Origin of the sequence: Paraburkholderia sp. J76, from assembly GCF_905220295.1 — a bacterium.
In the GTDB taxonomy this organism is placed as follows: domain Bacteria; phylum Pseudomonadota; class Gammaproteobacteria; order Burkholderiales; family Burkholderiaceae; genus Paraburkholderia.
Genome location: NZ_CAJMZJ010000016.1, coordinates 56,518 through 114,188, shown reverse-complemented (window position 1 = coordinate 114,188; position 57,671 = coordinate 56,518). Strand labels below are relative to the sequence as shown.

Genomic DNA, 57,671 nt, shown 5'->3' with positions numbered 1-57,671 from the left:
CGCGAGAACGTTTGATCCAGCCGCGTGGCGCGGCTCCCTCGGCAAACCGTAATCACGAACATGAGTACGTCGCGATGAGCAAGGTTGTCCTGATCACCGGCGCGAGCCGCGGCATCGGCCGCGCGACGGCGCGCCTGCTTGGCGCACAAGGCTGGACCGTGGGCGTCAACTATCTGCATAACGAACCGGCCGCCGACGAAACCGCCGCCGAAGTGGGCCGCGCCGGCGGCCACGCGCGCGTGCTGCGCGGCGACGTGGCGAGCGAGACGGACGTGATCGCGATGTTCGACGCGCTCGAATCGGCCTACGGCCGCATCGATGCGCTCGTGAACAACGCGGGCATCGTCGCGCCCGGCAGCCAGGTCGCCGACATGAGCGCCGAGCGTCTGAAACGCATGTTCGACGTGAACGTGTACGGCGCGTTTCTGTGCGCGCGCGAAGCGGCGCGGCGCATGTCCAAGGATCGCGGCGGCGACGGCGGCTCGATCGTGAATGTCTCTTCGGCGGCCGCGCGGTTGGGCTCGCCCAACGAATATGTCGACTATGCGTCGTCGAAAGGCGCCGTCGATACGATGACGATCGGCCTCGCGAAGGAACTCGGCCCGCAGGGCGTGCGCGTGAACGCCGTGCGCCCGGGCCTCATCGACACCGAAATCCACGCGAGCGGCGGCCGCCCCGATCGCGCCGCCGTGCTCGGCGCGCAAACGCCGCTCGGCCGGCCCGGCAGCGCCGACGAAGTCGCGCAAACGATTCAGTGGTTGCTGAGCGACGCGGCGTCGTATGTCACGGGCGCCCTGCTCGATGTGAGCGGCGGGCGTTAGGGAACGCTCGCCGGTTTCAGCTAGAACGACGAGCCGCGCTCGCGCAGGAACGCGGTTTCTTCGTCGGTGGATACGCGCCCGAGTTGCCCATTGCGATGCGGAAAGCGCCCGAAGCGCTCGATGATATTCGCGTGGCGCACCGCGTAATCGTAGTAGTCCTTTGCTTCAGGATCCTGCGCCAGTTCGCCGAAGAGCCGCAGCGATTCGCGCTGCGCTTCGGCGTCTTCGGCATGCTCGAACGGCAGATACGCAAATGAGCGGTGCTGCAGCGTAGGCAAACGCCGATCCGCGCCGCTCGCCACCATCGCGCGCGCGATGCGAAGCGCCTTGTCGTCCGCGCAGAACGCGCGCGGCGTGCCGCGATGGCAGTTGCGCGAGAACTGGTCGAGCACGATCACGAGCGCGAGCGCGCCTTCGGGCGTTTCGCACCATGCGTCGAGTTCGCCCGCGCAGGCGGCGTCGAGCAGCGCGCCGAAGCGTTCGCGCAGCGTGGCGTCGAACGCCGCGTTCTTGCGGAACCACATCTTGCGCTCGCTGCCGAACTCCTCCGATCCCGGCGCGCCGAACCAGAAGTCGAGCACGTCGCGCGCACGCGCGTCGAGATTCATTACGCCAGTTCCAGCACGAGACGCCGCGTGCGCGCGCTCTTCTTTTCGAGCTTAGCCACGCGCAGCGCGCCGATCTCCTGCGTGTTGCGCACGTGCGTGCCGCCGCAAGGCTGCAGATCGACGTTATCGATACGCAAGAGACGCACGCGGCCGAGGCCCATCGGCGGCTTCACGCTCATCGTGCGTACGAGTTCGGGGCGTTGCGCCATCTCTTCGTCGGTGATCCATTCGGTCGCCACCGCATGCGCGCCCGAAACGAGTTCGGCCAGGCGCGCCTCCACCATGTCGCGCTCGATCGGCTCGACGGTCGCGAAGTCGAGCCGCGCATAGTCGGTCGTGATGCTGCAGCCGTCCACGGGGTACGGCAGCACCGCGCACATCAGGTGGCTCGCCGTATGCAGGCGCATGTGCCGGTGGCGGCGCGCCCAGTCGATCTCGGCGCGCACGCGCTCGCCCGCGGCGAGACGCGCGAGCAGCGCCTCCTGGCCGGGCGCGGGAACGTGCAGCGCGTCGTCGGGCGTCGCGCCTTCGAATTTCGCCTTGCGTGTGTCGGCAATCTCGATGCGCGTGCCGTCGGCGAGCAACAGTGCGCCGGCATCGCCGGCCTGCCCGCCGCCTAGCGGATAGAACACGGTCTGGTCGAGGCGCACGCCGTCCTCGCCAACGGCGAGCACGGTCGCTTCGCACTGCGTGAGATAGGCGTCTTCGCGAAAGAGCGCGCGGGTGGTCGTCATGGTGGTGTCTCCTTGTTGTGCTCGGGGCTGGCCGCCTGGTGCTGGCTGCCGTACACAGCCATCGGTCAAAGAGGCATTATGGCCGCGTCGTGAAACGCCCCGCTGGACGGACCTCGTGCGTCAGCGCCTGACTGTACCGGCCCGCGGACCGGCACAATCGGGCGCGGCCGCGCCCGCCATCAGCCCGGATGATTGCGCATCCAGTCGGCGGTATCGAAAAACGAGTGCAGCAGGCGCTCGCGCAGCGGCTCGGACAGGCCGACGTCTTCCATCGCCCAGGCCATGCAGCGCAGCCATTGGTCGCGCTCGGACGAGGCGATCGCGAACGGCAGATGGCGCGCGCGCAGGCGCGGATGACCGAAGCGTTCGATATAGTGGTCCGGGCCGCCGAGCCAGCCGCAGAGGAACCAGAACAGCTTGTCGCGCGAGCCGTCGAGCGTTTGCGGATGCATCGCGCGAATGCCCGCGAAGTCGGCCTCGAGGTCCATCAGGTCATAGAAGCGGTCGACGAGTTCGCGCACGCGCGCCTCGCCGCCGACGAGTTCGAAGGCCGTGGGTTGCTGCGGCGCTTCGTCGGCTGGATCGGTCATACGGTTGAATCAAGGGAAAAAAGAGGGACGGCAACGCGTCAAATTGCGCCGCCGCAAACCAGCGATTTTCGCATAGCGGCGCGTGGCGGGTTGCCGCGCGTTGCTGCACTACGCGTCGCGAAGCGACTGCAGCGCCGGACGCGCGAGCACGTGCCGCAAACTGATCCATCCGCCCACGCCCGCGCACACCACGCCGGCGGCAATGCCGGCCGGCAGCAGCCACGGGTCGAACGGGAGATAGAACAGAAACACGTGCGTGGCGAGCACCGAGCCCACCGCCTGCGCGCCGATCGCCGCCATGAGCCCCGCGAGCGCGCCCACGGAGATGAATTCGGCCACCTGCACCGCGCGCACCTGCCGGTGCGAAGCGCCGAGCGCGCGCAGCAGCGCCGACTCGCGCATGCGCTCGTCGCGCGTGCCCGCGAGCGCCGCGTAGAGCACCAGCACGCCCGCTGCGAGCGTGAAGAGAAAGAGGAACTGCACCGCGCCGATCACCTGCTCCAGCACGCGTTCGATCTGCGCGAGAATCGGCGCGATGTCGATCGCGGTGACGTTGGGATAACGCGCCACGAGACCGTCCACGACTTCGCGCTGCCCGGGCGGCAGGTGAAAACTCGTGATGTAGGTCGCCGGAAAATCGCGCAGCAACCCGGGCGGCATCAGCACGAAGAAGTTGACCTTGAACGAGCCCCAGTCCAGCTTGCGCACGCTGGTAACGGGCGCCGTGACTTCGAGGCCCGTGACGTCGAACTTGAGCACGTCGCCGGGTTTCACGTTGATGAGCTTCGCCAGCCCCTGCTCGATCGAAAGCTGCGGCGCGCCCGAATCGCCATACCACGTGCCCGCCTCGATGCGATTGTCCTCGGGCAGCTTCGTCGTGTACGAGAGATTGAACTCGCGATCCACGAGCCGGCGCGCGTCCTCGCTCTTGTACGAGTCGGGATTCACGGGCTTGCCGTTGATCGAGATGAGGCGTCCGCGCACCATCGGCTGGAGATCGCTATCGTTGGCCCCGGCAATGCCATGCGTGCGCAGCCACGCCGCCACGGCGTCGCGCTGGTCGGGCTGGATGTCGATGAGAAACTCGTTGGGCGCATCCGGCGGCGTGGACTTGCGCCAGCCTTCGACGAGGTCGTTGCGCGTCATCGCGATCAGCAGGAGGCACATGAGGCCGATGGCGAGCGCCGTGATCTGCAGCGCGCTCGCGCCCGGCCGCCGTTCGAGCGACGCCAGCGCATAGCGCCAGCCCACGCCCGCGCGCGCCTGGCCCGAGAGCCGCCCGCTGCGCGCCACGCGCGCCGCGCACCAGAGCGCCGCGCGCGCCACGCCGGCGAACACGAGCAGCCCGATCGCGAAACCGCCAGCGACGATGCCGCCCAGCTTCAACTCCCCCGCCGCGATCACGAGCAGCCCCGCGAACAGCGCAATGCCGACACCGTACGCCGCCCACGCGGCGCGTCCTTCGTCGCCCCACTCGCGGCGCAGCACGCGCACCGGCGGCACGCGCGTGAGCGGCAACAGCGGCGGCAGCGCGAAGCCCAGCAGCAGCACGAGGCCCGCGGCGATGCCTTCGAGCAAGGGCAACGGTCCAGGCTGCGGAAGAACGACGTCGATAAGATTGCCGAGCCACGCCAGCAGCGCGAGATGCCCCGCATAGCCGAGCGCGACGCCCACCGCGCCGCCCACTAGCCCGAGCCCGGCGAACTCCAGCACGAACAGCGTGCGCAGCGTGCGTTGGCTCGCGCCGAGGCAGCGCATCGCGGCGCAGGCGTCGAGATGGCGGCGCGTGTAGCGATGCGCGGCCATCGCGATCGCCACCGCCGCGAGCAGCGCCGTGAGGAGCGAAACGAGCGTGAGGAAGTGGCGCGCGCGATCGAGCGTCTGGCGCACCTGCGGCTGGCCGTCCTGGAGCGATTCGAGCGCGACGCCGCGCATCTTGCCGCCATCCACGCGCGCACGCGACCAGGCGGCGAACTGCGCGACCGCCGGATCGGCGCCCGCCACGAGCAGACGATAAGTCACGCGGCTGCCGTAGCCGAGCAGACCGGTCGAGGCGACTTCGTCGGCGCGCATCATGAGGCGCGGCGAGAAGTTCACGAACGAAAAGCCGCGGTCGAGTTCTTTCGTGATGAGCGCGTTGACGGTGAAGGTGCGCGTGCCGACCTTCACCGTATCGCCAACGTGCAGTTTGAGCGCGTCGAGCAGTTCGTCGTCCACCCAGACGGTACCGGGCGGCGGAATGCCCTGCGCCGCGTGATCGGGCGCGCCGGGCGCCGCGGCGATGCGCAACGCGCCGCGCAACGGGTAATCCGCCGAAACCGCCTTCACGGCGGCAAGGCGCGTGGCCGTCGCGCCCGGCGCGCCGGAAGCGGCAGGCTCCGTTTGCGGCGCACCGGAACTCACCATGCTCGGGAAGATCGCGGTAGTCGCCGTGCGCAGCGAGAGCGATTGCGCCTCGCGCGCGAACATGGGATCGACGGGATGATCGGCGCGCACGATGAAATCGGCGGCGATCATGCGCCGGGCGTCGCGTTCGAGGCCGCGCTGCAGGCGGTCCGCGAGAAAGCCCACGCTGGCGAGCGCCGCCACGGCGAGCACGAGCGCGAACAGCAGCATGGTGAGTTCGCCCGCGCGCCAGTCGCGCGCCGTCATGCGCGCGGCAAGATGCACCAGATCGGACCAGCCTGGCGTGGTACGCACGGCCACGGGCCCACGCGGGGCGCCCTGACCACCCTGACCGCCGCCCGCACCCGGCGGCTCAGCCTGCACGAAGCCCGGACCGCCTTCGCTGCGCGGAGGCTTTGCGTTGGAAGAAGAAGCCGCGCCGCCGCTCAATCGTGACGACCGCGCAACGAGAGACGCGAGACCATGTGCGTCGCCATGCCGCGAAAACCGCCCTGCACGCCGCGCCACAAGCGCGGGAGCGCCCAGGCCGCGAGCATGAGGAACGCCACGAGCATGACGAGGAAGAGCAGCGGCACGAAGAACGCGAGCAGCACGCCCACGAAGGTCATGCCGTCCTCGGCGCTCGACGTGACGACGTTCGACACCGGTTCGGGCGAAAGATTGATGAGCGCGCGCGTGCCCGCCTTGGCGAGATGCGCCGTGCCCGCGAGCGTGCCGCCCGCCAGCGCGGCGACGGTCAGCAGCGCCGGATCGGCATGCCCTAGCGCCCCGGCGGCCAGTACGGCCCCGGCCGGAATGCGGATGAAGGTATGCAGCGCGTCCCAGAGTGAATCGAACGCGGGGATCTTGTCAGCGAGGAATTCGAGCACGGTGAGCGCGCCGGCAATGCCAATCACCCACGGCGAAGCGAGCACGGCAAGCGTGTCGGGAAGATGAATCAGGCCGAGACGTTGCAGGACGCCGGCCATCAGCACCGTGAGATAGAGGCGCAGGCCGCTGCCCCAGGACAGGCCCGCGGCGAGCGAAAGTGGTTCCAGCATGGCTGCCTCCTCGCGCGGCGCGGCCGGCGCGCCGGCGCTCCACGAGCGCAACGGGAGAGCAGGCGCTGGGCGCACACGCTCGCCGCTCATGCGGCGCGGAGTGTTATCGGGTTATGACCGTTCCATTATAGCCACGCTCGCTGCGGCGCCGCAGCGGTGTTGCGCGGCCGCGGCACACGTTCGGGCCGGCCTATGCGCCGCGGATTTAGTCAGGCGGACGAAGAAAGCTTCAGGCCGATGAGGCCGAGCACGATCAGCGCGGCGCTCGCCACACGCGCCGCGCTCACGGCTTCGCCCATCATGACGATGCCGAACACGAACGCGCCGACCGCGCCGATGCCCGTCCACACCGCGTAGGCGGTGCCGAGCGGGAGTTGGCGCATGGCCATGGCGAGCAGCACAAAGCTGCCGAGCGCCGTCACCACGGTGAACACCGAGGGCCAGAGCCGCGTGAATCCTTCGGAAGATTTGAGACCGGCGGCCCACGCCACTTCGAGCAGGCCCGCGACGAAAAGAAGAAACCAGGACATGAGGAACGCTCCATTCGAAAAATGGGGCCGTCCCCGATGACATGCGAATCCGTAAGGCCGTCCTTACAGAACCGTAATTATAGCAGCGGCGACGCTCGCGCCTACTGCACCCCGACCAGCCGATACCCCACGCCCGTCTCCGTGACGATGTGCTCGGGCTGCGCGGGGTCGCGCTCCAGCTTTTGCCGCAAATGCGCCATGTAGATGCGCAGGTAATGGCTGCTCTCCACATGCGACGGTCCCCAGACCTCGCGCAGCAGTTGCCTGTGCGTGAGCACGCGCCCGGCGTCGCGCACAAGCGTGGCGAGCAGACGGTATTCGATAGGCGTGAGATGCACGGGCGCGCCGTCGCGCGTGACCTGCCGTAGCCCGAGATCGACGTTCACGGCGCCGAAGCTCACTTGCGGCGCCTCGTTCGCGCCGCCCCGGTTGCGTCTGCGTAGCTGCGCGCGGATGCGCGCGAGCAGTTCGGACACGCCAAAAGGCTTCGTGAGGTAGTCGTCGGCGCCGGCGTCGAGCGCGGCCACCTTCTCGCTTTCCTGGGTGCGCGCCGACAGTACGATCACGGGCAGTTCGCTCCAGCCGCGCAGTTCGCGGATCACGTCGAGGCCGTCGGTATCGGGCAGGCCCAGATCGACGATCACGAGGTCGGGCTTGCGCGTGGCCGCTTCGACGAGGCCTTGCTTGCCGGTTTCGGCGTCGTGCACGACGATGCCCTCGCCTTCCAGCGTGGCGCGCACGAACCGGCGAATCTGCTTTTCGTCTTCGATCAGGACGACGGCGATGCTCGGGTCACTCATTGGCGGGTTTGGGATCGGCGGTTTTCTGGGCGGTGGCGGGCATTTCAAGCGCTTCCTGCGCTTCCTGTGCTTCCTGCGCATCGGTCACATCGGCGGGCAGCGGCGGCGGCGACTCCACGGGTAGCGCGAACCAGAACGTCGCGCCTTCCACATGGCCGTCCGCGGCCACGCGATTGGCCGCGCCGATTGTACCCCCGTGCGCCTCGACGATCGCCCGGCAGATGGCCAGCCCCAGTCCGATGCCAGGCTTGGCCGACTCCTTCTCGCCCCGCGTGAACTTCTCGAATACGCGCTCGCCCATGCCGGGCGGCAGGCCCGGTCCGCTGTCCTCGACCGAAACGCGCACGAACGGCTGTCCGCCCTCCTCCACGCGGCGCGCGGCGATGATGAGCGGCGTGTCGGCGCTCGTGTACTTGGCCGCGTTCTCCAGCAGGTTCGAAAAGAGCCGCTCCATCAGCACGGCGTCGAGCTGGAGCAGCGGCAAGCCCTCCTCCAGCACCACCCGCACGGGATGCCGCGCGAGCACGCGGCGGCAGGCAGCAAGCGCGGCGCCGACCGTTTCCTCCAGCAGCGTCCACTGCCGGTTGAGCTTGAGGCTGCCCGCCTGCAGCCGCGCCATGTCGAGCAGATTCGTGACGATGCCGGTCATGCGCAGCGCCTCGTCGTGAATCGCCTCGATCAGCTCGCCCGAGCGCGCATCCCGCGCTTCCTCGGGCTCGTGCGTTTGCGCGAGCATCGACGAAAAGCCGACGATCGCCGTGAGCGGCGTGCGCAGATCGTGCGAGATGGCCGAGAGCAGCGAATTGCGCAGCCGCTCCGACTCCATGTTGACGAGCGCGTCGCGCGCGATGTCCACGTAGTGCACGCGTTCGAGCGCGAGCGCGATTTGCGCGGCGAACGCATCGAGCATGCGCTGTTGCTCGGGCACGTGCAGCTCGCGCGCGTCGCGCGTCACGACGGCGAGCACGCCGCGCGTGCGCATCGGCGCCTTGAGCGGCAGGTAGCGCGCAACGGCGGCCGGTAGCGTATCGGTGCCGTTGCCCGCGGGCTTCTGCTGATCGTAGACCCATTGACCCACGTCGATGTCGAGGGTTTCGGCGTCGAGCATGATCTTCGGATCGGGTTCCTCGATCTTCTGCTGCACCTTGTCGGCGCTGTCGGGCAGCAGCAGCGCCACGCGCGCGCCGAACACCTCGCTCACGTGACGGCTGCCGATCGCGACGATCTGCTCCGTGGTGAGCGCCGCGGCCAGTTCTCGCGCCATCGCGTACATGGCGCCCGTGCGCTGTTCGCGCCGCTGCGCGACGCTCGCCTCGCGGCGCAGGCTCGACGTGAGATGGCTGATGACAAGCGAGGTGAGCAGCATGCCGACGAAGGTCAGCAGATATTGCGTGTCCGTGACCGAAAACGACATGCGCGGCGGCACGAAGAAAAAGTCGTACGCCGCGACGCTCGCGAACGAGAGCATCACGCCCGGCCCGCGACCGAGCCTGGTCGCCGCGAAGATCACGCCGAGCAGATACAGCATCACGAGGTTCGCGAGGTCGATGCGGTCGATCAACTGGCTCGCGATCAGCGTCACGCATGCGCAGATCACGAGCGCGGCCGCGTAGGCGCGCGGCGGCGAGCGCCCGGCGCCCCCTGCCGCGAGCGCCTCGCGCCACGCGTTCGCGGCGCGCGTGGCGGCACCGACCGCGCCCGGCTCGCTGCCGGGGCGCAGCGCGTCGCCCGCACTCGCGCGCACGAGCGTGAGATCGACGTCGCCGGCTTTTTCGGCCAGACGCTCGCCGAACGGACGTTTCACCCAGCGCGAAAAGCCCGTGCGCAACGAGCCGCCCGCCACGAGCTTCGACACATTGCGCAGCCGCGCGTAGCCGACCAGCGTGGTCGCGGCGTCCTCGCCCGCGAGCGTCGCCGTTTCCGCGCCCAGTTCGGAGGCGAGCTTGAGCGCGCCGAGCGTGCGCTCGCGCGTCGCATCGGGCAGGCTCTGGAGCTTTGGCGTCTCCACATACACGGCGATCCAGTCGGCCTTCAGGCTCGCGGCGAGGCGCGCGGCGGCGCGCACCAGCGCGCTCGCCTCGGGCCCCGGCCCCACGCAGACGAGCAGACGCTCGCGCGCCTGCCACACATGCTGGATCGAACGGTCGGCGCGGTACTCGCGCATCTGCGCGTCCACGCGGTCGGCCGTGCGGCGCAGCGCCAGTTCGCGCAGCGCGATCAGGTTGCCCTTGCGAAAGAAGTTGCGCACCGCGCGCTCGGCCTGCGCGGGCATGTAGACCTTGCCGTCGCGCATGCGGTCGAGCAGTTCTTCGGCGGGCAAGTCGACGAGCGTGACTTCGTCGGCGCGATCGAACACGCGGTCGGGCACCGTCTCCCAGACGCGAATTCCCGTGATCTGCCCCACCACGTCGTTGAGGCTTTCGAGGTGCTGCACATTGACGGTCGTGTAGACGTCGATGCCTGCGTCGAGCAGTTCGTACACGTCCTGCCAGCGCTTCATGTGACGCGCGCCGGCCACGTTCGAATGCGCGAGTTCGTCGACGAGCACGAGTTGCGGCTTGCGTTCGAGCGCGGCGTCGAGGTCGAACTCTTCGAGCAGCCGCCCGCGGTAGGCAATGCGCTGGCGCGGCATGACGTCGAGCCCGGCGGTGAGCGCGGCGGTCTCGCTGCGCCCATGCGTTTCGACGATGCCGACCACCACGTCCGCTCCCTCCTCGGCGCGGCGGCGCGCGGCCTGCAGCATTGCATAAGTCTTGCCGACGCCCGCCGATGCGCCGAAGAAAATCTTCAGCTTGCCGCGGCGGCGTTTTTCTTCGTCGCGCTGCAGCCGGTCGAGCAGTTCGTCGGGATCGGGGCGGTTCATGCGGAAATCGGTTGGGATGTCGTGTGGATGGGCACGGGTGGCACCAAAGATCGTCTCACCGTGGCGCGGAAATGGCAAACGCGGGCAAACGCGGGCAAACCGCGGGCATCCCGCGAGCAATCAACGGCCACACCGCACGCCCGGCGCGCGAGGCGTCGAGCGTGCGGTGCGGACTGGCGTTCCCGCTCAGCTAACCGCTTTGCCGTCGAGCGCGAGGTTCAGTTCGAGCACGTTCACGCGCGGCTCGCCGAAGAGACCGAACTGACGGCCCTTCGTGCAGCGGTCCACGAGCGCCTGTACGTCGTTCGCGTTCATGTGGCGCGCTTGCGCCACGCGCGCCACCTGGTACGCAGCCGCGGCCGGCGAGATTTCCGGATCGAGGCCGCTGCCCGAGGACGTCACGAGATCGGCGGGAACGGGTTGCGAAACATCGGTGCCCGCGGCCTTGAGCGCCGCGATGCGGCCTTTGATTTCGTCGGCGAGCGCCGGGTTGGTCGGCCCGAGGTTCGATGCGCCGGAACCCGTCGCGTTGTACGGCATCGGCGAAGTGGCCGAGAGCCGCCCCCAGAAGTACTGGGGCGCGTCGAACTGCTGGCCGATGAGCGCGCTGCCCACCACCTTGCCGTCGGCTTCCACAAGACTGCCGTTAGCCTGGCGATGGAACGCGGCCTGGCCGAACGCGGTCATCACGGCCGGATACACGAGGCCGGTGACGACCGTCAGCACGGCGAAGATCACGATCAAAGGACGAAACTGCGATTTCATTTTGGTTTCCTATGTATCTATCGGCTTCTCAGCGTCTCTGCGCGCGGCTCAGACCCAGCCGAACGCGGCGAGCACCATGTCGATCAGCTTGATGCACGGGAACGGCAGGAGGATGCCGCCGAGTCCGTAGACCAGCAGATTGCGGCGCAGCAGCGTCGCCGCGCCGAGCGGCCGGTACTTCACGCCCTTGAGCGCAAGCGGAATCAGCATCACGATGATGAGCGCGTTGAAGATCACCGCCGAGAGAATCGCCGAAGACGGCGACGTCAGGTGCATGACGTCGAGCACGCGCAGTTGCGGATACGTCGAAGCGAACGCCGCCGGGATGATCGCGAAGTACTTCGCGACGTCGTTGGCGATCGAGAACGTCGTGAGCGAGCCGCGCGTCATGAGCATCTGCTTGCCGATCTCGACGATCTCGATGAGCTTGGTCGGGTTCGAGTCGAGGTCGACCATGTTGCCCGCTTCTTTCGCGGCCTGGGTGCCCGTGTTCATCGCGACGGCCACGTCGGCTTGCGCGAGCGCGGGCGCGTCGTTGGTGCCGTCGCCCGTCATCGCCACGAGCTTGCCTTGCGCCTGGTGTTCGCGGATCGTCGCGAGCTTGGTTTCGGGCGTGGCTTGCGCGAGGAAGTCGTCGACGCCGGCTTCCGCAGCGATAGCGGCGGCGGTCAGGCGATTGTCGCCCGTCACCATCACGGTCTTGATGCCCATCTTGCGCAGTTCGGCGAAACGCTCCTTGATGCCGCCCTTCACCACGTCCTTCAACTCGATCACACCGAGCACGCGCGCCGCGCCATCGTGCATTTCGGCCACCACGAGCGGCGTGCTGCCGCGGCGGGCCACGTCGTCCACGGCATGATCGACTTCGCCGGGGAAGCGGCCGCCGTGGGCTTCGACGTAATGCTTCACGGCGTCGGCGGCGCCCTTGCGGATCTCGCGGCCCGGCATATCCACGCCGCTCATGCGCGTTTGCGCGCTAAAGGCGAGGAATACGGCGTGCAGCGCGTTCATGTCGCGTTGGCGAATGTTGAAGCGCTGCTTCGCGAGCACGACGATGCTGCGGCCTTCCGGCGTTTCGTCGGCGAGCGACGAGAGTTGCGCGGCGTCCGCGAGCGCTTCCTCGCTCACGCCGGGCGCGGGCACGAACATGGACGCCTGACGGTTGCCCAGTGTGATCGTGCCGGTCTTGTCGAGCAGCAGCACATCCACGTCGCCGGCGGCTTCCACGGCGCGGCCCGAAGTCGCGATCACGTTGGCCTGCATCATGCGGCTCATGCCGGCCACGCCGATGGCCGAAAGCAGACCGCCGATGGTGGTCGGAATCAGGCACACGAGCAGCGCCACGAGGGCCGTGATCGTGACCACGTGACCCATCTTCGCGGCTTCGACCGAGAACATCGAGAACGGCAGCAGCGTGGCGGTGGCGAGCAACAGCACGATGCTCAGCGCGACGAGCAGGATCGTGAGCGCGATTTCGTTCGGCGTCTTCTGGCGCTTCGCGCCTTCGACCATCGCGATCATGCGGTCGAGGAACGCTTCGCCCGGATTCGCCGTGACGCGCACGACGATCCAGTCCGAGAGCACGCGCGTGCCGCCCGTCACCGAAGAAAAGTCGCCGCCCGATTCGCGGATCACCGGCGCCGATTCGCCCGTAATGGCCGATTCGTCCACCGAGGCCACGCCTTCGATCACTTCGCCGTCCGCCGGAATCGTGTCGCCGGTTTCGACGAGCACGACATCGCCGCGGCGCAGGTCCGAAGCCGTCATGATGCGGATCGGCGCCTTCGGATGCGGCTCGTTGAGCTTCTTGGCCATGACGTCTTTCTTGGCCTGGCGAAGCGACGCCGCCTGCGCCTTCGAGCGCCCTTCGGCGAGCGCTTCCGCGAAGTTCGCGAACAGCACCGTGAACCACAGCCAGAGCGCGACCGCGAGGATGAACCCCGCGGGCGCTTCGGCCTGGCCCACGAGCGCCGCGATCCAGAGGATCGTCGTGAGCACGCTGCCCACGTACACGCAGAACATCACCGGGTTGCGCAACTGCGTGCGCGGCTTGAGTTTTCGGAACGAGTCCACGATAGCCGGGCGCACGAGCGCCGGATCGAACATGGACCGGGTTGCACTATGCTGATTCATTTTCGTTTCGCTCATGTTGCGAAGATCCCCGTTCAATGCACGCCCATCATGATCAGATGCTCGACGCCGGGACCGAGCGCGAGCGCGGGCACATACGTGAGCGCGCCAACCAGCAGCACCGTGCCGAGCAGCAGCACGACGAAGAGCGGGCCATGCGTGGGCAGCGTGCCGCCCGTCACCGCAATGCGCTTCTTGCTCGCAAGCGACCCCGCGATGGCCAGCACCGGGATGATCGTGCCGAAGCGGCCGAACCACATCGCAATGGCGAGCAGCCAGTTATAGAACGGCGTGTTCACGGAAAGACCCGCGAACGCGCTGCCGTTGTTGTTGGCCGCCGAGCTGAACGCATAGAGGATCTCCGAGAAGCCGTGCGCGCCAGGATTGGAAATGCCGGCCTTGCCCGCGCTGGAGAGCACGGCGATCGAGGTGCCGAGCAGCACGAGCAGCGGCGTGAGCAGCACGACGATCGACACCATCTTCATCTCGAACGACTCGATCTTCTTGCCGACGTATTCGGGCGTGCGGCCGATCATGAGCCCCGCCACGAACACGGCGAGCAGCGCGAACACGAGCATGCCGTAAAGGCCCGAACCGACGCCGCCGAAAATCACCTCGCCGAGCTGGATGAAGAGCATCGGAACAAGGCCGCCGAGCGGCGTGAGCGAGTCGTGCGCGGCGTTCACCGCGCCGCACGAAGCCGCCGTGGTGGCGACGACGAAAATGCCCGTTTGCGCGATGCCGAAGCGCGTTTCCTTGCCTTCCATGTTGCCGCCGGCCTGCAGCGCGCTTGCGTGCTGGTCGACGTTGAGCGCCGTGAACATCGGATTGCCCGCTTGCTCGGCGCAGAACACGCAACCCACGGCCACGACGAACGCAACCGTCATCACCGCGAGCACGACCACGCCCTGCCGGCGGTCGCCCACCATGTTGCCGAACACAAGACACAGCGCCGCCGGAATGATCAGGATCGCCAACATTTCGATGACGTTCGAAACCGGCGTGGGGTTCTCGTACGGATGCGCCGAGTTGGCGTTGAAAAAGCCGCCGCCGTTGGTGCCGAGCATCTTGATCGCCACCTGCGAGGCGACCGGGCCCATGGCAAGCGTTTGCGACGTGACCTTCGTATCGACCGTTTCGGGATTGCCCTTCGCGTCCTTCACCGGATTGCCCTGGGCGTCGAGCTTCGGCGCGGCGTAGGTCGTGGTTTGCAGCACCGGCACGTCCTGATACGCCTTGAAGTTCTGGATCATGCCCTGGCTCATGAGGAGCGCGGCGATGATGGCCGCCATCGGCACGAGGACGTAAAGCGTCGTGCGCGTGAGATCCACCCAGAAGTTGCCGATGGTTTGCACCGAGTGGCGCGCAAAGCCGCGTATCAGCGCGATCACGACCACGATGCCCGTCGCCGCCGAAAGGAAGTTCTGCACCGTGAGGCCGAGCATCTGCGTGAGATAGCTCACCGTTTGCTCGGGCGTGTAGTCCTGCCAGTTGGTGTTGGTGACGAAGCTCACGGCCGTGTTGAGCGCGCCGTCCGCCGTCATCGGGCCGAATTGCTGAGGATTGCCAGGCAGCCAGCCCTGGATGCGCAGCAGCACATAAAGAAAGCCCACTCCGAGCACGTTGAACGAGATGGTGGCGAACGCATAACGCTTCCAGTTCATCTCGGCCTGCGGGTCGACGCCGGCGACGCGATAGAGCAGGTTTTCGAGCGGCGCGAACAGGCGCACGACGCGCGAGCGCCCGTCGAGCACGCGCGTGATATAGCCCGAGACAGGCACCGCGAGCGCGAGCAGGATGACGAGGAAAATCCCCGCCTGGAGCAGATTGTTGGCGTTCATTCGATATCCTCCGCGCGCAGCAACGCATGGACGAGATAAACGAACAGCAACAGCGTTGCCGCGCCCGATAGCCAGAAGATCCAGGTCATGGGCGCACCCCCTTCGCACCTTGATCGCGGCGGAACTGCATCAACTTCTCGCAGCCCGCGATCAACGCGTACGTGAGCGCGGCGAATACCGCGAGCCCCCCGATATACAGCACATCCATTGTCGTGTTCTCCATTCGCGGATGACGGATGGCTGAAAGTTACGCGCTAATGCATTAAATCCGGATCAAAGGTTTTGGCGCCCGTATAAAAAACGTGTAAACGCGGGGACGGGAACGGAAAGAAAAAAGGCGCGCAACGTTGGCGTTGCGCGCCTCCGGCGTCCCTCTGCGTCTCCAGAACGGAGTAAAGGAACGTAAAGCCCGAATCAATGCGCCGGCGCCGATGGCATGCCCCATGCGGCGCGACGGTGCATCGGTATTGACGTCACGGAATCAGCACGGTCGAGCCCGTGGTCTTGCGCGCTTCGAGATCGGCATGCGCCTGCCCGACGTCCTTGAGCGCATAGCGCTGGTTGATCGACGTCTTGACCTTGCCCGAGGCGACGACGTCGAACAGTTCGGCGGCCATCGCCTCGTAGTCGGCGCGCTTCGCGATATAGGTGAAGAGCGTCGGGCGCGTGAAGAAGAGCGAGCCGCGCCCCGCGAACTCCGACGAGTCGATCGGCGGCAGCGGCCCCGAAGCATTGCCGAAGCTCACGAACATGCCGAGCGGCGCGAGACAGTCGAGCGATTTCGTGTAGGTGTCCTTGCCGATCGAGTCGTACACCACGGGCACGCCCGCGCCGTTCGTGATCTCGCGCACGCGCGCCGTGAAGTCTTCGCGCGTGTAGACGATCGGATGGTCGCAGCCGTGCGCCTTTGCGATCGCGGCTTTTTCGTCCGAGCCCACGGTGCCGATCACGGTCGCGCCCAGCGCCTTCGCCCACTGGCACACGAGCAGCCCAACGCCGCCCGCCGCCGCCTGAATGAGGATGGTGTCGCCGGCCTTCACGCGATACGTGCGGCGCAGCAGGTATTGCGCCGTGAGGCCCTGGAGCATGATCGAAGCCGCCGCTTCGTCGCTGATCGCGTCGGGCAGCTTGATCACCTGGTCGGCGCGCAGCACGCGCTCCTGCGCGTAAGCGCCGGGCGGCCGCCCGACATACGCCACGCGCTCGCCCACCTTCAGCGCGCTCACGCCTTTTCCCACCGCCGTCACCTCGCCAGCCGCCTCCATGCCGAGCCCGGCGGGCAGCGGCTGCGGATACAGCCCGGTGCGGAAATACACATCGATGTAATTGAGGCCGCAAGCGCGCTGGCGCACACGCACCTCGCCCTCGCCCGGCTCGCCCACATCGACGTCCACCCACTTCATCACTTCGGGGCCGCCGGTCTTGTCGTATCGGATTGCCTTGGTCATCACGTCTCCTTGGTGTTGTCCTGAATGCGGACTGCACGGCGCGCACCGCCCGCGCGCTTCAGACCGCGTTTTTCTGGCGCAGCGTGAGCGCGTCGAGGATCATGCGCGCCGTCGAAATGTTCGTGGCGCACGGCACGTCGTGCACGTCGCATGCGCGCACGAGCGCGTTGATGTCCGGTTCGTGCGGCTGCGGGGTCATCGGGTCGCGCAGGAAGATCACGATGTCGACGTTGCCCTCGGCGAGCCGCGCGCCGATCTGCAGGTCGCCGCCGTGCGGGCCCGAAAGCATGCGCTCCACGTTCAGGCCCGTTGCGGCCTCGATGCGCGAGCCGGTCGTGCCGGTCGCGATGATTTCGCAATGGCGCAGCGTCTCGACGTACTCGCTCGCCAGCTTGACGATGTCGTCCTTCTTGTGGTCGTGCGCGATCAGTGCGACGCGGGTTGGCATGGCGTGAAGCTCCTTGTTGTGAGAGTTGCGTGTGCGATGGTCGCGATGCGGCGCGAGGCGCGCCGCGCCGTTTGTTCAGTAAGTGCCCGGATAAGCCCCGCCGTCGATCAGCCAGTTCTGCCCGGTGATATAGCCCGCGTGCACGCTGCACAGGAACGCGCAGGCGCGGCCGAATTCGTCGGGCGTGCCGAACCGCCCGGCGGGAATCGCCTTCATGCGGCGCGCACGCGCTTCTTCTTCCGGAATCTGGCTCGCCCTGGCCTGCGCGACGATCGTGGCCTGGATGCGGTCGGTGTCGAACGCGCCCGGCAGCAGGTTGTTGATCGTGACGCCCGTGTTCGCCACCTGGCGCGCCACGCCCGCGACGAAGCCCGTGAGCCCCGAGCGCGCGCCGTTCGAGAGGCCGAGCACGTCGATCGGCGCCTTCACCGAGGAACTCGTGATGTTGACGATGCGCCCGAACCCGCGCGCGATCATGGCGTCGATGGTGGACTGGATCAGCGCGATGGGCGTGAGCATGTTCGCCTCGAGCGCCGCGATCCACGCCTCATGCGTGTACGTGCGGAAGTCGCCCGGGGGCGGTCCGCCCGCATTGTTCACGAGGATGTCCGGCGACGGACACGCCGCGAGCGCGGCGGCGCGGCCCGCTTCGGTCGTGATGTCGCAGGCCACCGCCTTGACGTCCACGCCCGTGCTCTTGCGGATATGCGCGGCGGTTTCCTCGAGCGTCTGCGCGGTGCGCGCGGCGATCGTCACGTTGACGCCTTCGGCGGCGAGCGCCTCGGCGCAGCCGCGCCCGAGCCCCTTGCTGGCCGCGCATACCAGCGCGGTGCGTCCTGCGATGCCCATGTCCATCGTATTCGTGTCCTTTTGCGTGGATGACCTGACTGTGACAGTGCGGATACGGCGCCGCCCTGCGACCTTTTTGGGATTCTAGAAGAATCGGCCGCTGCGCGTGGAAGACCGCTGGAGGCGAGGCCGGGCCTCCACGGGCAAAACGGGCTGCCCGCGCACCGAGGCGCACCGAGGCGCACCAGCGCGCACTAGCACCCACCAGCACGCATCCGCGCGCGCCGGTGCGCGCGTGCTTACCGTATACTTGCGCCTGTAGCGCGGCCGGGCGCCCTCGCAAGCCGTGAGCGCTTGCCGCGCGCGGCGGCCCGTGCTCGCCGCCACCGCGCAGCCCAGGCACGCCGCTTCGGACTCGCGCGGCAGCGGCACGACCGATTCCCCGATTCCCTTGCAGCCTCGTGCGCCCCGCCATGAAACAGGACAGCCGTTTCCCGAATCTCTTCATCCTCGATCACCCGCTGATCCAGCACAAGCTCACGCACATGCGCGACAAGGACACGTCCACGCGCACGTTCCGCGAGCTGCTGCGCGAGATCACGCTGCTGATGGGCTATGAAATCACGCGCGACCTGCCGGTGGCGTCGCGCCGCGTGCAGACGCCGCTCGTCGAAGTCGACGCGCCCGTGATCGCGGGCAAGAAGCTCGCCATCGTGCCCGTGCTGCGCGCGGGCGTGGGCATGTCCGACGGCCTGCTCGAACTGGTGCCTTCGGCGCGCGTGGGGCATATCGGCGTGTACCGCGCCGACGACCATCGCCCGGTCGAATATCTCGTGCGCCTGCCCGATCTCGAAGACCGCACCTTCATCCTGTGCGACCCGATGGTGGCGACGGGCTACTCGGCCGCGCATGCCATCGACGTGCTCAAGCGCCGCGGCGTGCCCGGCGAGCGCATCCTGTTCCTCGCGCTGGTAGCCGCGCCCGAAGGCGTGGACGTGTTCCAGAAGGCGCACCCGGACGTCAAGCTCTACGTGGCTTCGCTCGATTCACACCTCGACGGGCACGCCTACATCATCCCGGGCCTGGGCGACGCCGGCGACCGGCTCTTCGGCACGAAGAACTAACCCTGCACCGTCGTTGCGCAGGGGCGGCCGGGCACAACCGATCCCACCCCTATACGCCCCGTCCCCGCCGATGCCGCCGGCGCCCGCCTGTCGTTGCGCATGCGGTTTCGTCAAGGATGCGGGCGAAGCCGGTCGGTCCCGGCGTGATAAAATTCAGATCCACCTGAACGGGCGCTGCGTCCCGTCCTCCCGGCACATGCTGCCGCGCGAACGACGCACGAAGACCGCGCCCGGGAACATCGCAACGACAGCAGCACATTGCACACTGCACGCGCATGGCGCGTGAGACGGAGAAAGGTATGGCGGGTCATTCGAAATGGGCCAACATCAAGCACAAGAAGGCTGCTGCCGACGCGAAGCGCGGCAAGGTCTGGACGCGGCTCATCAAGGAAATCCAGGTCGCGGCGCGCATGGGCGGGGGCGACGCCGATACGAACCCGCGCCTGCGTCTGGCTGTTGACAAGGCGTACGACGCCAACATGCCCAAGGACAACATCAACCGCGCCATCCAGCGCGGCGTGGGCGGCGTCGACGGCGCGAACTACGAGGAAATCCGCTACGAAGGCTACGGCATCGGCGGCGCGGCCGTCATCGTCGACACGATGACCGACAACCGCACCCGCACGGTCGCGGAAGTGCGTCACGCGTTCTCGAAGTTCGGCGGCAACATGGGCACGGACGGCTCGGTCGCGTTCATGTTCGATCACGTCGGCCAGTTCGTGTTCGCGCCGGGCACGCCCGAAGACGACCTCATGAACGCCGCGCTCGAAGCGGGCGCCGACGACGTCGTGACGAACGAAGACGGCTCGATCGAAGTGGTCTGCCCGCCGTTCGACTTCACGAAGGTGAAGACCGCGCTCGAAGCCGCGGGCTTCAAGGCGGAAATGGCCGAAGTCACCATGAAGCCGCAGAACGAGGTCGAATTCACGGGCGACGATGCCGTGAAGATGCAAAAGCTGCTCGACGCCCTCGAAAACCTGGACGACGTCCAGGACGTGTACACCAACGCGTCGATCGCCGGGGAATAAGGCGTCGGCCCCGGGAGGCCGCGCCGGGGTTCTGCTTCGGCCCGCCTCCCGCATGCGATTTTCACGGCCGGCGCACTGTGCGCCGGCCGCAACTGTTTCTGGTCTTGGTCTTTCGGGGATTCTCATGAAGTTACTCGTCGTCGGTTCTGGCGGCCGCGAACATGCGCTGGCGTGGAAGCTCGCGCAGGCGCCGCGCGTGCAGCTCGTCTACGTCGCACCCGGTAACGGCGGCACCGCGCAGGACGATCGGCTCGCCAACATCGACATCACGGACGTCCACGAGCTTGCCGATTTCGCCGAGCGCGAAGCCGTCGCGTTCACCGTGGTCGGCCCGGAAGCGCCGCTCGCGGCCGGCATCGTCAACGTGTTCCGCCAGCGCGGCCTGAAGGTATTCGGTCCGTCGAAGGAAGCCGCGCAGCTCGAAAGCTCGAAGGACTTCGCCAAGGCGTTCATGAAGCGCCACAACATCCCGACCGCCGCGTACGAGACGTTCTCGGACGCCGCGGCCGCACACGCCTACGTCGACAAAAACGGCGCGCCCATCGTCATCAAGGCCGACGGCCTCGCGGCCGGCAAGGGCGTGGTCGTGGCGATGTCGCTGGAAGAAGCGCATCAGGCCATCGACATGATGCTCGCCGACAACAAGCTCGGCGACGCCGGCGCGCGCGTGGTGATCGAGGAATTCCTCGCGGGCGAGGAAGCGAGCTTCATCGTCATGGTGGACGGCAAGCATGTGCTCGCTCTCGCGTCGAGCCAGGACCACAAGCGCCTGCAGGACGGCGATCAGGGCCCGAATACGGGCGGCATGGGCGCCTACTCGCCCGCGCCCATCGTCACGCCGCAACTGCACGCGCGCGTGATGCGCGAAATCATCCTGCCGACCGTGGCGGGCATGGAGAAGGAAGGCATCCGCTATACGGGCTTCCTGTACGCCGGTCTGATGATCGACGCGCAAGGCAACCCGAAGACGCTCGAATTCAACTGCCGCATGGGCGACCCGGAAACGCAGCCGATCATGGCGCGCCTGAAGGGCGACTTCTCGAAGGTCGTGGAGCACGCCATTGCCGGCACGCTGAACCAGATCGAGCTGGAATGGGATCGCCGCACGGCGCTCGGCGTCGTGCTCGCCGCGCACAACTATCCGGACACCCCGCGCAAGGGCGACCGCATCAGCGACATTCCCGCCGAAACGGCCGACTCGGTCACGTTCCACGCGGGCACGCAGGTCGTGGACGGCAAGCTCGTGACCTCGGGCGGCCGCGTGCTGTGCGTGGTGGGTCTGGCCGATTCGGTGCGCAGCGCGCAGAAAGTGGCGTACGAAACCGTGAACCGCATCTCGTTCGACGGCATGCAGTATCGCAACGACATCGGCTATCGCGCCGCTGGGCGCAAGCAGTAAGCGCGGCGCTTTCCGGGGGCCGCCTTTGCGCGCGGCCCTGAAAAGGAAGCGAACAGCCACGGAAAGCCGCCAGCCGGCGCGTCGTGGCCGCCGCGCAACGGTGCAAATTCAAGGCGTTTTCATCTGACCGCGTACGCGGGCGTCGCGTGGGCCGCGCAGCAGTCCGGGCGGCCGCCATTGGCGCCGGGCGCCGCTTCAATCGGCGCTACACTGCCGCTGTCAGACCGCCCCGGGCGGTCTGTCCGAATAACCCGACGAACAACCCGATTCCAGCGCCGGCGCGCTGCCGTCCCTATTTCATCGATGACCGACACCCCTAACCGCGCCTCACCCGACAGCGCCGCCGTCCGCACCTGGCTCGCCGGCCTGCAGACGCAGATCGCCGACACGCTGGGCGCCTTCGACGGCACGCCGTTCGCGACGGACAACTGGCAGCGCGGGCCTGGCGAGAAGCTGCGCGGCGGCGGTTGCACGCGCATCATCGAAGGCGGGCAGTTCTTCGAGCGCGGGGGTATCGGCTTTTCCGACGTTTCCGGCGACGCCCTGCCGCCCTCGGCGACGGCCGCGCGCCCCGAACTCAACGGCCGCGGCTTCGAGGCGATGGGCGTTTCGCTCGTGCTGCATCCGCGCAACCCGTATTGCCCGACCGTGCACATGAACGTGCGCATGCTGCTCGCGACCAAGGCGGGCGAGGCGCCCGTGTTCTGGTTTGGCGGCGGCATGGACCTTACGCCCTACTACGGCTTCGAGGAAGACGCGCAGCACTTTCACCGCGTGTGCCGCGACGCGCTCGCGCCCTATGGCACGGACCTCTACCCGCGCTTCAAGCGCTGGTGCGACGACTACTTTTTCCTCAAGCACCGCAACGAGGCGCGCGGCGTGGGCGGCATTTTCTTCGACGACTACGCCGCGGGCGGCTTCGACGAGGCGTTCGCCATGCTGCGCAGCGTGGGCGACGGCTTCCTGAAGGCGTATCTGCCGATCGTCGAAAAGCGCCGCGCCACGCCCTACGGCGAAGCCGAACGCGAGTTCCAGGCTTACCGGCGCGGGCGCTACGTCGAATTCAACCTGGTCTGGGACCGCGGCACGCACTTCGGCCTGCAAAGCGGCGGCCGCACGGAATCGATCCTCATGTCGATGCCGCCGGGCGCCGCCTGGCGCTACGACTGGCAGCCCCAGCCGGGCACGCCGGAAGCGCGGCTGTACAGCGATTTCCTGCCCGTGCGCGACTGGATCTGACGCCGTGAAGCCAACTTTCACCGTCCCACCCAATGCGCTCGAGAGGCGCGTCGGGCTGCTCGGCGGCACGTTCGATCCGATCCACGAGGGCCATCTCGCGCTCGCGCGCCATTTTGCGCGCGTGCTCGGCCTGAACGAGCTGATCCTGCTGCCCGCCGGCCAACCGTGGCAAAAGCCCGGCGTCACCGAGGCGCAGCACCGGCTTGCCATGACGCGCGCGGCGGCCGGCTCGCTCGCGCTACCGGGCGTGACGGTGACGGTCGATGCCGACGAAATCGGGCACGACGGCCCGACCTACACGGTCGAAACGCTGCGCCGATGGCGCGCCAAAAGCGCGAGCAACGCAAACGCCGCGCTCACGCTGCTAATGGGCGCCGATCAACTGCTGCACCTCGATTCGTGGCACGAATGGCGCGAGCTGTTCGCGCTCGCGCATCTGGGCGTGGCGAGCCGGCCGGGCTTCGGCTTCGACGACGACTTCACGGCGCTGCCGCCCGAAGTCGCGCGCGAAGCCGCCGCGCGCCGCGCGAGCGCGGCCACGCTTGCGAGAACGCCGCACGGCCATTTGCTGGTCGACGACACGCTCGCGCTCGACGTTTCGGCGACCGAAATACGGCGCGATCTGCCTGCCTGCGTGGCGAGCGGGCAACGTCGCGGCACAGCCGCCGACAAGCTTCCCGCAGCCGTGTGGGACTATATCCTTCAACATCATCTCTATCTGCATCACGGGTAACTATGGACATCCGCAAACTTCAACGCGCTATCGTCGACGGTCTCGAAGACGTCAAGGCACAAGACATTCGCGTCTTCAACACGAGCCATCTGACCGAGCTGTTCGACCGCGTGGTCGTCGCGAGCGGCACCTCGAACCGCCAGACCAAAGCGCTCGCCAACAGCGTGCGCGAGAAGGTCAAGGAAGCCGGCGGCGACATCGTGAGCACGGAAGGCGAGGACATCGGCGAATGGGTGCTCGTGGATTGCGGCGACGCGGTCGTCCACATCCTCCAGCCCGCGCTGCGCCAGTACTACAACCTCGAGGAAATCTGGGGCGACAAGCCGGTGCGCGTGAAGCTCGCGGCCAGCACGGGGTTCGTGGGCGCGCGCCCGAGCGAGCCGATGGACGACGAGGACGAAGACGAGGAAGCCGCGCCGGCCGTGAAGAAGCCCGCGCGCAAGACCGCAGCGCGTAAAACCGCCAAGTAGGCGCAGCGTTCGCGAACGATGAAACTGCATATCGTCGCCGTCGGCCACAAGATGCCGGACTGGATCGCCGAGGGCTTCGAGGAATATACGAAGCGCATGCCGCCGGAGCTGCGCATCGAGTTGCGCGAGGTGAAGCCCGAGCAGCGCTCGTCGGGCCGTTCCGCGGAAAGCGTCATGGCGGCCGAGCGCGCGCGAATCGAAGCCGCGCTGCCGAAAAACGCTCGCATCGTCGCGCTCGACGAACGCGGCAAGGACTGGACCACGATGCAGCTCGCCAAGGCACTGCCGCTCTGGCAGCAGGATGGCCGCGACGTGGCGTTCCTGATCGGCGGCGCGGACGGCCTCGACCCCGAACTCAAGTCGCGCGCCGACACGCTCCTGCGCCTTTCGTCCCTCACGCTGCCGCATGCGATGGTGCGCGTGCTGCTCGCCGAGCAGCTTTACCGCGCGTGGACCATCACGCAGAATCACCCCTATCATCGCGTGTGATGCAGGTCTGAAGCGCGCCTGAGCCGCTTTTCGCCGTGCGCCTGCGCTTTGCCGGCAAGCGCGCGCGTCAACCCGAAGTCCGTAACGATAAAGACGCTCCGATGCCCACCAACGCGCCCTATCCGTTCGTCTATCTCGCCTCGCAAAGCCCGCGCCGCCAGGAGCTGCTGCAACAGCTCGGCGTGCGCTTCGAGTTGCTGCTGCCGCGTCCCGACGAAGACGCCGAAGCGCTCGAAACCGTGCTGCCCGGCGAGCAAGCCGCCGTCTATGTCGAGCGCGTGTGCGCCGCGAAGGCCGACGCTGCCCGCGCGCGCCTCGTCGCGGGCGCGCATGAGCATGCGCCGATTCTCACCGCCGACACCACCGTCTCCATCGACGGCCATATTCTCGGCAAACCGCACGACGCCGCCGATGCCTACGCGATGCTCGAACGCCTCGCGGGCCGCGAGCACGAAGTGCTCACGGCGGTAGCCGTGGTGAACGCCGAGGGCGTGTGCCTGCCCGTCGCCGTCTCGCGCTCGCACGTGCGTTTCGCGCCTGCGCTGCCCGCCGCGATCGCGCGTTACGTGGCGAGCGGCGAGCCGTTCGGCAAGGCCGGCGCATACGGCATACAGGGCCGCGCGGCGGAATTCGTCGAGCGAATCGACGGGTCCTATTCGGGTATCATGGGTTTGCCATTATTCGAAACGGCCGCCCTCCTGCGCGCCGCGGGCATCGACTTCTAGAACAAATCATGAACGAAGAAATCCTGATCAACGTCACGCCCCAGGAGACGCGCGTCGCATTGGTCCAGCAAGGCGCAGTACAGGAGCTTCACGTCGAGCGCACGCTGTCGCGCGGGCGCGTCGGCAACGTCTATCTCGGCAAGGTCGTGCGCGTGCTGCCGGGCATGCAGTCGGCGTTCATCGACATCGGCCTGGAACGCGCCGCGTTCCTTCACGTGGCCGATATCTGGCACCCGCGCATTGCCGGCGAAACGCATGCGAGCGTGCATCATCAGCCTATCGAAAAGACCGTGTTCGAAGGGCAAACGCTCATGGTGCAGGTCGTGAAGGACCCGATCGGCACGAAGGGCGCGCGGCTTTCCACGCAGGTGAGCATCGCGGGGCGCACGCTGGTCTATCTGCCGCAGGAGCCGCACATCGGCATCTCGCAGAAGATCGAGAGCGAGGCCGAGCGCGAGGCGGTGCGCGCGCGCCTCACGGCCGTGCTGCCCGCCGACGAAAAAGGCGGCTACATCGTACGCACGATCGCCGAGGACGCGACGAGCGAAGAACTCGCCGCGGACGTGGCGTATCTGCGCAAGACGTGGGCGACGATTCTCACGCAGGCGCAGCGCCTGCCCGCGACCAGCCTGCTCTATCAGGACCTGAACCTGAGCCAGCGCGTGTTGCGCGACTTCGTGAACGACGAAACGTCGCGCATTCAGGTCGATTCGCGCGAGACGTTCCAGAAGCTCACCGAGTTCGCCACCGAATTCACGCCCGCCGTGCTGCCGAAACTGCACCACTACTCGGGCGAGCGGCCCCTCTTCGACCTCTACAACATCGAGGCCGAAATCCAGCGCGCGCTCTCGCGCCGCGTGGACCTCAAGTCGGGCGGCTATCTAGTGATCGACCAGACCGAGGCGATGACGACCATCGACGTGAACACGGGCGGTTACGTGGGCGCGCGAAACTTCGACGACACGATCTTCAAGACGAATCTCGAAGCAGCGCATACGATCGCGCGGCAGTTGCGTCTGCGCAACCTGGGCGGCGTGATCATCATCGACTTCATCGATATGGAGAACGTCGAGCATCGCGACCAGGTGCTCGGCGAACTGAAGAAGGCGCTCTCGCGCGACCGTACGCGCGTGACCGTGAACGGCTTCTCGCAGCTAGGACTCGTGGAAATGACGCGCAAGCGCACGCGCGAATCGCTCGCGCACGTGCTGTGCGAGCCGTGCCCGACCTGTCTCGGCAAGGGGCAGGTGAAGACCGCGCGCACCGTGTGCTATGACGTGCTGCGCGAGATTCTGCGCGAGTCGCGGCAGTTCAATCCGCGCGAATTCCGCGTGGTCGCTTCGCAGCAGGTCATCGACCTCTTTCTCGAGGAAGAGTCGCAGCATCTCGCGATGTTGATCGACTTCATCGGCAAGCCGGTTTCGTTGCAGGTGGAATCGAATTTGAGTCAGGAACAATACGACATCGTGCTCATGTAGCGCGGCGCCGTCGCAGGCATCACCGGAGCATCGCAGTTGAATCACCAGCGCGTCACCATTGAACAGATCGGCGAATTCGACGAAATCGTCGACGTGCGCACGCCGCTCGAATTTGCCGAGGACCACGTTCCCGGCGCGATCAACGCGCCCGTGCTCAGCAATGAAGAACGTGTGATCGTCGGGACGATGTACAAGGACTCACCCTTCGAGGCCACGCGCGTGGGCGCGGCGATGGTGGCGCGCAACATCGCCATGCATCTCGATACGCTGTTCGCCGACCGTCCGCGCAACTGGCGCCCGCTCATCTACTGCTGGCGCGGCGGCAAGCGCTCCGGCTCGATGACTGCGTGGTTCAACATGATCGGCTGGCGCGCGCGCCAGCTAGACGGCGGCTACAAGTCGTACCGGCATACGGTCGTGGAAGCGCTCGGCACGCTGCCGGCGGCGTTCCGCTATCTCGTGGTGGCCGGGCCGACCGGCAGCGGCAAGACGCGCCTTCTGAAGGCGCTCGGTCACGCCGGCGCGCAGGTGCTCGATCTCGAAGGGCTCGCCGCGCATCGCGGTTCGCTGCTGGGCGCGCTGCCTGCGCGAGCGCAGCCGTCGCAGAAGGCGTTCGATACGGCGCTCGTGCAAACGCTGCGCGCCTTCGACGCCGCGCGCCCCGTGTTCGTCGAGGCCGAGAGCCGGCGCATCGGCGTCATCACGCTGCCGCTCGCGCTCGTCGAGCGTCTGCACGCCGCACCTTGCGTCGTGCTCGACGTGGCGCGCGAGGAAAGGATCGATTTGCTGCTTGAGGAATACGGCCACCTGTTCGACGAGCGCGGGTATTTCCGCGATCAACTGACCAAGCTCACGCCGCTGCACGGGCGCGAGCGCATCGAATCGTGGTGCAAGCTGCTCGACGAGGATCGCCGCGCGCAGCTCTATGAGACGCTGGTCGCCGAGCACTACGACCCCGCCTACACGCGCAGCACGCGGCGCAACTTCGCGAAGCTCGAAAAGTCGCTGCACTTCGCGTTCCAGCCGATGAAGGGCGATACGCTCGCGCAAGCCCGCGCGCTGCTCGCGCAGCTAGAGGAAACGCAGTACGCCGCGCTGGCTTAGCGCGAGTACATCGCGTTCCAGTCTTCAGGCGAAACCGTGGCGCGGCCGCCCGATTGCGACGCGTTCGCCACGCCGCCGTAGCTGCTGTTCGCGCCATTCGACGCGGCGACCTTTGCCTGAGCGGCCTGGATCGCTTCGGGATAGTGGGCGTTGTCGCCATCGCCTACGCGGTAGCCCGCCTGCTGAAGCTGCACGAGTTCGGCGCGCACCTGGGCGCGAGTGATGGTCGAGTGCGCCTGCGCGAACGATGCGGCAGGAACGGCAGCAGCGGCGAGAGCGGCGGCGACGGCAACGGCTTGAATCAGGGACTTCATGGAAACGACCTCCGGTTGGATCAGGCGGCCGGCGTGCGACGGTATGTGCATGCGACCGATGTACGCATCGTATGCTCATGATCTCCGAGGGTTAACCCCTGGAAGCCTAAGGCACTGTTCCAATTCGAGGCAAAGTCCGCGCAAACCGGCGCACACCGGCGCTGACGGGCGCCGGCGGCGGTGGCGCGATTACCGGCGCGTCGTGGCGCTTTCCGTCAACGAAGCCGTGTGCTGAAGCTGCGCGGGCAGATCGGGTTCCCACGCTTCGAGATCTTGCGTCGGGTAAAGGCCGAACGCGTACATCACGCGCTTCAGACGGCTCACGAGATTGGGCCGCGGCACGTTGGGAAGCGCGCCCTGCGCGGCGTCGGCCGTGCGGGCCATGTAGTTGTACTTGAAATCGCGCTGCGTCACGCCCCACTTCATGAGGAATTCGCGCCCGCCCCGATTGCGGCGAATGCGTCCCGTCGTCCGGCAGCCGAAATGGTAGATACGGCTCGCGCCAACCGAGCGGAACGTGCGGCAGCCGACCAGCCAGAGTTTCATCAGGAAGTCGTCGTCGCTGCTCATGCCCGGCCCGAACTCGATGCTGTAGCCGCCCACGCGCAGCCAGAGTTCGCGGCTCACGAGCGTCGGTTGCAGCGCGATGCCGTTGCGGTCGGCGGTGTTCATCTTCGCGGCGAATTCGAGCAGCCCGGCCTCGTTGAAGTCGGCGGGACCGGTGCCGAAGTGCGCGACCGTCACGAGGCCGTTGCCGGTGTCGGTCGGCTCGATGATCTGCGACGCGAGATATGCGGGCGCCTCGCCGATTTCGCGCAACGCATCGACGAAGGCCGAATCCCAGCCGGGCGTGCAGAACATGTCGTCGTTCATGAACAGAATCCAGTCGTGCGACGCGAGGCGCGCCACGTCGTTCACGGCGAGGCACACGCCCACGTTACCCTTGCTCCACGTATGGCGAATGCCCTGTTCGCGGACCCAGTCGAGCGTGCCGTCGCTGCCGTCGTTCACGTGCACGAGAATTTCGTGCTCGAACGCAGAGTGGCGCCGGATGCTGTCGACGCACAGCTTCAGATACGGCAGGTTATTCCAGGTCGGGATCAGAATGCTGAACATGAAGGTTTGCCCTTGAAAGGGTCGGATTTGGCATGACGAGAAACGCGATATTTTACGCACACATTCTTCCGGCCCGAACGCGCCGCCCAGGTTCGCCATTCGCGATAGCTGCTCAAATCGCCGTCCCTAATTATTTGTTCATTACCTGAGCAAATGCCGTGCGATAATGAGAGGTTCTTTTGAAGAATAATCAGGGCCGTGTTTAAGCTGACCAACTCAAACACTTCGAGGGTTTCACCAGCCAGCTGGCTCGACCGCGCAGTTGCCCGGTCCTGCATGATCCCCTATCAGAACGTGCCTTACGAGCCGGATGCGTTTCTTCGCAGCACCAGCCGGCTCAAGATCGCGAAGAAGTATCTGCACAAGCGATTTCTTCTGAGGGCGCACGGGCAGGCGCGCCTCGAACAGGCGCATCTCGATACTTCGCAGCGAATCCTGTGGGTCTACGCCAAACGCAACTTCGGCGACGCAACGATGGACATGGCCGGCCGCGCGCTGCTGAAGGGCCTGGGCATGCGCATCGATCTGCTCGCGCTGCCGTCGCTGGTGCCGCTCTTCAAGGAAGACGACGTGTTCGGCAAGGTCTACGGCGACCCCGGCAAAGTCGACGCGAGCCGCTACGACGCGATCCTGCTGTCCGAGTACAACCTGCCCTCTATTCGCATCAAGACCCAGCATTTCGCGAAGCTGCCCTACGCGGGCCTCTTCCGCTATTTCAACGGCCCCGACCGCAACCAGACCGGCTTCAGCTTCGCGAGCGTCAACGACGTGTTTTCGCTCGGCCACGACGCCGGCACGCTCGCCGCGATCAGCAAGCCTTATCTCGCCAGCAAGCCCGCCACGCGCGAGTCGGTGCGCGGCCTCTTGCCCGTGCGCCCGTTTATCGCGCTCGCAGCGGGCGGCGTGGACCCCGATCGCACCTACAACCGCTGGCCGGAAGTCATCGAATTGTTGAGCAGGTACGACACCGCGAGCGCCGCGAAGGAGATCGTCGTGCTCGGCTCGGACAACGGCGAGCAAATCGCGCGGCAGTTGTGCGCGAGCGCGCCCGCCAGCGTGCGTATCCGCTCGCTGGCCGGCAAGCTCGCATTCCTTCAGGCACGCGAGATCGTTGCGCACGCCGACCTGTTCGTGGGCGCCGACGGCGGCCTCATGCACGTGGCGCACACCACCGGCACGCCCAGCGTTTCGCTGTTCCGGCATCAGGAGCCGCCCTATCTGCGCCTGACCGAAGCCTGCCGATCCATCGGCCTGCAGGGCAGCGGCAACGTGGACACCATCCCGCCCGCGCAGGTCGTCGGCGCAGTGCTGCGCCAACTCCCCGCCCACGCACCCGCGACGGCGGCGACGGCCGCCGCCTGATCGCCGCAAACGTTCATCCGCGGGAACCGCCGCCGCCCGACAGGGTCAGGCCGCGCTCTGCTGATACTGGATCCTGTGCAGATGGGCGTACATGCCGCCCTTCGCGAGCAGTTCCTGGTGCGTGCCCGATTCGACGATATGACCGCCATCCATTACGAGGATGCGGTTCGCGCGCTCGATCGTCGAGAGGCGGTGCGCGATCACGAGCGTCGTGCGGCCGCGCATCAGCGTTTCCAGGGCCGCCTGGACATGGCGCTCCGACTCCGAATCGAGGGCCGACGTCGCCTCGTCGAGAATCAGGATCGGCGCATCCTTGTAGATCGCACGCGCGATAGCCAGACGCTGGCGCTGGCCGCCCGAGAACTTCATGCCGTTGTCGCCGATCAGCGTGTCCACGCCTTCGGGCAGCGCCGAGATCGTCTCCCACAGGTTCGCGGCGCGCAGGGCGCGCTCCACGCGCTCGCGGTCGGCCGTCTCGCCATAGGCGACGTTGTTCGCGACCGTGTCGTTGAACAGCACCACGTCCTGGCTCACCATCGCGATCTGGTTGCGCAGCGCATGCACGTCGTAGTCGGCAATCGATACGCCATCGACCATCACCTGGCCGCCGCTCGGATCGAAGAAGCGCGGCAACAGGTTCACGAGCGTGGTCTTGCCGCTGCCGGACGGCCCGGCGAGCGCCACCATTTCGCCCGGACTGATGCGAAACGACACGTGGTCGAGCGTCGCGCGGTGGCTCGCGCCATAGGCGAACGACACGTCGCGGAACTCCACCTCGCCGCGCGCGCGCTCGAGCGGCAGGCCGCCGCCCGCGGGCTCGGGCGGCTCGTCGATCAGGCCGAAGATCAGCTCGGCCGCGGTCATGCCGCGCTGCAGCGGCTGGTTCACGTCGATCAGATGCTTGAGCGGAGAAATCACGAGCAGCATCGACGTGACGAACGCCACGAAGCCGCCCACCGTCGTCTGGTCGTTCGAGGCCTGCACGACCGCAATGGTGATGACGATCGCCAGCGCGATCGAAGCGAGAAACTGCGTGAGCGGCTGCGCGAGGCCCCCCGACACCGTCATGCGCATCTGGTAGCCGCGCAGACGCTTGCTCATTTCGCCGAAACGGTCCTTCTCGTATTGCTCGCCGTTGTGAACCTTGACGACCTTGTAGCCGCCCACCGTCTCCTCGACGATATAGGACAGGTCGTTCGTGAGCATCTGATGCTCGCGGTTCAGGCGGCGCAGGCGCCGGTTGATCTTGCTCACGAGCCAGCCGATGGCCGGCAGCAGCACCGCGACGATCAACGTGAGCCGCCAGTTCAGGTAGAACAGGTAGCCGAGCAGGAAAATGACCGTGAGCGAGTCGCGCACGAGCGTGACCAGCACGCCGAGCAGCACGCCGAGAATCTGGTTGACCTCGAACACGATCGCGTTGATGACCGTGCTCGCGGTTTCGCGCTGGAAGAAGCCGACGCTCGCGTGAATCATGCGCTCGAACATCTTCAGGCGCAGCGCGAGCAGCACGCGGTTCGACACGTACTGCAGCAGGTAGCCGGACGCGTATTGCGCGAGGCCGCGCACGAGCGCGAGGCCGATCACCGCGATGGGAACGAGCCATTTCGCTTTCGGATCGCCCCGCGTGCCGAAGCCGTGATCGAGCAGCGGCTTGAGCAGCGCGGGAATGCCGGCTTCGGTGGCGGCCACGACGGCCATCGCGACCACGCCAGCGAGGAGCACCCATATCAGCGGCTTCACATACGGCCACAGCCGCCGGCCAATGACGATCGGCGACGACTTGGTGTCGGAACCGATCGGCTTGCTCAAGGTTGATCTCTCGCTCAAAATTTCCTCGAAAAAAATGCGGGTAATCTGCCCGCCCCCTGGCAAACAGGTACGCCATTGTAAACGTTCGGCCCGGCAGGCGATGTATCCGCCCAGCCGGCCCTTCCGCCGGGGCGGTTTCGTCGCCGCCGGCGTTTTTGTATATACTCAGCGCTCCGGCTTCGGGGCACGAACGCGCGCGCCACACCACACCATGCGCCTGGCGCGCCGGCCTTCCCGCCTTCTTCACCTTCTTCCAGCCATCGCGAGCCAGCGCCGATGAACGACAGCGCCAAACCCGATGCGATCAGTGTCATCGTCATCGTCAAAAACGAAGCCCACGATATTCGCGACTGCCTCGCTTGCGTGCACGGCTGGGTCGACGAAATCGTCGTGCTCGATTCGGGCAGCACCGACGGCACCCAGGCGATTTGCCGCGAGTTCGGCGCAACGGTCGTCGAAACCGACTGGCCCGGTTTCGGGCCGCAAAAACAGCGCGCGCTCGATACGGCCCGCGGCCCGTGGATTCTCTCGCTCGACGCCGACGAACGCGTGTCCCCCGCCCTGCGCGACGAGATTCTCGCGAGCGTAAAGGCGAACGGGGCCGACCTGTTCCGCATGCCGCGCCAGTCGAATTACTGCGGCAAGTGGATCCGCCACTCCGGCTGGTCGCCCGACTATGTGACGCGGCTCTTTCGCCGCGACGTGGCGCGCTTCTCGAACGATCTCGTGCACGAACGCGTGATCCCCGCGCCCGAGGCCCGCGTCGGCACGCTCGCGCAGGCGCTGATTCACTACAGCTTTCGCGACTTCTCCGAAGTGCTCGGCAAGATCGACAGCTATTCGACCTACGGCGCGACCCAGGGCGCGGCGCGCGGCAAGCGCGGCGGCTTGCGCAAGGCGCTGCTGCACGGCTTCTGGTCGTTCGTGCGTAGCTGGATCATCCAGCGCGGCTTTCTCGACGGCAAGATGGGTTTCGTGCTGGCGATCTCCAACGCGGAAGGCACCTACTACCGCTACCTCAAGCTCATGCTGCTCGAGACGCAGCAGAGCGCCGCGGCCACGGCCCGCGACGCCGCGCCGGAGCGCCGATGAACATGCACCGCGATATGCTGGTTTCGGTGATCGTCAGCACCTATAACCGGCCCGACGCGCTCGAACGGGTCCTCGCGAGCTTGAGCGCGCAATCCCAATCCGATAGGCACTACGAAATCATCGTCGCCGACGACGGCTCGGCGAACGCGACCCGCGAGACCGTGCAGCGCTGCGCGGCGTCGAGCCCGGTGCGAATGGAGCATGTGTGGCACCCGGACGATGGCTTTCGTCTCGCCGAAATCCGCAACAAGGGCATCGTGCGGGCTCGCGGCGACTACCTGATCTTTCTCGACGGCGACTGCGTGGCGCAGCACGATTTCGTTGCGCGCCACCGGCAGCTTGCCAGCGAGCGCGCCATCATCACCGGCAGCCGCATCCTGCTCGACGACACGCTCACACAACAGGTGATCGGCCAGAAAATTCCGCTTGCGGATAAAGACTTCGGCTTCTGGGTGCGGCAACGCTTCTCCGGCCAAGTCAACAAGATCGCGCCGCTTTTCGTCAAGCTGCCGGACAGCAAGTGGCGCGTGGTCGAGCAGTTCAAGTGGCGCGGCATCAAGGGCTGCAACATGAGCGCCTGGCGCAGCGACATCGAGCGCGTGAACGGATTCGACACCAGCTTCACCGGCTGGGGACACGAGGACGCCGATTTCGTGGCGCGGCTCGCCAATGACGGCGTGCACCGCAAGCTCGGCGCCTACGCCACGGAGATCTTCCATCTGTGGCACCGCGAGCAACCGCGCTCGCAGGCAAGCTCCAACGAAGAACGGGTCAAGGTGCGCATTGCGGACGGCACCGTGCGCGCCGAACGCGGTCTGGCCGAACTCGCGGGTTAAACGCGTTTCGCCGTGCGAGAGGCGCGGCAGCGTGGAAAGCGCCACGCTGCCTGCGCCCCGTTCCCGTCAGTAAACGATCTCGATTTCGCTGCCCGCGAACTCGCCGCGCAGCGCGGCGAGCAGGTCGTCGGTGGGCTTGACGCGCCAGGCGTCGCCCAGACGCACCTCGCCTTGCGCGCGATCGTTGCGATAAGCGATCTGCACCGCGAGCCCGTTGGGAATGACCGCTTGCGCGCGCTCCCCGCGATCGCGCCCGAAGCCGCCGCGACCACGCGTTTGCTCAGCAGGCGCCGGCAGCGAATCGTCGGGCTTCGCGCGATACGCTTCGAGCACCGTGCGCAGCGCGAGCGCATTCGCGTTGCCGTTCATCTGCAGCTTCAGGGCTTGCGCGTAACGGCTGCGCGCGCGCTCCAGGTCCATCACGGTATCCACGGTGAAGCGGATGCCGCCCGTGAACGCGTCGTTGCGCGCCCCGCCCTGCACGACGAGCAACTCGTCTTCCTTGAAGAGCGCCTTGTGCGCCTCGAACTGCTCGTTGAACACCGTCACTTCGCACTGGCCGGTGCCGTCGTCGAGCAGCGCGATCAACATCTTGCCGCGCTGCGTCATTTGCGTGCGCAACGAAGCGATCACGCCTGCGATCAGCTTGTCGCGCCCTTCCTTCAGTTCGCCGATCTTCTGGCGCACGAAGCGGCGCACTTCGTCCTTGTAGGCGTCGAACAGGTGGCCCGAGAGATAGAAGCCGAGTGCGGCCTTCTCCTCCTGGAGCTTGCGCTTCTCGCCCCACGCGGGTTCGTCGACCAGTTCGTGCGCGGCCAGCGGCGCGTCGCCCATGTCGAAGAGACCCGCCTGCATGGCGTTGGCGCTCGCCTGGTCGGCGGCTTCCATCGCCATCGGCACGGAAGCGAGCAACTGCGCGCGATTCGTGTGGATCGTGTCGAACGCGCCCGCGCGGATCATCGCTTCGATCGTGCGGCGATTCACGAGACGACGGTCGATGCGCTCGCAGAAGTCGAACAGGTCCTTGAACGGCCCGCCCTCTTCGCGCGCGCGCAAAATTTCTTCGATGGCGTTCTGGCCGCTGCCCTTGATCGCGCCCAGACCGTAGCGGATCGTGCGCGAGCGCTTGCCCTCAGCCACGTTCGCATCGGCGACCGGCTCGAAGCGGTACGCCGAGGCGTTCACGTCCGGCGGCAGCACGGCCATCTTGTTGGTCAGGCAGTCCTCGAAGAGGATCTTCACCTTGTCGGTGTCGTCCATGGCGAGCGACATATTCGCCGCCATGAATTCGGCCGGATGGTGCGCCTTGAGCCACGCCGTGTGATACGCGAGCAGCGCATACGCGGCCGCGTGCGACTTGTTGAAGCCGTAGCCCGCGAACTTTTCCATCAAGTCGAAGGTTTCGTCGGCCTTCTCGCGCGTAAGGCCGTTCTTCGCCGCGCCTTCCGCGAAAATCTCGCGGTGCTTGGCCATTTCCTCGGGCTTCTTCTTGCCCATCGCGCGGCGCAGCAGGTCGGCGCCGCCGAGCGAATAGCCGCCGATGATCTGCGCCATCTGCATCACCTGCTCCTGGTAGACCATGATGCCGTAGGTCTCTTTCAGAACAGGCTCGACGCGCGGATCGGGATACTCCACCACTTCGCGGCCGTGCTTACGCGCGCAGAAGCTCGGGATCAGGTCCATCGGGCCCGGACGATACAACGCCACGAGCGCGATGATGTCCTCGAAGCGGTCGGGCTGCGCGTCCTTGAGCATGCCCTGCATGCCGCGGCTCTCAAGCTGGAACACAGCGACCGTATTCGCTTTCTTGAGGATCTGGAACGAGGCGGCGTCGTCGAGCGGCACCTGCGCGAGCGACCAGTCTTTCTTCGACGGATCGAGCATGCGGATATAGCGCTCGGCCCAGTCGAGAATCGTAAGCGTGGTGAGGCCCAGAAAGTCGAACTTCACGAGGCCGACGGCTTCCACGTCGTCCTTGTCGTACTGGCTCACGACGCCGCTTTCGTCGCCCTGCGTGTAGAGCGGGCAGAAGTCCGTGAGCTTGCCCGGCGCGATCAGCACGCCCCCCGCGTGCATACCGACGTTACGCGTGAGACCTTCCACGAGTTGCGCGAGGTCGAGAAGCTGGTGCACTTCGTCTTCGTTGTCGTAGCGCTCTTGCAGCAGCGGCTCTTCCTTCATCGCGTCGGCAATCGTGACGTGCTTGCCGGGCTTGAACGGGATGAGCTTCGCCACGCCATCGGTGAAGTTGTAACCGAGGTCGAGCACGCGGCCGATGTCGCGCACCGCCGCCTTCGCGGCCATGGTGCCGAAGGTCGCGATCTGCGAGACCGCGTCGGCGCCGTACTTTTCCTTCACGTACTGAATGACGCGGTCGCGCCCGTGCTGGCAGAAGTCGATGTCGAAGTCGGGCATCGACACGCGCTCCGGATTCAGGAATCGCTCGAACAGCAGGTTGTAGCGCAGCGGATCGAGGTCGGTAATGCCGAGCGCGTACGCGACCAGCGAGCCCGCGCCCGAACCGCGGCCAGGGCCCACGGGCACGCCGTTGTTCTTCGCCCAGTTGATGAAGTCCGCGACGATCAGGAAGTAGCCCGGGAAGCCCATCTTGATGATGGTCCCGCACTCGAATTCGAGCCGCTCGTTATAGCGCGAGCGCTCCCGCTCGCGTTCGGCTTCGTCCGGATACAACTGCACGAGGCGCTTTTCGAGACCTTCTCGCGAAAGCTGCACGAGATAGTCGTCGAGCGACATGCCGTCGGGCGTCGGGAAGAGCGGCAGCTTCGGCTTGCCGAGTTCGAGCGTGAGATTGCAGCGTTTAGCGATCTCTACGGTGTTCGCGACCGCCGAGGGAATGTCCGCGAACAGGGCGGCCATTTCTTCCTGCGTGCGAAAACGCTGATCGGTCGTGAAGCGCTTCTGACGACGCGGATTCGCAAGGATGTCGCCTTCCGAGATGCACACGCGCGCTTCGTGCGCGGTGTATTCCTCGTCGGTCATGAACTGCATGGGGTGCGTGGCGACCACCGGCAGCTTCAGTTGCGATGCGAGCGCCACCGCCTGTTCGACATAGTGCTCGCCGCCGGGCTGGCCGCAGCGCTGCAGTTCGATGTAGTACGCGCTCGGGAACAGCTTCGCCCAGCGCTGCGCATGGCGCTTCGCGCTTTCCGTATTGCCCGCCGCGAGCGCGAGACCCACGTCGCCCTGCTGCGCGCCGGAAAGCGCGAGCAGACCTTCGGCCAGACCTGCTTCGAGCCACGCAACGTCGACTTCCGCGCGGCCGCGATACTGGTTCGTGAGCCACGCCTTGGAAAGCAGCTCGCACAGATTCAGGTAGCCGCGCTTGTTCTTCACCAGCAGCAGAAGGCGCGAAGGCTTGTCGCGATCGTCGGGATTCGTGATCCAGACGTCGCAGCCGGCAATGGGTTTGACCCCTTTGCCGCGGGCTTCGGTGTAGAAACGGACGAGGCCGAATGCGTTGCCGAGGTCGGTGAGCGCGAGCGCGCCCTGGCCGTCTTTGGCCGCGGCCTTGACGAGGTCGTCGAGGCGCACGATGCCGTCGGCAATCGAGAATTCGGAATGGACGCGGAGATGGACGAAGCGGGGATCTGACATGGCCGTCATTGTACCTTCAGGGGCACGCGATTTTCGGCGCGCGCTCGCCTGAGCGCGTGACGTTAGCCGTTCGGACAAGACCTTGCGCGAGCGCAGGCCCGCCGCAGGTGTGTCGACTACGCCGCAGGCGGGGCGACGCGCGATTGAGGGATAATAGCGGATTGCGCCCGCCGCGCGCCCTGCCCCCATTCCCGTTTTCGGGAGGCCGGCATCTGGCGGCCGACATGCCAGCCAGCACGCGCGCCCGGCTCCGGTTTCACGCGCTCCTTACAGCGCTTTTCCAGTTGCACCATGCGTATCCTCAATCTCTCCGCTTACCAGTTCGCCACGCTTGACAAGACCGCAGAATGGCGCCCGCTCGTGCTCGATCGCTGCAAGTCGCTCGATTTGCGGGGCACGATCCTGCTCGCGCCGGAAGGCATCAACCTGTTCGTCGCCGGCGATGAAGGCAACGTGCGCGCCTTCATGAACTACATCAATCACGACCCGCTCTTCGAGGGCAAGTTCGCGACGCTGCGGTTCAAGGAAAGCTTCTCCGAAACGCGTCCCTTCAACCGCATGCTCGTGCGCCTGAAGCGCGAGATCATCACGATGAAGAAGCCCGCCATTCGCCCCGAGGAAGGGCGCGCGCCGTCAGTCGCGCCCGTCGTGCTCAAGCAATGGCTCGATCGCGGCTTCGACGACGCGGGCCGCCCCGTCGTCATGCTCGACACGCGCAACGCGTTCGAAATCGACGTCGGCACGTTCGACAAGGCGCTCGACTACCGCATCGACAAGTTCAGCGAATTCCCCGGCGTGATCGAGGCGAACCGCGCCGACCTCGAAGGCAAGACGATCGTGTCGTTCTGCACGGGCGGCATTCGCTGCGAAAAGGCGGCCATCCACATGAAGGAAGTGGGCATCGAGCACGTGTACCAGCTCGAAGGCGGCATTCTCAAGTATTTCGAGGAAGTGGGCGGCGCGCACTACACCGGCGACTGCTTCGTGTTCGACCAGCGCACCGCGCTCAATCCGCAACTCCAGCCGACGGACACCGTGCAGTGCTTCGCGTGCCGCGCCGTCGTCACGCCACAAGAGCAGGCTTCGCCGCTCTACGTGGCGGGCACGAGCTGCCCGGCGTGCCATCCCGAGCGCGCCGGCGCGACGGATGCCGCGCCGGCGGTCCAGGCCGCTGCGTAATGTTGCATAAGCCGTTGCGCAGGCCGCGCGCGTGAGCGCATCGCCGCAAGGATATCGAGGGCGCTTCGCGCCTTCGCCCACTGGCCCGCTGCATTTCGGCTCGCTCGTTTCGGCGCTCGCAAGCTGGCTCGACGCGCGAGCGCACGGCGGCGCGTGGCTCGTGCGGGTGGAAGACATCGACGGGCCGCGCACCGTGCCGGGCGCGGCCGAGGACATTCTCGCGACGCTCGCGGCCTTCGGCTTTCACGCCGACGAAGCGCCCGAATGGCAGAGCCGCCGCACCGATCTGTACCGCGCGGCGCTCGACCGGCTGATAGCCTCTGGCCATGTCTACCCGTGCGGCTGCACGCGCAAGGAGATCGCCGACTCTCAACTGCGCGCGCACCAGCGCAACACCACGCTGATCTATCCGGGCACCTGTCGCGACGGCCTGCACGGCAAGCCCGCTCGCGCGTGGCGGCTGCGTGTGCCTGACGATAAATCCGCATTGATCCGCTTCGACGATCGCTGGCAGGGCCCGCAGCGCCAGGATCTCGCGACCGAGGTCGGCGACTTCGTGCTGCTGCGCGCGGACGGCCAATGGGCCTACCAGCTCGCCGTGGTCGTGGACGACGCCGAACAGCGCATCACGCACGTGGTGCGCGGCGCGGACCTGCTCGACTCCACGGCGCGGCAAATCTGGCTCCAGCAGTGTCTTGGCGTGCCAACGCCCGCGTATCTGCACGTGCCTGTCGTGGCAAACGCGGAAGGGGAAAAGCTCTCGAAGCAGACCGGGGCGCAAGCGCTCGATGTCTCGCGCCCGCTGGAAGCACTGATGGCCGCAGCCCGGCATCTGGACCTCGAATTGCCCGAACGCACGCCCGCTACGCTCGCAGCGTTCCAGAGAGATGCGATCGGCGCATGGAAGCGGCGGCTCGCGCAATTGCCGGCCGCATAAGCAAAAACGGCATGTCGTTGCAGGCGACATGCCGTTTTATCGTTGCGCCGCGCGATGCTTCGCGCGCCCAAACTCAATTCGACGAAGACGACGTCGGCTTGTTGCGCCACGACGACCCGAGGCCGCCCAGCAGCGCCGCGAGCGGCTGCTTCGACTGCGGCTTTTGCGGCGCGGCGTTCGCCGGGGTGTCTTCGGCCTTGCTGCGCGCATTCGCCGAGGGCTCGTACGGCTTCAGGAAAAAATCGTCGATGGGCTGCGAGCGATGATGATGCGGGCGGTCGAACGACGCCGCGCGGCGGTGCGTGCCGCGCTCGCCACGCTCACCCCGCCCTTCATGGCCGTCACGCTCGCGCCGGCGGCTGCCGCCTTCGTGATGCGGCACCGGCACGTCGACTACCAGGCGCTCCACGGTCAGCGGACGCTTGATGAGCTTCTCGATATCGGCAAGCTGCTTCTTTTCGTTCGGACTGCACAGCGACAGCGCATCGCCCGAGGCGCCCGCGCGGCCCGTACGGCCGATGCGGTGCACGTAGTCTTCGGCGTTGAAAGGCAGGTCGAAGTTGATGACGGCGGGCAGTTCGGCGATGTCGAGGCCGCGCGCGGCCACGTCCGTCGCGACAAGCGCTTCGATTTCGCCGCGCTTGAACGCGTCGAGCGCCTGCATGCGCTCGCTCTGCGAGCGGTCGCCGTGAATCGCCGACGCGACGATGCCCTGCTTCTCGATCTGGCGCGCAAGGCGGCTCGCGCCGATCTTGCTGTTGCAGAACACGATCACCTGTTTCAGGCCGCGGTCGCGGATCAACTGAACGACCGCGCCGGTCTTGTCGCCCTCGGCGACTTCGTACACGACCTGGGTGACGTTGGTCGCCGTGGAATTGCTACGCGCGACCTCGATGGTCTGCGGCGTGCGCAGATAAGTCGCAGCAAGCTTCTTGATCTCGCCGGAGAACGTGGCGGAGAAGAGCAGCGTCTGGCGCTCCTTCGGCAGCAGGTTCAAGATGCGCTGCAGGTCGGGCAGAAAGCCCATGTCGAGCATGCGGTCGGCTTCGTCGAGCACGAGCATCTGCACTTGCCCGAGGCTCGTGGTCTTTTGCTGCACGTGGTCGAGCAGGCGGCCAGGCGTCGCGATCAGGATTTCCACGCCGCGGCGCAGTTCGTCCGATTGCGGATTCATGTCGACGCCGCCGAACACCACCGCGCTGCGCAGCGGCGTGTGCTGCGCGTAAGTGCGCACGTTGTTGGCGACCTGGTCGGCCAGCTCGCGCGTGGGCGTGAGAATCAGCGCGCGCACCGGATGGCGGGCGGGCGACGCGCTCGTGCTCGCCATCGGCAGGAGACGTTGCAGGATCGGCAGCGAGAAGCTCGCCGTTTTGCCCGTGCCGGTTTGCGCGGCGCCCATCACGTCGCGGCCCGTGAGCACCACGGGAATCGCCTGCGCCTGGATCGGCGTGGGCGTCGTGTAGCCCTGCTCCTTGACGGCCCGGAGAATTTCGGGGGCCAGACCAAACTGGTCAAAGTTCGCAGTGCTGGGCGTGACGGCTGTGTCGGACATGGTGGCTTCGCTATAAAGGCGCTATTCGCGCAAGGCGCGGGAGCGCCTCAAAAGGTCACTGCTGGGCATTGCAGGTCGATGCAAAGGCGCCGGACAACAATCGGGCGCCCTGCGGCGACGGGACCGCCCGTGGACGACGGGAGAATCTGCCGGGGACGGGGCGCTGGCTCCTTGCCGCGCTCGCTCGGTGTTACACCAGCCAGACTCGCTCGATTCCAGATGGTTCCGGCGCCGTCCTGGTCTACGTCCTGATCTATTGACCGGCTGCACCGGATGGGTCAAACGGCTCGATCGGCGTTTCAGGCCAGGTCATCAAGCCTTGGGGCGGCTCATTGCCGCCCGCCGCCGGCGTTCCACTCGCCCTTTGCGGCAGGCGCAAAGGGCCGAAAGGCCGGTATTGTAGCACCTTGGCATAAATCCCTATGGCAGCAGGCCATGCGTTCTGCAACGCGGCGCACGGGAAGAACCCGCGCGCCATGCGGCGAAACATCGCGACCTTTTTTCAAGGCGCGCCGGATTCACCACGTCTCGCGCACCACCATCAGCCGCAGCTCGGTCATATCCTCGATCGCGTAGCGCACGCCTTCGCGTCCGAGGCCCGAGTCCTTCACGCCGCCGTACGGCATGTTATCCACGCGAAATGACGGAACGTCGTTGATCACCACGCCGCCCACTTCAAGCGCGTCCCATGCGCGGTGCGCGTTGGCGAGCGAATCAGTGAACACGCCGGCCTGCAGGCCGAAGTCGCTGTCGTTGACGATGTCGAGCGCCTTGCCGAAGTCGTCGAAGCGCTCCAGGATCGCGACCGGCCCGAACGCCTCCTTGCGATAGAGATCGGTGTCGCGGCGCACGTCTTCGAGCAGCGTGGCCTCGAACATCGCGCCGTCCACCGTGCCGCCCGCCACGATCTTCGCGCCCGCGAGCACCGCGCTTTCCATCCAGCCCGCGAGGCGCTTCGACTCGGACTCCGAGATCATCGGGCCGACAAAGGTTTTCTCGTCTTTCGGATCGCCCATCTTGAGCGTCTTGACCTTGGCGATGAGCTTTTCGCGCAGCGCGTCGTAAATCGACGCATGCACGAGAATGCGCTGCACGCCGATGCAGCTTTGCCCCGACTGGTAGTACGCGCCGAACGCAAGCCGGTCGACGACGTAATCGAGCTTGCCGCCCTGATCGCCGTCGACGATGGCGGCCGCGTTGCCGCCCAGTTCCAGAATCACTTTCTTCTTGCCGGCCTTCTTCTTGAGGTCCCAGCCAACCCCCGGCGAGCCCGTGAACGAGAGCAGCTTGAAACGCTCGTCGGTGGTGAAGAGGTCGGCGCCGTCGCGGTGCGCGGGCAGGATCGAGAACGCGCCCTTGGGCAGGTCGGTTTCCGCCAGCACGTCGCCGATGATCAGCGCGCCCACGGGCGTGCGGCTCGCGGGCTTCAACACGAACGGCACGCCTGCGGCGAGCGCGGGCGCGACCTTGTGCGCAGCGAGGTTGAGCGGGAAATTGAACGGCGAGATGAACGAACACGGCCCGATCGGCACGCGCTTCACGTAACCGTGATAGCCCTTCGCGCGCGCCGAAATCTCGAGATTCACGATCTCGCCGTCGATGCGCACGCTCTCTTCCGCTGCCACGCGGAACGTGTCGATCAGGCGCGTGGCCTCGCCGCGCGAATCGTTGATGGGTTTGCCCGCCTCGATGCACAGCGCCATGGCCAGTTCGTCGAAGCGCTCGCGAAACCGCGCCACGCAATGATCGATCACGGCCTGGCGCTTGTACGGCGGGAACGCGCGCATGGCGGGCATCGCCGCTTCGGCCGCCGCGATGGCCTTGTCGATCGCTTTCGCGTCGGCGAGCGCGACGCGCGTGGCGACTTCGCCGCTGTATTTGTCGGTGACTTCGAGGTCGGTGTTGGCGGCGACGGCCTCGTTGGCGAGGTAATACGGATAAGTCGGTTTGAGCATGACGGGTTCTCCGTAATGACAGCGTCAAAGCTGCGCGCTCAGGCGCTTGATATCGCGATTGAGCACGCGCTCGTTGTCCGAATAGTCGATGGGCACGTCGATCACGTGCACGCCGGGCTGGCCGAGACATTGCTCGACGAGCGGCCTGAGTGCGTCCGCCGACTCCACGCGGTGGCCATGCGCGCCGTAGCTGCGCGCATAGTCGACGAAATCGGGGTTCTGCAGCGTCATCCCGTAGTCGGGAAAATTCATGTTCTCCTGCTTCCAGCGGATCATGCCGAACGCGTCGTCGCGCAGCAGCAGCACGACGAGATCGAGCTTCATGCGCACCGCCGTCTCCAGTTCCTGCGAATTCATCATGAAGCCGCCGTCGCCGCACACGGCCACGACCTTGCGCTGCGGATGCACGATCTTCGTGGCGATGGCCGAGGGCAGCCCGGCGCCCATGGAGGCGAGCGCGTTGTCGAGCAGGATCGAATTGGGCTCGCGCGCGCGGTAGTAGCGCGCGAACCAGATCTTGTACATGCCGTTGTCGAGGCACAGGATGCCGTCCTCGGGCATCGCCCCGTACACGTCGTGCACGAGCCGCACGGGATACATCGGGAAGCGCTCGTCGTGCTGCCCCTTGGCGAGATGCGCCTCGAAATGGCGCTTGATCTCCTCGAAGCGCGCGAAGTCCCACGCATGCTCGCGCGGTTTGAGCGCCTCCTTGAGCTGCGTTTTCAGTTGCCACACCGCGTTGGCGATGTCGCCCACCACTTCGATCTGCGGGAAATACACGGGGTCGACTTCCGCGCCGAGAAAATTCACGTGGATGACGGTTTTCTCTTCCGCGCTGCGCATGAAAAACGGCGGCTTTTCGATCACGTCGTGGCCGACGTTGATGATGCAGTCGGCGTGCTCGATCGCGCGGTGCACGAAGTCGCCGTCCGAGAGCGTGGCGTTGCCGAGCCACAGCGGATGCGACTCGTCGATCACGCCCTTGCCCATCTGCGTGGTGAAAAACGGGATGCCGGTTTCGTCGACGAATTCGCGCAGCACGTTGCGCGTGGTCTTGCGATTGCCCCCCGCGCCGATCATGAGCAGCGGATGGCGCGCCTCGCAGATCGCCCCGACCGCATGCGCGACGGCCTTTTCCTCGGCCACGGGGCGGCGGCTGTAACTCTTGGGAATGGGCTTGCCGTCGCCCTCTTCGTCGGCCACGTCCTCGGGCAGTTCGAGATGCACGGCGCCGGGCCGCTCCTGCTCGGCCTGACGAAACGCCTCGCGCACGAGCGCCGGAATATTGCCGATGGAGACGATCTGCCGCGCGTACTTGGTGAGCGGCTCCATCATGCGCACGACGTCGACGATCTGAAAGTGGCCCTGCTTGCTCGACTTGATTGGCTTCTGGCCCGTGACCATCAGCATGGGCATGCCGCCTAGCTGCGCGTAGGCCGCGGCGGTCACGAAGTTGGTGGCGCCGGGCCCGAGCGTGGCCAGACACACGCCGGTGCGACCCGTCAGCCTTCCGTAAGTGGCAGCCATGAAGCCCGCGGCCTGCTCGTGGCGCGTGACGATCAGACGAATCTTCGAGCGCCGCAGCGATTCGAGCAGATCGAGGTTCTCTTCCCCCGGAATACCGAACACATACTCGACGCCTTCGGCTTCCAGCGCCTTCACGAACAGATCCGATGCTTTCATCGACCACCTCGCTAGCAAGCGCGGGGCCGGCGGCGCGGGCGGCGGCCGGCCTTCGCGAACAGGCCGACAGGTTACTCCCGCAAGGCGGAATCTGCAGTGAAGCGTGCGTCCGGCCCTAGCGCATGATGGTTGCGCAGCCCCGGAGCACCGGTTTCGGGCTCGCGTCCGACGTGACGTCGTAGAGATCCGCGCCGGGCCCCTTGGTCCACCACGTGTAGCGGTCGGCGACGTACTTCACGCCCGAAGCCGCGATCACGCCGACGAAAAGAAGCTTGCGGCCATCCACCGGCACGAGCGCGAAACTCTGGCCGTTGGCCGCATTGAAATAGGTGACCTTGAAGGTCTTGCTGTTCGCGCAGGTGTAGCTGAACGTGTGGCGCGATTGCACCTGGATGTCGCGCACTTCGAGCGAGGCGGCGCTCGCCGCGCTCGCGTGCAGCGCGGCGGCAAGACCGCACGCGGCCAGCGCGAGCGCGCCGCAAAGGCGGATTGCGCCGCTCCGATCATCGATCATGGTGTTCTCCTTGTGCTGCGCCGCCCGGCACGGGACGCACCGCCGCCGCCGCTTCGCGGGCGCGCGAGCGGGCCTCGCCGGTGTCGGCGCCCGTGGCGAGCGCCACGCCCATGCGGCGCTTCACGAAGCTCTCGGGCTTGCCGAAGAGGCGCAGATCCGCGCCCGGCACGGCCAGCGCCTGCGCTACGCCTTCGAACGCGATGCCGCGCGCGTCCATGCCGCCGTAAATCACCGCCGACGCGCCCGGACCGCGCGCCGTCGTATCGACGGGCAGGCCGAGGATCGCGCGCGCGTGCAGTTCGAACTCGGAAAAGCGCTGCGAGGCGAGCGTGACGAGCCCCGTGTCGTGCGGACGCGGGCTCACCTCGGAAAACCATACCTCGTCGCCGCGCACGAACAGTTCCACGCCGAACAGGCCGCGCCCGCCCAGCGCCTCGGTGACCTTGTGCGAAATCTCGCGCGAGCGTTCGAGCGCCTTCGCGCTCATCGGCTGCGGCTGCCACGATTCGACGTAGTCGCCGTCTACCTGAAGGTGGCCGATCGGATCGCAGAAGTACGTTTGCACCTGGCCGCTCGCCGGATCGACGGCTCGCACGGTCAACTGCGTGATCTCGTAGTCGAAGTTGATGAAGCCTTCGACGATCACGCGCCCGCGATTCACGCGGCCGCCCGCGAGCGCATATTCCCAGGCGCGCTCGACGTCGGCTTCGCTGCGCACGACCGACTGCCCCTTGCCCGAGGACGACATCACCGGCTTCACCACGCACGGATAGCCGACCTTGGCGACGCCCGCCTTCAGTTCGTCGAGCGAATCGGCGAAGGCATAGGGCGAGGTGGCGAGACCGAGTTCCTCGGCGGCCAGACGCCGGATGCCCTCGCGATTCATCGTGAGTTGCGCGGCGCGCGCGGTGGGGATCACCTCGGCGACGCCTTCGGCTTCGACGGCGGCGAGAGCGTCGGTGGCGATCGCCTCGATTTCGGGCACGACGAGATGCGGGCGTTCGGCGTCGATGAGCGCGCGCAGCGCCGTGGGATCGGTCATGTCGATCACGTGCGCGCGATGCGCGACCTGCTGGCCCGGCGCGTTTTCGTAGCGATCGACGGCGATCACTTCAACGCCGAGACGCTGCAGCGCGATGATCACTTCCTTGCCTAGCTCGCCTGCGCCCAGCAGCATGACACGGGTGGCGGAAGCGGATAGCGGCGTGCCGATGCGGGGGCGGGTCTGCATGATGTCTCCAGGAATGGCGGTATGGCGCAAATGCGTAAGAGCGCCGATGTTAACACGCGGCATCGGCACGGCGCGGCGCTTTGGGACGCCCGCGAGCGCCCGTTTCAGGCGCGTGGCGCGCACGTTTGCGCTCGCATGCTGCAGCGCGGTGCGTTACGCTTACGCCTTCGCCGATTACGAGGAACGATGCGATGCCTATCAGCCAGACGCTGAGCCACACGCCGAGCCAGATGCCGGGCCAGACGGCAAGCCAGACGCCGACGGGGAATTCGCGCGCGGCCCGAGGCGTATTCGCGCGAAAGCTCGCCTCGCGCACGGCGATGGTTGCCGCGGCCCTGCTGGTTTGCGCATGCAAGCTGCCCGTGCACACGGACGCGTCCGCGCCGCTGCCCGATCCGTTCAATCCCGCCACGACGCAACTGCTCGACAACACGCACTGGCAGCTCACGGAGTGGAAGCGCGCCGACGGCACGCTGCGCGCCGTGCCGGGCCCGAACGCCGACGCCGGCAACACCGCGAACCCCGACGCGCGCCCCATCACGCTCGACCTCTCGACCGAGAGCGGCCAACGCCGCGCGAGCGGTTTCTCGGGCTGCAACCGCTATTTCGGCGCCTATACGCTCAAGAACGGCCTGCTCTCGTTCAGCCAGCTCGGCGGCACGCGCATGGCGTGCATCGGCGCGGGCGGCGACATCGAAGGCGCATATCTGGAAGCGCTCGCGCACATCGCGCGCTCGGGCGTGCAGATGCGCCCTCCGCAATCGCTCTTTCTCGTGCTCGAAAACGGCGACCGCCTGACTTTCGCCGCGCAAAGCGCCGAGCAAGGCGGCAGCCCGCCCTCGACGCCGGGCGCCGCCTCCGACGCCAAACCGGCGCAGTGAACGCTGCGCGCATGAGCCGCCGCGCCCTTGTCCGGCGCGGCTCTTTTTTTGTTGCGCGCGAACCAAAGCGGCGCGCGCAGGGTCTTTGGCGTGTCGGGCGCGCAACGCCCGCGTGGCCACGCGCAACACTGCCCTCGGGCGGATGGCGGTGCGCCGGGGCCGAACGGTTACACTCCACACGTCGCACACCTTCTCTACGTACATCTTTGGCATGCACACGGTAGTTCCTGGCTGGTTCGGCGTTTCGGCCGTCTGGTTCATCCCTCTGATCTGGCGTCTCGTCAAGTCCGTGCTGCCGGGCGGCGCGGGCCTGCGCGGCCCCGGCACGATCCGGCTCTGGCTCGGCTTCGCCGGCGTGCTCCTCGCAAGCTGCGCACTCGAAGCGAAGCTCATCGACATCGCCGGTTTCGACGCGCTCGGGCATGCGCTTGCGGGCGGGCTCGGCAAACTCATCGGCCACGCCGCCGCGCCGCTCGCCATGACGGGGCTCCTCCTCGTGAGCTTGCCGTGGCTGCTCGACTTCCATTGGCGCGAATTCCTCGCCTGGGCCGACATCTCGCTCGGGCTCGGCTTGAACATCCGCCCCGCGCGCGAGACCGAAGACAGTCCGCGCCGCGAACGCCGCAGCCGCCGCGCCGCCGCATCGGATGAGGGACTTCCCGCGCATAGCGCCGCCACCGTAAATCCGCCGATGCCGGGCGACGGCGCGCGACGCAAGCGGCCGACGATCTGGCGGCCGCCGGCGCGCGAAGCACGCGAAGGCCGCGATCACTCGCGTACAACGGGCGCAATGGCCGCGGGATTGGGCGCGGCGTCGACGGTCGCCGCCGCACAGGATGCTTTCGCGGAGAGTGCGTTGCGGCGTGCCGAACCGGCCTTGCGCGGTCCCGCCGATCCCCCCGCGGCATGGGCGCGCACCGAGCCGACGGCAGCAGCCGACTGGCTGCGCGGCACGCGTGCCCCGGTGCAAACGCCGCCTGTGGCTACGCCGCGAGCGCAGATGGAGCCGCTGCGCACGCCGTTGCCGCAAGGCACGCCCATCGGCGATGCGCGCCGCCAGCCGGCGCGGGGCGCGAGCGCAGTCTCAGACGTGGCGGGCGCGCCAGGCCTCGGCGTGCAACCCAACGCCCCGCGGCGCGCCGAGCCGGGCCAAACCCGCCCGGCCATGGCCGCCGCGATGGCTGGCGCCGGCGCGCGAGCGGCTTCGGCTGCGGTGCAAGGTACTTCGATCGCGGCCGCTCCCGCCGCGGCCGCCGCGCGGAGTGCCGTGTTCGGCTCAGCGCCGGCGCCGCTCGATCCGCTGACTTCGCCGTTCGCACAACCCGTCATGCCGCGCCGCACGGCACCGCCGCCCGCGGCAGGCAGCACGGCGGCGCGCGCCGCAGCCGCGGCGCCCCCGCGCGTCGCGAAGCCGCCGCGGCCGTACGTCTGGCAGGGGCAACCCGCGCGCGTGAACCCGCGCCCACCCATGACGGCGCCGCGGAATGCGACGTTAGCGCCGTTCGCCTCGCAACTGGCCGACACGCCACCCGCCACGCCCGCTTACTCGCGCCTTGCGCCGACCGGCGCGTCGCAAGCGGAAGGGCCGCTCTCGACAAGCGTGCTCGAAACCTTGCGCTCGATCGAAGAAAACGCCGCTCGCTGGACGACGCTCGCCGGCGCAAGCCTCGCACGGCGCACCCTCGATGAAGCAAGCACGCCCGCCCGCGAGGAAGAGACGCGCGCGCAGTTCCCGAGTGCCGCGCCGGAGATTTCGATAGCGGCGGCGCCCGTAACGCCTGCTCCGGTCGAACAGCAGGACGACGGCTACGTTTCACCAAATCCGGTCGTGCACTCGCCTGAGGAGGCGCACGCCGCGTACGGCGCCCCCAGCGCTGCCGGAACTCCCAGCCCCGCGCCATTCGAGCCGGATCCGGTCAGCGCGGTCGAGACGCCCGCGCCGATGCCCGCGCAACCGATGCCTGCGCACGAAACCACGCAGGCAGCGCCGCGCGTCGAGCCCGTTCCGGCTATGGCGACAGAGGCCGCAACGCCGTCGCCCTGGCCGACGCTGGATCACGGCATGCCGTGGATCATGCTCGACGACGACCAACCGGCCGCCGCACCCATCGAAACGCCCGCCGCCGAGCCGTTCTACACGTTCACGCCGTCCATGGCGCAGGGGGAGGAGCGCGCAGCGAGCGCGCCGGCCGAACCGCCCGCGCCCGCCGCATCCCGCGAGGTGCACGACGCACACGCCCCGCTCGACCCATCGGCTGCGTCGAACATCGTGCACTTCCCCCGCCTCGATCGCGAGGCATCGCCCGACGACATCGTGACGCTCGCGCATCACGCAGCGCCCAAGGGCGAGCAACCGCTTGACGCAGCCACCCGCGGCGAGTCCGCGCACGGCACTCACGGCAGCCCGTTCGACGCCGCGCCTTCGCCGGCGGCGCAGCAAAAGGCGAGCGAGTCTTTCGCGCCCGTCGATGCGCACCCCGCGTCTTTCGAAGAAGCGCGAGAGGCGGCAAACGCAGTGGCCGAGGCGCTGCCGGCCATTAGCGCGGCAGCAACCCCGCCGTGGGTCGCCGAACCGCAGCCGGAAAGCCGTCCTGCGCCGGCCGCAGTCACGTCCGCGCCGCACCCCGCGTCGCCCGTTGCGATACCCATTGCGATGCCCGTTGCCGCGCCCTACCCCGCCGTCGTGCCCGAAAACGGCGCTGCGAGTGCCGCCTTCGAGCCCGAGCCTGAAGCGATCGATCCACCCGCAGCAATCGAACCAATCGAACCAATCGAAGCACCCGAGCCCGTAGCCCAGCGCGCTCCCGTGCGCGGCCACGCGCCCACGTCCTTCGTGTTCGAGCCGCTCAGCGCGTCGGCGGTCGAACTGCCGGGACTCGATCTCCTCGAACGCGCATCGTCCGAGATCGAGCCCGTCTCCGAGCAGAAGCTCGCCGAAACCAGCCAGCTCATCGAGCAGCGACTCCAGGAGTTCAAGGTCCCCGTGACGGTGGTCGGCGCCTCGGCGGGCCCGGTCATCACGCGCTTCGAAGTGGAACCCGCGCTCGGCGTGCGCGGCAGCCAGATCGTGGGCTTGATGAAGGATCTTTCGCGCGGCCTCGGCCTCACGTCGATCCGCGTGGTCGAAACGATTCCCGGCAAGACCTGCATGGGCCTCGAATTGCCGAACGCGCGCCGCCAGATGATCCGCCTCTCCGAGATTCTCGAATCGGCGCCGTACCATCGCTCGCAATCGAAACTCACGATCGCGATGGGCAAGGACATCGTCGGCCATCCGATCGTCACCGACCTCGCCAAGGCGCCGCACATGCTCGTGGCCGGCACGACCGGTTCGGGCAAGTCGGTGGCGATCAACGCGATGATCCTTTCGCTCCTCTACAAGGCGACGCCCGAGGACGTGCGGCTCATCATGATCGACCCGAAGATGCTCGAGCTTTCCGTCTACGAAGGCATTCCGCATCTGCTCGCGCCGGTCGTGACCGACATGAAGCTCGCCGCCAACGCGCTCAACTGGTGCGTGGGCGAAATGGAGAAACGCTACCGGCTGATGTCGGCGGTGGGCGTGCGCAATCTCGCGGGTTTCAACCAGAAGATCCGCGACGCCGAAGCAAACGAGCGCAAGATCGGCAACCCGTTCTCGCTCACGCCGGAAGCGCCCGAACCGCTCTCGCCGCTGCCGATGATCGTGGTCGTGATCGACGAGCTTGCCGACCTCATGATGGTTGCGGGCAAGAAGATCGAGGAATTGATCGCGCGTCTCGCGCAGAAGGCGCGCGCCGCCGGCATCCACCTGATCCTCGCGACGCAGCGCCCTTCGGTGGACGTGATCACGGGCCTCATCAAGGCGAACATTCCGACGCGCGTGGCGTTCCAGGTGTCGTCGAAGATCGACTCGCGCACGATCCTCGACCAGATGGGCGCGGAGTCGCTGCTCGGCCAGGGCGACATGCTGTTTCTGCCGCCCGGCACGGGGTATCCGCAACGCGTGCACGGGGCGTTCGTGGCCGACGAGGAAGTGCACGCCGTGGTGGAGTATCTGAAGCAGTTCGGCGAGCCCGAGTATGTCGAAGGCATTCTCGACGGCCCCGCAAGCGAGGGCGCACCGCAGGATCTGTTCGGCGACTCGCCCGAGGCCGAAGCCGACCCGCTCTACGACGAGGCCGTGGCCTTCGTCGTGCGTACCCGACGCGCGTCGATCTCGTCGGTGCAGCGGCAACTGCGCATCGGCTATAACCGCGCCGCGCGCCTGGTCGAGCAGATGGAAGCGGCCGGTCTTGTTTCGCCGATGGGCATCAACGGCAGCCGCGAAGTGCTCGTGCCCGGCGGCGGTCAGGCCGAATGAAAGAAGGCGCGAACCGTGCGTTTCGCGCCTTCTTTCCTCATCGAGACATCACTGCGCGACGAACTTGAAATCGACCGGCGAGCCGATCTCCACGCGCTTCGGGTTCGGCTCGAGAAGACCCGTTTGCTGATCGCGGCGGAACACGAAAGCGGTATCGCTGTTCTGGTTGCCCACGATGAGCCACTGCCCCGTCGGGTCGATCGCGAACTCGCGCGGCCCTTTCCCGAGGCTCGACTGGCGCCCCACGCGCTTCAGTTTCCCGCTGTCGCCATCGACGGCGAAGATCGAGATGTCGTTGGCGTCGCCGCGATTCGAGACGTAGAGGAACTTGCCATCCGGCGAAAGATGCAGCGCCGCCGCGCCCTGCTCGCCCTTGAAGCCCGGCTCCGCCAGTTTTTCCACCTGTTCCAGCTTCATGCGGCCATCCTGATACGCAAACACGGTCACGGTCGCAGCCAGTTCGCTCGTGAGATACGCGTGACGTCCGTCATTGCCGAAGATCAGATGGCGCGGGCCGCTGCCTGACTTCACATCCGTATAGCGCCACTCGGCGGGGCTCACGAGCCCGCGGCTGCCGTCCGGCGTATAGAGATAGGTCCAGAGCTTGTCGGTGCCGAGATCCTGCGTGAAGAGGTAGCGCCCATCCGGCGAAAACACCGTCGAGTGCACGTGCGCGTTGTCCTGACGCCCCTTCACCGGGCCGCCGCCCTCGTGATGCACGGTCAGCACGGCCTCGCCGAGCTTGCCGTCCTGCTGCACGGGCAGGACGGCGAAACTGCCGCCCGGATCGGCGGCGACCGAATAGTTCGCCACGAACAGATAGCGCCCATCCGGCGAAAGGCTCAGGTAGCACGGATCGTTGCCCTGCGCCGAAACCTTGTTGAGAAACGTGAGCTGACCGCTTGGGGCGTCGAAGCCGAACGCGCTCACGTCGCCGCGCAGGCTCGCGGGACCGTTGTCGCCCGGCAGTTCGTTCACGGCGTAGACGAAGCGGTTGTCCTTGCTCACCACGAGAAACGACGGGTTGACCGTCTTCGCCGCGCCGACCTGCTGCATGTCGCCCGTCTGCGTATCGAAGTGGTAGACGTAGAGGCCCTCGCTCTTGCCGCCCGTATAGGTGCCGACGATCAGGTTGTAGACACCGCCCGCGGGCGCGGTCGTGGAAGCGGATTGCGCGAACGCGTGCGTCGCGGCGACGGAAGCCATGATGACAACACCTTTGATGATCTGGGTCAGGAGATGCGCGGGTCCGCGCGCGGACCGGCGCACACCGGTAGATAAGCGGGAGGGCACGGGCACGGCGTTTGCAACAGCACGGCGAGGGAACATGTCGACCTCCTTTTTCTTGTCGATGCCGGGGACACCGGGCCAGTATAAGAGAGGTCGCGAGCGCCCGCGCGGCAAGCGCGCAGCGCGAACCCGCTGGCAAGCGCGCGGAAAACGAGCGCGAAAAATGAAGCAACCAGGGAATCGACGCAAAGATTCAAACCCCGCCGCAACCACGGAGCCGTCATGAACATTCACGTCGCCATCGGGCCGCTCGTCGCGCTCATCGCAGGCATTCTGATTCTCGCCGTGCCGCGCCTGCTCAATTACATCGTCGCGCTGTACCTGATCATCATCGGCATCATCGGGCTGTTTGGCGTGGGCGGTCATCTGTAACCCGCCTGCTTACGCTTGCTCACGTTTGCTGACGCAATGTTGACGCAAGCGAGATGAGTATTTGCACGTGCTGCCACGCAAAACGCATTGCGCTGGCAGCCCCCCTGCCACTACTCTTGTGCGTGCATGCCCCGCGCAGCGACCCGCGCGCGGCGAGCGGCTTCGTTTTCGAGCAACGCTGTCAATCTGCTTACTATGCCCGCACCCATTGAAGACTACGCATTGATCGGCGACGGCCACACGGCCGCGCTAGTTTCCCGCGCCGGTTCCATCGACTGGCTCTGCTGGCCGCGCTTCGACTCGGGGGCCTGCTTCGCCGCCCTGCTCGGCACCGAGGAAAACGGCCGCTGGCTCATTGCGCCCGCGCAACCGGAAGATGGCGCAAAAGTCGAGATCAAGACCACGCGCCGCTATCGCGGCGACACGCTGATCCTCGAAACCGATTTCGAAACGCCCGAAGGCGCGGTGACGCTCATCGACTTCATGCCGCCCGGCAACGGCTGGTCCGAACTCGTGCGCATCGTCGTGGGGCGGCGCGGCACCGTGCGCATGGAAAGCCACTTCGTGCTGCGCTTCGACTATGGCTTTTCGGTGCCGTGGGTGAGCCGCCTCACCTACGAGAGCGGCATCAAGGCGACGGTGGGCCCGGACACGGTCGTACTGCGCACGCCCGTGGATCTCCAGGGCGAAAACATGCACACGGTCGCGCAGTTCGACGTGAAAGAAGGCGAACGCGTGCCGTTCTCGCTTTCCTATGCGGCTTCGCACCTGCGTCTGCCGCCGCCGCGCGACCCGTTCACGGCGCTTGCCCGCACCGAAAACTTCTGGACCGAATGGGCCTCGCGCAGCACCGTGGAAGGCCGCTGGGCCGAACCGATCCGCCGCTCGCTCATCACGCTCAAGGCGCTGGCCTACGAGCCCACGGGCGGCATCGTCGCGGCGCCCACCACGTCGCTGCCCGAACAGTTGGGCGGCACGCGCAACTGGGACTACCGCTACTGCTGGCTGCGCGACGCGACCATCACGCTGCTCGCGATGATGCGCGGCGGCTACTACGACGAGGCGCGCGCCTGGCGCGCATGGCTCGGCCGCGTGATGGCGGGTTCGCCCTCGCAGTTGCAGATCATGTACGGACTCGCGGGCGAGCGCCGTCTGCCCGAATTCGAACTCGACTGGCTGCCGGGCTACGAAGGCGCGAAGCCGGTGCGCGTGGGCAACAACGCGGTCGGCCAGTTGCAGCTCGACGTGTACGGCGAAGTCATGAACGCACTGCACCTCGCGCGCGTGGGCGGCCTCCAGGCCGACGACACGGCATGGTCGATCCAGTGCGCGATGCTCGAACATCTGGAGACGATCTGGACCGCGCCCGACGAAGGCATCTGGGAAACGCGCGGCGGCCGCCAGCATTTCACGTTTTCGAAGGTGATGGCGTGGGTCGCGTTCGACCGCGCGATCAAATCGGCGGAAAAATTCGACCTGCCGGGGCCGCTCGATCACTGGCGCGAACTGCGCTCGACGATCCACGCCACCATCTGCGAGCGCAGCTTCAACAAGGATCTGAATTCCTTCACGCAGATCTACGGCGGCACCGACCTCGACGCGAGCCTGCTGCTCATGCCGCTGGTCGGCTTCCTGCCTGCCCAGGATCCGCGCATCGCCGGCACGGTCGCGGCTATCGAGCGCGACCTCCTGTGCGAAGGCTTCGTGATGCGCTATCGCACCACCGACTTCAACGACGGACTGCCGCCGGGGGAAGGCACCTTCCTCGCGTGCAGCTTCTGGATGGTCGACAACCTCGCCCTGCAAGGCCGCATGGACGACGCACGCCAGATGTACGAGCGCCTGCTGTCGCTTGCCAACGACGTGGGTTTGCTCGCCGAGGAATACGACCCCATTGCGGGGCGGCTGGTCGGCAACTTCCCGCAGGCGTTCTCGCACGTGGCGCTCGTGCATACGGGCTTGAACCTCATGCAGCACGAGCAGGAAATGGCGAAGGAAACGGGACATCCGGCGGTCGACGGTGCGTCGGCCGAGCCGGTTGTTGCATCCGCATCGTAAATGTTCGAAAGCGCCTGGACGTTTTCGTGGGCTGGGGTACACTAGGGTTGCTGCGTTGCACAACAGCCGGGCGCAGCAATACTGTCCGCGCCGCCTGGCAACGGGGCGAACGCGTGTGCCGCCGTGCAGCGCGCCTGCAGCCGACCGCTGCGGGCACGCATACGGGTCCGCCCGCGGGTCTGCCCTCATTAAAGCCCTCTAGGCGGCGGCCGATAAACAACCTGATTGACTGACCGACCAACCTTGCCGGCCCGCATCTGCCCCGCGCGTCACCCGCGCGCGCTCCGGGTGCGAACCGCTCCTTGAAGAAGCCGGAGCGCCCATGCTCTATCAAATCCGTGAATTCCAGCGCGCGTTGCTCAGCCCGCTGACCGCCTGGGCCCAGGCCGCCTCGAAATCGTTCTCGAATCCCACGAGCCCGTTTTCTCTCGTGCCGGGCGCCACGCGCTTTGCCGCAGGCTACGAACTGCTCTATCGCCTCGGCAAGGACTACGAGAAGCCCGAGTTCAACCTTCGCCAGATCGTGAAGGACGGCTTCAATATTCCGATCGTCGAGCAGACCATCATCGAGAAACCGTTCTGCCGCCTGCTGCGCTTCAAGCGCTACGCCGACGACACCGCCGCCGTGGCCGCGTTGAAGGACGAGCCCGCGGTGCTGGTGTGCGCGCCGCTCTCGGGCCACCACGCCACGCTCCTGCGCGACACCGTGCGCACGCTGCTGCAGGACCACAAGGTGTACATCACCGACTGGGTCGACGCGCGTATGGTGCCGCTCGAAGCCGGTGCGTTCCATCTCGACGACTACGTGGCGTATATCCAGGAATTCATCCGCCACATCGGCGCGAAGAACCTGCATGTGCTCTCGGTCTGCCAGCCCACGGTGCCGGTGCTCGCGGCCATCTCGCTCATGGCGAGCCGCGGCGAGGACACGCCGCTCACGATGACGATGATGGGCGGCCCGATCGACGCGCGCCGCAGCCCCACCGCCGTCAACTCGCTCGCCACCGAACACTCGCTCGACTGGTTTGCGAACAACGTGATCCACACGGTGCCGGCGAACTATCCGGGCGAAGGGCGCGAAGTGTATCCGGGCTTCCTGCAGCATGCGGGTTTCGTCGCGATGAATCCGGGCCGCCACACCACGGCGCATTGGGACTTCTACAAGAGCCTGTTGCGCGGCGACGAAGAGGACGCCGAAGCACATCGTCAGTTCTACGACGAATACAACGCAGTGCTCGACATGGCCGCCGAGTATTACCTCGAGACGATCCGCACCGTGTTCCAGGATTTCAGTCTCGCCGAAGGCACGTGGGACGTGGCGGGCGAACGCGTGCGCCCGCAGGATATTCGCGACACGGCGCTCTTCACTATCGAAGGCGAACTCGACGACATCTCCGGCGCGGGCCAGACGCGCGCCGCGCACGATCTGTGCACGGGCATTCCCGAAGCGGACAAGCATCATCTGACCGCCGAGAAATGCGGCCACTACGGCATCTTCTCGGGCCGCCGCTGGCGCACGATCATCTACCCGCAGTTGCGCGATTTCATCCGCCAGCACCAGCAGGCCGCTGGCCGCACGGGCAAGGAATCTTCCGCCCGCGGCCGCTCCGCGCAGGGCGCTGTCGCCTGACGAAGGCTCGCGCGCCGTACACGCCAGCAGCAAAACCCACGCGCCGTCCCAGGACGGCGCGTGGCGTTTGTGGAGCGTGAAACGATCTCGCGTACTACTTGCGCATCAGATACGCGAGCAGCATTTCCGTGTTGAGCTGAATGATTTCCGCGCGCTCGGCGCTCGTGCTGAAGTCGCGACCGAGCGTGGCGTTGAGCGTGTAGCGGTTCGACACGATGTAATAGCCCATGCCCGAGAGCGTCACATAGAGCCGCAACGGGTCGATGCTCGGGCGGAACAATCCCGCGGATTCGCCGCG

At 66.9% G+C, this 57,671-nt stretch carries 49 protein-coding genes (2 of these 49 only partly in view); 22 read left to right on the top strand and 27 right to left on the bottom strand.

Going from position 1 to position 57,671, the window contains the following annotated elements:
- Both U5768_RS26475 and U5768_RS26470 read left to right on the top strand, forming a co-directional pair.
- On the top strand, positions 1-15 hold the final stretch of the coding sequence (locus U5768_RS26475; protein ID WP_322033338.1) for a TIGR00730 family Rossman fold protein. Its footprint begins 570 nt before the window's first position; 15 of the gene's 585 nt are visible here — the last part of the coding sequence; the start codon falls outside the window, past its left edge; its stop codon occupies positions 13-15.
- A 59-nt stretch (positions 16-74) separates the two neighbouring features.
- Entirely contained in the window at positions 75-821 is a 747-nt protein-coding gene (locus U5768_RS26470; RefSeq protein ID WP_322033337.1) for an SDR family oxidoreductase, read from the top strand.
- Between the two features lie 20 nt (positions 822-841).
- Here U5768_RS26470 and U5768_RS26465 read toward each other — a convergent pair whose 3' ends face one another.
- The 16 genes from U5768_RS26465 to U5768_RS26390 all read right to left on the bottom strand — a co-directional run bounded on the left by U5768_RS26465 (position 842) and on the right by U5768_RS26390 (position 17,879).
- Positions 842-1,429, bottom strand: a complete 588-nt coding sequence (locus U5768_RS26465; RefSeq protein WP_322033336.1) for a DUF924 family protein — start codon at positions 1,427-1,429, stop codon at positions 842-844.
- Complete coding sequence (locus tag U5768_RS26460) at positions 1,429-2,163, bottom strand: alanyl-tRNA editing protein (protein WP_322033335.1); 735 nt, start codon at positions 2,161-2,163, stop codon at positions 1,429-1,431. The genes U5768_RS26465 and U5768_RS26460 overlap by 1 nt, the downstream gene beginning before the upstream one ends.
- 179 nt (positions 2,164-2,342) lie before the next feature.
- Positions 2,343-2,753: a group II truncated hemoglobin gene (locus U5768_RS26455; protein WP_322033334.1), complete on the bottom strand. Its 411-nt coding sequence runs from the start codon at positions 2,751-2,753 to the stop codon at positions 2,343-2,345.
- A gap of 108 nt (positions 2,754-2,861) precedes the next feature.
- Positions 2,862-5,405 carry an ABC transporter permease gene (locus U5768_RS26450; RefSeq protein WP_322033391.1) on the bottom strand — a complete coding sequence of 848 codons (2,544 nt, stop codon included), beginning with the start codon at positions 5,403-5,405 and terminating at the stop codon, positions 2,862-2,864.
- A 179-nt stretch (positions 5,406-5,584) separates the two neighbouring features.
- Positions 5,585-6,199 (bottom strand): DUF4126 domain-containing protein, encoded by a 615-nt coding sequence (locus U5768_RS26445; protein WP_322033333.1) that lies wholly within the window; start codon positions 6,197-6,199, stop codon positions 5,585-5,587.
- A 209-nt stretch (positions 6,200-6,408) separates the two neighbouring features.
- Positions 6,409-6,729, bottom strand: coding sequence for a quaternary ammonium compound efflux SMR transporter SugE (gene sugE / locus U5768_RS26440; RefSeq protein WP_322033332.1), 321 nt, complete (start codon positions 6,727-6,729; stop codon positions 6,409-6,411).
- 101 nt (positions 6,730-6,830) lie between these two features.
- Entirely contained in the window at positions 6,831-7,529 is a 699-nt protein-coding gene (gene kdpE / locus U5768_RS26435) for a two-component system response regulator KdpE (RefSeq protein ID WP_322033331.1), read from the bottom strand.
- On the bottom strand, positions 7,522-10,392 hold the full coding sequence (locus U5768_RS26430) for a sensor histidine kinase KdpD (RefSeq protein ID WP_322033330.1): 2,871 nt from the start codon (positions 10,390-10,392) through the stop codon (positions 7,522-7,524). Before U5768_RS26430 ends, kdpE begins: the two co-directional genes overlap by 8 nt.
- A gap of 186 nt (positions 10,393-10,578) precedes the next feature.
- Positions 10,579-11,157 (bottom strand): potassium-transporting ATPase subunit KdpC, encoded by a 579-nt coding sequence (kdpC, locus tag U5768_RS26425; protein ID WP_322033329.1) that lies wholly within the window; start codon positions 11,155-11,157, stop codon positions 10,579-10,581.
- A 48-nt stretch (positions 11,158-11,205) separates the two neighbouring features.
- Complete coding sequence (gene kdpB / locus U5768_RS26420; protein WP_322033390.1) at positions 11,206-13,290, bottom strand: potassium-transporting ATPase subunit KdpB; 2,085 nt, start codon at positions 13,288-13,290, stop codon at positions 11,206-11,208.
- A gap of 32 nt (positions 13,291-13,322) precedes the next feature.
- On the bottom strand, positions 13,323-15,128 hold the full coding sequence (gene kdpA / locus U5768_RS26415; RefSeq protein ID WP_322033328.1) for a potassium-transporting ATPase subunit KdpA: 1,806 nt from the start codon (positions 15,126-15,128) through the stop codon (positions 13,323-13,325).
- Positions 15,125-15,217, bottom strand: coding sequence for a K(+)-transporting ATPase subunit F (gene kdpF / locus U5768_RS26410; RefSeq protein WP_027819619.1), 93 nt, complete (start codon positions 15,215-15,217; stop codon positions 15,125-15,127). The genes kdpA and kdpF overlap by 4 nt, the downstream gene beginning before the upstream one ends.
- The gene (locus U5768_RS26405) at positions 15,214-15,336 is read right to left on the bottom strand and encodes a potassium ABC transporter ATPase (protein ID WP_322033327.1); all 123 of its coding nucleotides are present in this window, start codon (positions 15,334-15,336) and stop codon (positions 15,214-15,216) included. Before U5768_RS26405 ends, kdpF begins: the two co-directional genes overlap by 4 nt.
- A gap of 265 nt (positions 15,337-15,601) precedes the next feature.
- Complete coding sequence (locus tag U5768_RS26400) at positions 15,602-16,576, bottom strand: quinone oxidoreductase (protein WP_322033326.1); 975 nt, start codon at positions 16,574-16,576, stop codon at positions 15,602-15,604.
- Positions 16,577-16,634: 58 nt separating this feature from the next.
- Positions 16,635-17,024, bottom strand: a complete 390-nt coding sequence (locus tag U5768_RS26395; protein WP_322033325.1) for a methylglyoxal synthase — start codon at positions 17,022-17,024, stop codon at positions 16,635-16,637.
- A 75-nt stretch (positions 17,025-17,099) separates the two neighbouring features.
- A complete protein-coding gene (locus tag U5768_RS26390; protein ID WP_322033324.1) occupies positions 17,100-17,879 on the bottom strand; it encodes an SDR family oxidoreductase in 780 nt (259 codons plus the stop codon).
- Between the two features lie 407 nt (positions 17,880-18,286).
- Between U5768_RS26390 and upp the strand changes: the two genes are divergently transcribed.
- The 10 genes from upp (at position 18,287) to mnmH (ending at position 27,602) form a co-directional block, all read left to right on the top strand.
- Entirely contained in the window at positions 18,287-18,937 is a 651-nt protein-coding gene (upp, locus tag U5768_RS26385) for a uracil phosphoribosyltransferase (protein ID WP_321840292.1), read from the top strand.
- A gap of 299 nt (positions 18,938-19,236) precedes the next feature.
- Positions 19,237-19,965 (top strand): YebC/PmpR family DNA-binding transcriptional regulator, encoded by a 729-nt coding sequence (locus U5768_RS26380; RefSeq protein WP_322033323.1) that lies wholly within the window; start codon positions 19,237-19,239, stop codon positions 19,963-19,965.
- Positions 19,966-20,089: 124 nt separating this feature from the next.
- Positions 20,090-21,364, top strand: a complete 1,275-nt coding sequence (gene purD / locus U5768_RS26375) for a phosphoribosylamine--glycine ligase (RefSeq protein WP_322033322.1) — start codon at positions 20,090-20,092, stop codon at positions 21,362-21,364.
- A 303-nt stretch (positions 21,365-21,667) separates the two neighbouring features.
- Positions 21,668-22,603: an oxygen-dependent coproporphyrinogen oxidase gene (gene hemF, locus U5768_RS26370; protein ID WP_322033321.1), complete on the top strand. Its 936-nt coding sequence runs from the start codon at positions 21,668-21,670 to the stop codon at positions 22,601-22,603.
- Between the two features lie 4 nt (positions 22,604-22,607).
- Positions 22,608-23,336, top strand: a complete 729-nt coding sequence (locus U5768_RS26365; protein WP_322033320.1) for a nicotinate-nucleotide adenylyltransferase — start codon at positions 22,608-22,610, stop codon at positions 23,334-23,336.
- A 2-nt stretch (positions 23,337-23,338) separates the two neighbouring features.
- Positions 23,339-23,806: a ribosome silencing factor gene (rsfS, locus tag U5768_RS26360; RefSeq protein WP_322033319.1), complete on the top strand. Its 468-nt coding sequence runs from the start codon at positions 23,339-23,341 to the stop codon at positions 23,804-23,806.
- Positions 23,807-23,824: 18 nt separating this feature from the next.
- Complete coding sequence (rlmH, locus tag U5768_RS26355) at positions 23,825-24,295, top strand: 23S rRNA (pseudouridine(1915)-N(3))-methyltransferase RlmH (RefSeq protein WP_322033318.1); 471 nt, start codon at positions 23,825-23,827, stop codon at positions 24,293-24,295.
- A gap of 101 nt (positions 24,296-24,396) precedes the next feature.
- Positions 24,397-25,020 (top strand): Maf family protein, encoded by a 624-nt coding sequence (locus U5768_RS26350; protein WP_322033317.1) that lies wholly within the window; start codon positions 24,397-24,399, stop codon positions 25,018-25,020.
- 8 nt (positions 25,021-25,028) lie between these two features.
- A complete protein-coding gene (rng, locus tag U5768_RS26345; protein WP_322033316.1) occupies positions 25,029-26,498 on the top strand; it encodes a ribonuclease G in 1,470 nt (489 codons plus the stop codon).
- A 36-nt stretch (positions 26,499-26,534) separates the two neighbouring features.
- The gene (gene mnmH, locus U5768_RS26340; protein ID WP_322033315.1) at positions 26,535-27,602 is read left to right on the top strand and encodes a tRNA 2-selenouridine(34) synthase MnmH; all 1,068 of its coding nucleotides are present in this window, start codon (positions 26,535-26,537) and stop codon (positions 27,600-27,602) included.
- Here the strand turns inward: mnmH and U5768_RS26335 are convergent.
- Entirely contained in the window at positions 27,599-27,916 is a 318-nt protein-coding gene (locus tag U5768_RS26335) for a DUF4148 domain-containing protein (protein ID WP_322033314.1), read from the bottom strand. The genes mnmH and U5768_RS26335 overlap by 4 nt on opposite strands.
- A 189-nt stretch (positions 27,917-28,105) precedes the next feature.
- Complete coding sequence (locus U5768_RS26330; RefSeq protein ID WP_322033313.1) at positions 28,106-29,032, bottom strand: glycosyltransferase family 2 protein; 927 nt, start codon at positions 29,030-29,032, stop codon at positions 28,106-28,108.
- Between the two features lie 276 nt (positions 29,033-29,308).
- Between U5768_RS26330 and U5768_RS26325 the strand changes: the two genes are divergently transcribed.
- Entirely contained in the window at positions 29,309-30,394 is a 1,086-nt protein-coding gene (locus U5768_RS26325; protein ID WP_322033312.1) for a glycosyltransferase family 9 protein, read from the top strand.
- Between the two features lie 45 nt (positions 30,395-30,439).
- Here the strand turns inward: U5768_RS26325 and msbA are convergent, their stop codons facing one another.
- On the bottom strand, positions 30,440-32,224 hold the full coding sequence (msbA, locus tag U5768_RS26320) for a lipid A export permease/ATP-binding protein MsbA (RefSeq protein WP_322033311.1): 1,785 nt from the start codon (positions 32,222-32,224) through the stop codon (positions 30,440-30,442).
- Between the two features lie 258 nt (positions 32,225-32,482).
- Here msbA and U5768_RS26315 point away from each other — a divergent pair, with 258 nt between their 5' ends.
- Both U5768_RS26315 and U5768_RS26310 read left to right on the top strand, forming a co-directional pair.
- A complete protein-coding gene (locus U5768_RS26315; protein WP_322033310.1) occupies positions 32,483-33,298 on the top strand; it encodes a glycosyltransferase family 2 protein in 816 nt (271 codons plus the stop codon).
- Positions 33,295-34,134 (top strand): glycosyltransferase family 2 protein, encoded by an 840-nt coding sequence (locus U5768_RS26310; RefSeq protein ID WP_322033309.1) that lies wholly within the window; start codon positions 33,295-33,297, stop codon positions 34,132-34,134. The genes U5768_RS26315 and U5768_RS26310 overlap by 4 nt, the downstream gene beginning before the upstream one ends.
- 66 nt (positions 34,135-34,200) lie before the next feature.
- Here the strand turns inward: U5768_RS26310 and dnaE are convergent, their stop codons facing one another.
- Entirely contained in the window at positions 34,201-37,758 is a 3,558-nt protein-coding gene (dnaE, locus tag U5768_RS26305) for a DNA polymerase III subunit alpha (RefSeq protein WP_322033308.1), read from the bottom strand.
- A 282-nt stretch (positions 37,759-38,040) separates the two neighbouring features.
- Between dnaE and U5768_RS26300 the strand changes: the two genes are divergently transcribed.
- Both U5768_RS26300 and gluQRS read left to right on the top strand, forming a co-directional pair.
- Positions 38,041-38,928 (top strand): sulfurtransferase, encoded by an 888-nt coding sequence (locus U5768_RS26300; protein WP_322033307.1) that lies wholly within the window; start codon positions 38,041-38,043, stop codon positions 38,926-38,928.
- A 31-nt stretch (positions 38,929-38,959) separates the two neighbouring features.
- A complete protein-coding gene (gluQRS, locus tag U5768_RS26295; RefSeq protein WP_322033306.1) occupies positions 38,960-39,865 on the top strand; it encodes a tRNA glutamyl-Q(34) synthetase GluQRS in 906 nt (301 codons plus the stop codon).
- A gap of 73 nt (positions 39,866-39,938) precedes the next feature.
- On the opposite strand, the gene U5768_RS26290 is transcribed toward gluQRS, so the two are convergent.
- From U5768_RS26290 to purT, 5 genes are all read right to left on the bottom strand, one after another.
- On the bottom strand, positions 39,939-41,417 hold the full coding sequence (locus U5768_RS26290) for a DEAD/DEAH box helicase (protein ID WP_322033305.1): 1,479 nt from the start codon (positions 41,415-41,417) through the stop codon (positions 39,939-39,941).
- A 518-nt stretch (positions 41,418-41,935) separates the two neighbouring features.
- Positions 41,936-43,372, bottom strand: coding sequence for an aldehyde dehydrogenase family protein (locus U5768_RS26285; RefSeq protein ID WP_322033304.1), 1,437 nt, complete (start codon positions 43,370-43,372; stop codon positions 41,936-41,938).
- Positions 43,373-43,396: 24 nt separating this feature from the next.
- The gene (locus U5768_RS26280; protein WP_322033303.1) at positions 43,397-45,055 is read right to left on the bottom strand and encodes an acetolactate synthase large subunit; all 1,659 of its coding nucleotides are present in this window, start codon (positions 45,053-45,055) and stop codon (positions 43,397-43,399) included.
- A 115-nt stretch (positions 45,056-45,170) separates the two neighbouring features.
- Positions 45,171-45,569 (bottom strand): MliC family protein, encoded by a 399-nt coding sequence (locus tag U5768_RS26275; RefSeq protein WP_322033302.1) that lies wholly within the window; start codon positions 45,567-45,569, stop codon positions 45,171-45,173.
- Complete coding sequence (gene purT / locus U5768_RS26270) at positions 45,559-46,800, bottom strand: formate-dependent phosphoribosylglycinamide formyltransferase (protein ID WP_322033301.1); 1,242 nt, start codon at positions 46,798-46,800, stop codon at positions 45,559-45,561. The genes U5768_RS26275 and purT overlap by 11 nt, the downstream gene beginning before the upstream one ends.
- Positions 46,801-46,991: 191 nt before the next feature.
- Here purT and U5768_RS26265 point away from each other — a divergent pair, with 191 nt between their 5' ends.
- Positions 46,992-47,681, top strand: coding sequence for an META domain-containing protein (locus U5768_RS26265; RefSeq protein WP_415913976.1), 690 nt, complete (start codon positions 46,992-46,994; stop codon positions 47,679-47,681).
- Positions 47,682-47,892: 211 nt separating this feature from the next.
- A complete protein-coding gene (locus tag U5768_RS26260) occupies positions 47,893-52,023 on the top strand; it encodes an FtsK/SpoIIIE family DNA translocase (protein WP_322033300.1) in 4,131 nt (1,376 codons plus the stop codon).
- 48 nt (positions 52,024-52,071) lie between these two features.
- Here U5768_RS26260 and U5768_RS26255 read toward each other — a convergent pair whose 3' ends face one another.
- Positions 52,072-53,229: a lactonase family protein gene (locus U5768_RS26255; protein WP_322033299.1), complete on the bottom strand. Its 1,158-nt coding sequence runs from the start codon at positions 53,227-53,229 to the stop codon at positions 52,072-52,074.
- A 306-nt stretch (positions 53,230-53,535) separates the two neighbouring features.
- Here U5768_RS26255 and U5768_RS26250 point away from each other — a divergent pair, with 306 nt between their 5' ends.
- From U5768_RS26250 to U5768_RS26240, 3 genes are all read left to right on the top strand, one after another.
- Positions 53,536-53,685, top strand: coding sequence for a DUF3096 domain-containing protein (locus tag U5768_RS26250; protein WP_091998393.1), 150 nt, complete (start codon positions 53,536-53,538; stop codon positions 53,683-53,685).
- Between the two features lie 195 nt (positions 53,686-53,880).
- A complete protein-coding gene (locus U5768_RS26245) occupies positions 53,881-55,743 on the top strand; it encodes a glycoside hydrolase family 15 protein (protein WP_322033298.1) in 1,863 nt (620 codons plus the stop codon).
- Positions 55,744-56,065: 322 nt separating this feature from the next.
- Positions 56,066-57,373 carry a polyhydroxyalkanoate depolymerase gene (locus U5768_RS26240; RefSeq protein WP_415913975.1) on the top strand — a complete coding sequence of 436 codons (1,308 nt, stop codon included), beginning with the start codon at positions 56,066-56,068 and terminating at the stop codon, positions 57,371-57,373.
- Positions 57,374-57,467: 94 nt separating this feature from the next.
- Here the strand turns inward: U5768_RS26240 and U5768_RS26235 are convergent, their stop codons facing one another.
- Positions 57,468-57,671 carry the end of a TetR family transcriptional regulator gene (locus U5768_RS26235; RefSeq protein ID WP_322033297.1) on the bottom strand. The gene runs 429 nt beyond the window's last position, so only the last 204 of its 633 coding nucleotides appear in the window; the start codon falls outside the window, past its right edge — the gene reads right to left on this strand; the stop codon is at positions 57,468-57,470.

Coding starts and splice junctions, on each gene's coding strand:
- U5768_RS26470 (WP_322033337.1), top strand. CDS start 75: ATGAGCAAGGTTGTCCTGATCACCGGCGCGAGCCGCGGCATCGGCCGC.
- U5768_RS26465 (WP_322033336.1), bottom strand. CDS start 1,429: ATGAATCTCGACGCGCGTGCGCGCGACGTGCTCGACTTCTGGTTCGGC.
- U5768_RS26460 (WP_322033335.1), bottom strand. CDS start 2,163: ATGACGACCACCCGCGCGCTCTTTCGCGAAGACGCCTATCTCACGCAG.
- U5768_RS26455 (WP_322033334.1), bottom strand. CDS start 2,753: ATGACCGATCCAGCCGACGAAGCGCCGCAGCAACCCACGGCCTTCGAA.
- U5768_RS26450 (WP_322033391.1), bottom strand. CDS start 5,405: ATGACGGCGCGCGACTGGCGCGCGGGCGAACTCACCATGCTGCTGTTC.
- U5768_RS26445 (WP_322033333.1), bottom strand. CDS start 6,199: ATGCTGGAACCACTTTCGCTCGCCGCGGGCCTGTCCTGGGGCAGCGGC.
- sugE (WP_322033332.1), bottom strand. CDS start 6,729: ATGTCCTGGTTTCTTCTTTTCGTCGCGGGCCTGCTCGAAGTGGCGTGG.
- kdpE (WP_322033331.1), bottom strand. CDS start 7,529: ATGAGTGACCCGAGCATCGCCGTCGTCCTGATCGAAGACGAAAAGCAG.
- U5768_RS26430 (WP_322033330.1), bottom strand. CDS start 10,392: ATGAACCGCCCCGATCCCGACGAACTGCTCGACCGGCTGCAGCGCGAC.
- kdpC (WP_322033329.1), bottom strand. CDS start 11,157: ATGAAATCGCAGTTTCGTCCTTTGATCGTGATCTTCGCCGTGCTGACG.
- kdpB (WP_322033390.1), bottom strand. CDS start 13,290: ATGAATCAGCATAGTGCAACCCGGTCCATGTTCGATCCGGCGCTCGTG.
- kdpA (WP_322033328.1), bottom strand. CDS start 15,128: ATGAACGCCAACAATCTGCTCCAGGCGGGGATTTTCCTCGTCATCCTG.
- kdpF (WP_027819619.1), bottom strand. CDS start 15,217: ATGACCTGGATCTTCTGGCTATCGGGCGCGGCAACGCTGTTGCTGTTC.
- U5768_RS26405 (WP_322033327.1), bottom strand. CDS start 15,336: ATGGATGTGCTGTATATCGGGGGGCTCGCGGTATTCGCCGCGCTCACG.
- U5768_RS26400 (WP_322033326.1), bottom strand. CDS start 16,576: ATGACCAAGGCAATCCGATACGACAAGACCGGCGGCCCCGAAGTGATG.
- U5768_RS26395 (WP_322033325.1), bottom strand. CDS start 17,024: ATGCCAACCCGCGTCGCACTGATCGCGCACGACCACAAGAAGGACGAC.
- U5768_RS26390 (WP_322033324.1), bottom strand. CDS start 17,879: ATGGACATGGGCATCGCAGGACGCACCGCGCTGGTATGCGCGGCCAGC.
- upp (WP_321840292.1), top strand. CDS start 18,287: ATGAAACAGGACAGCCGTTTCCCGAATCTCTTCATCCTCGATCACCCG.
- U5768_RS26380 (WP_322033323.1), top strand. CDS start 19,237: ATGGCGGGTCATTCGAAATGGGCCAACATCAAGCACAAGAAGGCTGCT.
- purD (WP_322033322.1), top strand. CDS start 20,090: ATGAAGTTACTCGTCGTCGGTTCTGGCGGCCGCGAACATGCGCTGGCG.
- hemF (WP_322033321.1), top strand. CDS start 21,668: ATGACCGACACCCCTAACCGCGCCTCACCCGACAGCGCCGCCGTCCGC.
- rsfS (WP_322033319.1), top strand. CDS start 23,339: ATGGACATCCGCAAACTTCAACGCGCTATCGTCGACGGTCTCGAAGAC.
- rlmH (WP_322033318.1), top strand. CDS start 23,825: ATGAAACTGCATATCGTCGCCGTCGGCCACAAGATGCCGGACTGGATC.
- U5768_RS26350 (WP_322033317.1), top strand. CDS start 24,397: ATGCCCACCAACGCGCCCTATCCGTTCGTCTATCTCGCCTCGCAAAGC.
- rng (WP_322033316.1), top strand. CDS start 25,029: ATGAACGAAGAAATCCTGATCAACGTCACGCCCCAGGAGACGCGCGTC.
- U5768_RS26335 (WP_322033314.1), bottom strand. CDS start 27,916: ATGAAGTCCCTGATTCAAGCCGTTGCCGTCGCCGCCGCTCTCGCCGCT.
- U5768_RS26330 (WP_322033313.1), bottom strand. CDS start 29,032: ATGTTCAGCATTCTGATCCCGACCTGGAATAACCTGCCGTATCTGAAG.
- U5768_RS26325 (WP_322033312.1), top strand. CDS start 29,309: ATGATCCCCTATCAGAACGTGCCTTACGAGCCGGATGCGTTTCTTCGC.
- U5768_RS26315 (WP_322033310.1), top strand. CDS start 32,483: ATGAACGACAGCGCCAAACCCGATGCGATCAGTGTCATCGTCATCGTC.
- U5768_RS26310 (WP_322033309.1), top strand. CDS start 33,295: ATGAACATGCACCGCGATATGCTGGTTTCGGTGATCGTCAGCACCTAT.
- dnaE (WP_322033308.1), bottom strand. CDS start 37,758: ATGACGGCCATGTCAGATCCCCGCTTCGTCCATCTCCGCGTCCATTCC.
- U5768_RS26300 (WP_322033307.1), top strand. CDS start 38,041: ATGCGTATCCTCAATCTCTCCGCTTACCAGTTCGCCACGCTTGACAAG.
- U5768_RS26290 (WP_322033305.1), bottom strand. CDS start 41,417: ATGTCCGACACAGCCGTCACGCCCAGCACTGCGAACTTTGACCAGTTT.
- U5768_RS26285 (WP_322033304.1), bottom strand. CDS start 43,372: ATGCTCAAACCGACTTATCCGTATTACCTCGCCAACGAGGCCGTCGCC.
- U5768_RS26280 (WP_322033303.1), bottom strand. CDS start 45,055: ATGAAAGCATCGGATCTGTTCGTGAAGGCGCTGGAAGCCGAAGGCGTC.
- U5768_RS26275 (WP_322033302.1), bottom strand. CDS start 45,569: ATGATCGATGATCGGAGCGGCGCAATCCGCCTTTGCGGCGCGCTCGCG.
- purT (WP_322033301.1), bottom strand. CDS start 46,800: ATGCAGACCCGCCCCCGCATCGGCACGCCGCTATCCGCTTCCGCCACC.
- U5768_RS26265 (WP_415913976.1), top strand. CDS start 46,992: ATGCCTATCAGCCAGACGCTGAGCCACACGCCGAGCCAGATGCCGGGC.
- U5768_RS26260 (WP_322033300.1), top strand. CDS start 47,893: ATGCACACGGTAGTTCCTGGCTGGTTCGGCGTTTCGGCCGTCTGGTTC.
- U5768_RS26255 (WP_322033299.1), bottom strand. CDS start 53,229: ATGGCTTCCGTCGCCGCGACGCACGCGTTCGCGCAATCCGCTTCCACG.
- U5768_RS26250 (WP_091998393.1), top strand. CDS start 53,536: ATGAACATTCACGTCGCCATCGGGCCGCTCGTCGCGCTCATCGCAGGC.
- U5768_RS26245 (WP_322033298.1), top strand. CDS start 53,881: ATGCCCGCACCCATTGAAGACTACGCATTGATCGGCGACGGCCACACG.
- U5768_RS26240 (WP_415913975.1), top strand. CDS start 56,066: ATGCTCTATCAAATCCGTGAATTCCAGCGCGCGTTGCTCAGCCCGCTG.